Consider the following 57,671-nt stretch of genomic DNA (forward strand, 5'->3'; position numbering starts at 1 on the left):
TCTTTCTGACATTGTCAGACATAAAGGTGACATTTTAACTTTGGAACTGAGGGTGACATTTTAAACTGGGATAGACAGCGTATGTAGTAGCTAAATTGAGATGTCCGCTTATGGCTAATTTCAAATGTCCGCTTTGTTGTCGTTGTTCCGGGTATTTTATCCTCTGAGGACACGACTGATGCGGCATACGGTTCGGAGTTTTTCACGATGAATGAAGTTAATCGCCTGCAGATTTTGCAGGACGTTGTCGATAACCGGCTGACTACGCGTCTGGCCGCGCTGCGGCTCAACATTACCGACCGTCACTGCCGTCGTCTTCTCGAATGTTACGCGTATCGCCGGTCAAAAAATTGAAGTGTTACATGCCAGGCTCGAACGTCAGGCCGACATTCCTCCATCGAGGACTAAAGACTGGCCGGTCATGTAACTGCTTGCTTCACCTATCAAATAGGCCGTTGCCTGCGCGACCTCATCAGCACGCCCCAGGCGCCGCAGAGGAATATTGCTTTTCAATGCTTTTTGTTCGTGGTCTGACATTTGCGTGGTCATCTCAGTTTCAATCAGCCCAGGTAATACACAGTTTACTCGAATATTAAAACGGGCGACTTCGCGGGCCAGCGAACGAGCCATTCCTAGCATACCCGCTTTAGAAGCTGAATAAGCAACCTGCCCGATATTTCCTTTCAACGCAGAGACAGAGGATATCATCACAATACTCCCGCTCCCCTGCTCCATCATAGAAGGCAGTAACTGCTGATTCCAATAAAATACCGCATTGAGGTTTGTACCTATTAAAGTCTCCCAATCGTTTATGTCTTGCTTAAAATGTAACGCATCGCGTGTAATACCGGCATTATGAATAATACCGAAGGGTGCGCCATATTCCGTGAGAAGCTGTTGCGCAAGAGCCTTCACTTCTGTCGGTTTGCTTCCGTCACAACGATATCCGCTGACATTGAGACTAAGAGCTCTGCACTCATTGAGGAGAGATTCGGCCCGTGATTGCTGATCTTTCCAGGTAAATACGACATCGTATTCTCGTGCGAGATATTGAACTAAAGCAGCACCAATTCCCCGGCTTCCCCCCGTAACCAAAATCCATTTCTTTTGCATCATTTATGCCTTTTGTTCTTCCAATGCTTTACACATTTCACCCAATGTCAGGTTGGGATTATTAACGAACATATCCGCGCTTAATGTCAGATCAAACTCTCGCTTAACCAGCACCATTAACTCAACATAATCCAGGCTATCGAGTTTCAAATGATGAAGGGGCATTTCAGGTGTAAGCATGTCTTGAGTCAGATCTTTTGCATCACATAGCATTTCGCACACAATTGGGTAAACGTTGTTTGTCATAATAAGTTCCTATTATCAAGAAAGAGCCATTGGTTTTAATTTCAACGTAATGGCCGTTGTTATATATGAATGGTTGAAGTAATGCCCTTGCATAGCAATACGCACCACCAATCCCTGTTTATAATCCCCCACTACCAAAAGCGGTAACATCCCATAATGGAAGTTGTTTGAGCCCGGCGAAGATAAGAGGAATCGACGACTAAATACAATCTCATGATGTGTCTGAACAACAGGCATTTCCCGAAAAATGTCTGTCAGCGTCCCGGCATGAAGATCGGGTAATTTAATTTTTATTTCCTCGAATATTTCAGGCGATTTAACGATCAAACGAAAGAGTACCGAATCAAGAAAAGACCATTCGCAAACATTTTTCATAAAAGGATATTCCTTCCTTATATTCAAAAGTTCATCCGCAGAGAGGGTCGAATTCTTAGTTGTCACCTGTTCAATGGGAGGCAAAATTCGCTCCAATCTCGCTGAAAAACAACATGAACCCGTCTCATTTTCAATGAGTTGACATTGATTGTTGGTTTTAACAATCTTATATTCCGTATGGCATTTTATTGGATTGCGTAAACGGGCGTTGAAGCGATAATAATCCGCAGTATCAGAAGGAATGTCCTGACTCTTTTTCATATCCAGCAAGGCACGCATGCCGTGCACGGTCAGGCCCTCGATTCCCATTGCTTTCGCTTTGTTAACATCAAAATGAATGGGGTTATAATCGCCGGAAAATTCTCCCCATTCATGAGCATGTTCCAGGGTGTATATCAGTGTCACATTTCACCCCGGCTAATGATCAAGGCAGCGTTCGCCCCCCCGAAACCAAAACTCAGGTTCATAGTATGGAACACAGGTTTTTCACGATGACCTTCTGTAATAAAATCCAAATCACATATCGGGTCAGGCACTCGCAGATGGCAAGTAGAAGGAAGCCTTTGGTGCTTTAAGGTCTGCAGACAGATAATCGTTTCAAAGCTACCCGCAGCTGCAATAAGATGCCCGGAATACCCTTTCGTACTCGACACGGGTATCGAATAGGCTTCATCGCCCAATGCCATTTTGATCGACTCTGTTTCATTACGGTCATTAAGCTCTGTAGAGGTGCCATGAGCATTGATGTAATCAATATCCTGAGCTCTTAAACCTGCCTGTGTGAGCGCCGCATGAATAGTGTTTATCCGTGCCAACTTATCTTCAGCCGGTGCGGTGAAATCTACAGCATCAGAAAAGTTACCGTAGCCGCTTATTTCCCCTAAAATCACTGCACCTCGCCTTAACGCAGATTCCCGCTCTTCAAGGCAAACAGTGGCAGCGCCTTCTGACAGGACAAACCCATTGCGCTCAAGACTAAAAGGACAGCTGGCTTTCGTGATGTCATGTTCTTCACGGGTGAGTGCTTTTAATACATCAATATTCCAGATGGCGGAATCACTGCGCAGCGATTCTGCACTACCGGATAGCATCATATCAGCTCGCCCACTACGGATGGCCTCAAAGGCATCGCCGATCGCCATGGTGCCAGTGGCGCAGGCGGCTACGGGCGAATTTTGATAACCCCGCAGTCCCCAAAACTGGCTGCAGGCGGCTGTGGCAATACTGGGCATCGAAAAGAAACAGGCAAAAGGAGAACCCATTCCCGTGGCTTTATATTGCTCATGAAATTTAAAGGTTTCGTCCAGCCCACCCCAACCGGTTCCTATGATGGCTCCACATTTGAGCGGATCATAAAATTCTGTAGGGGCTTTTTCGCCAAAAGCCATGCTCATCGCTTCACGAGCAGAGACCATTGCCAGATGAGCAAAACGAGGCAGGCGACGACGAAGTACCGCCGGCAAAAATTTCAAATCCAGATTTTCATCAACCAGGCCATAAAAACGTGATTTGATTCCCGCAGGATGCTTATCAATAAAACGGTAACCGATCCGATAATCCATGATTGCATCCCAGCTCTCTTGCGCGGTTAAGCCGAGTGGGGTAATCGCGCCATAACCCGTTATGACGACTCGCCGTGGCAGTGTTTTATTATTCATGAGTTAACGTCCTTAGAAAGAGGGTCATTCGGGGATCTCTTCTCCACCAATAGCGAGCCAGAGTTGCATCGTAGAGTTGAGGTAATTGTTCTGAATATCAGATAACTGATTTTCAACGGTCAGGAGGTTATTCTGTGCATCCAGCCAGATTTCAATGGGTTGCGCGCCAGCGAGATACTGACTTTTTGCCAGTTTTAGCCGTTGCTGGCTTAACGTCAGAGAGATCAACGTATTCTCCCTCTGCTGCGACCATTTCTGCCGCTGTGTAAGCGATTTTTCGACATCAGAAAGTGCTGAATACACCTTTTGCTGGAAGGTAGAGGCTGCGGTTTTTACATCAAGTTTTGAGCGTGCGATGGTCAGTTGTACCTTGTTCCATTCCACAAATGGCAGGACCAGGCTGCTACCAATGACTCTGTCTGGTTCGGAAAACCATTGACTAAATACACTGCTGCCTGCACTTAACACGGCGCTTAAAGACACGGTGGGATAAAAGCTCAATGCGGCGACATCAGAACCTGCAAGCACGGCGCGTAGTTCCGATTCTGCCGAGTGCACATCTGGCCTGCGGCGGATAACCTCAACTGGCAGACTCATCTTCAATTCGATGGTTTGTGTTAAATCCAAACCATCACGCTCTGGCAGTCGCATTGAGGGAGGTCTGTTGAACAAAATCGCAAGAGAATTGCGTATCTCCTCGCGCTGTTGGAATAAATCCTTCAGATTATTTTCTTGTTCCAACACTGACTGGGTGGCTTGCAATACATCCAGCTGACTTACCGCGCCTGCGGTGAATCGTGATGTCGTGACAACTTTGGTTTCTTCGGCGATCGCCAGGCTGCGCTGAGAATTATCAATTTTTTGATTTATTCCGGCTATTTGCCAATAGTACTGGGCAGTAGTACCAATGAGGGTCAGAGCAGTATTCTGGCGCTCTAACGCCGTTGCCTCAGCCTGCCAGGCAGACTGTTCGCGCATACGTGCCAATTTCCCCCACAGATCAAGCTCATAACTCAAACTCACGGAAGCGCTATAGCCTTCAACGGAATCAGTATGATGCCGGATATTTTTGGTGTTATTCGCACTGCCAGAGACGCTGACATCCGGGGTGAGATTGGTATCCGAAAGATTGCTGTCCAGCCGGGCTTGTTGCAGTCTGAATCCAGCAATAGCTAAATCGTTATTTCGCGTAAGAACGTCATCAATGGCGTGCGTTAATTGAGGATCGCCAAATACAGTCCACCAGTGACCTGAGCTTGCTAACCACGCTGAACCTGTCTCCTGTGTACTCCACTGCATCGGAAGAGTTAATTCTGGACGCTTATAGTCGGCTTTAACTAATGAGCCACACGCCGTTAATGCAAGGGCGATAAATGTTACTTGTAGGATCCTCATTCTCGAGTCAGAGCCTCCGTCGGATTTAAACGAGCGGCGTTCCGCGCAGGGAAGAAACCGAATCCAAGTCCAATCAGGCCGGAGAAACAGCAGGAGAATAAAATCGGAGGCATCGTGAAAACGAGGGGGAATTTATTCGTGCATAATGCGAATGTGCAGCCTGCAACGATGGCAAGCACAATTCCGATCAGCGAGCCCATCAGGCAAATCACCACAGATTCCACCAGAAACTGCCGCAAAATATCGTGCTCCCTGGCACCCACAGCTAACCGTATACCAATTTCGTGGGTTCTTTCTTTGACGGAAACCAGCATGATATTCATCACGCCTATGCCACCGACGATGAGTGAGATCCCTGCGATAGTGGCCACCAGGAGGGTTAAAGAATCCGAGGTTTTTTTCACCGCGCTTAACATCATGTCATCGCTCTGAATGAAGAAATCACGGCGGCCATGGGCGATGTCCAACAGATGCTCAACTCGCTGTTGAGAAGATTCCATTGCCAGCCCATCGTTGAGTTGTAACTCAATCAAGTTAAGAGCAACCGGCCCTTCCAGGCGATCCTGCATCGTCGTGAAGGGGATCCATCCCTGCAAACCACTCCTGCTGGGGGCTACCCCATTAATTTCCATCACGCCGATAATGACAAATGGCACACCACGAAGTTGAATAATTTCGCCGACTGGATGGCCGTTATGAGGAAATAAACTCTTTGCTGTTTGGGTGTCGATCACTAACCCGGCAGCTCTCTCTGCCAGGTCACCTGCGTTAAAATGCCTGCCCATCACTAAGACCATTCGATGAATAGCAAAATAGCCCTGATCGACACCGTGCAACTCGAGAAAAACATTTTGCCCGTTCGCCAATGCCTCGACAGAAGTATTAACAACAGGTGAAATATTTTTAGTGAAATCTTGACGTTGCAGCATTTCTGCATCACGTACTGAAAGACTGAAGGCTAAATCAGGACGGATATCGCTCCACCCAATGCCGGGGTGTATAGACAGCGATTTCAAGCCTAGATCGCTTATATCATGAAGAATTTTTTGCTTTGCACCATTACCCACAGCCATTGACACGATGATGGAAACAACACCAATAATCATGCCAAGCATTGAGAGTAATGCGCGAGCGCGATGTCCACGCAACGCCTGCCAGGCCATAGAAATAGCATCTTTCAGGCTTTGAAAGAGTCCGGGACGCTCGGTGCTGGTGGTAATGTGTAACAGTGATGTGTGTTGATAAAAGTCATTTGTCGAGCTGGCGGCATGGTCAGCGACAATTTGGCCATCATCGATCTCAAGGATACGTCCTGCCTGATTGGCAATAAGCGGATCGTGCGTGACCAGAATGATGGTATGACCCGCCTCATGAAGGCTATGTAATATTGCCATCACTTCTTTTCCACTCGCAGCATCCAATGCCCCTGTCGGTTCATCGGCAAGAATAATATCAGCCCCGTTCATTAAAGCCCGTGCAATACTGACGCGCTGTTGCTGCCCACCAGATAATTGCGAGGGTTTATGGAATATTTTTTTTTCAAGCCCAAGACGGATCAGTAAGCTGCTGGAACGTTCAATTTGCTCTATTTTATCCATCGACGTATAACGCGCAGGCACTGCGACATTATCTTGTGCGTTGAGATAGGGCATAAGGTGATACCGTTGAAAAATAAAACCTATATGCTGGCTGCGCAGCGACGCGAGCTGATTGCTGCTGGCTCCGGTAGTCTCTATACCTGCCACATAAATCTTTCCGCTGCTCGGCTGATCTAAACAGCCAAGCAGGTTCATCAGCGATGATTTCCCCGAGCCTGAAGGGCCCATAATGGCGACCATTTCGCCCTGCTTTATCTCGAGCGAAATGTTCTTAAGCACATGCACCGCAAGATCACCCGAAATGAAGGTACGATTCACATCCACGAGGCGGAACGCTGTCAGATTAGCCATCGATGGCAGTCTCAAGAGCTAAAGGTGGGATCTCAACACTTTGGCCTTCCACAAGCCCCGATTTCACTTCAGCAAAAACGTTATTGTGCGCACCAATTTCAATTTCACGGGAAATCCTCTGCTTTCCGTCAATGAGTGTTACGTAATAGCGCCCTTGTGCATCTCTTTCCTGTAACGCAGAAAGTGGGATGCGCAGAACGTTTTTCACATCATTCACTACAATCGAAACTTGCGCAGTCATGGAGGTTTTCAGCAAGCGCTCAGTATTGGTTATCTCAAAAACACCACTGTAGTAAATAGCCAAAGCCTGCTGTGAGTTATTGGATATTTCATTGGTATTATTAAGCACCCCATCTGGGGCATTTTGAATTTCGCCCATCACGCTGTTATAGAGACGTGATGGTTGGGCGAGGACATAGAATGACAGAGGTTGGCCTGATTTGACCTTAAGGATGTCTGCTTCCGAAATACGGGTCTGTATATGCATAACGCTAAGATCAGCCAGAACCATAATGGTCGGGGCAGTTTGCGAGGAAACGATCGTTTGCCCTTCCTGAGTTACGACACCCAGGACTTCACCCTCTATTGGGGCAACAAGTCTCGTATAACCTACATTTGCTTTGGCTGTTTCCACCGCCATTTCGGATTGGACTATCTGTGCCTTATTCATTTCCAGCTGTTCGAGTTGAGAATCAAATAGGGACTGTGCTTCTTCTAAGTCACTTGCTACTCCAGAGCCTTCCCTCAACATCACTTTCTGACGACGCAAAGCAAGCTGATACTGTTTAAGCAGCACTTGTGATGACCGCAATTGCGCACGCGCGCTTGCAAGTTCTGCCTCTGATTTGCGCAATTCGTTTTGTTGCAAAATGGGATCTATTTCAGCGAGCAGTTGCCCTTTCTTTACTTTGTCGCCCTGGTGTACGTAGAGCTTTTTTAATTGACCATTCACCTGCGCACCAATACTGACCTGGCGAATAGGTTTTAATGTCCCGGTGGTAATGACCGTCGTTTGGATATCACCACGGGTAATTTTTGCAAGAACCCCTGCCGGTGATGAATGATGTTGTTGGTTAACAATAAAGTAAGCTGTAGCAGATACGGTAAACAGAATAACCAGGCTCCATATAACGACCGATTTCTTTTTCATAACGGGTTCATATCTGATAGCGCAGGAGAACGGCGGACTAACCTACCCTGTTCAATACAGCAGGCATGGTCAAACAAAGGCAAAATAGCCGTATTATGGGTCACCACGATCAGTGTTTTACCTTCGTTGCGGCAATGCGATATCAAAGCATTAGCAACGGTAAATGCGGTGTCGTCATCGAGATTCGCGGTAGGCTCATCCAGAACAACTACGGGTCGGTTACTGTACATAGCTCGAGCAAGCAATAAGCGCTGGCGTTGCCCAAGCGAAAGTCCAGTGTAACTTTCGCGGATCTTCGCCATCATTCCTCCGGGGAGTTTGTCCACTATATCTCCCATATCTAATGCCTTTAGCAATTCAGACATATATTCAAGCTTGCTTCTGTCAAAATTTGGATCAAAAAGACTTATATTTTCTGCAACGGAAGCATTAAAAAGAATATCGTCCTGGGATAATAAATAAAAAAGCGAACTGATTGCAGAAGCGGTCACTGAAACGCCATCAGCCTGGATCTCCCCTGATTCAGGGTTCAGTCCACCGGACATCACTTTTATTAGGGTACTTTTACCTGCCCCCGAATTTCCTGTGATTGCCAGCATTTGTCCCTTAGGAATACAAAGCGAAACATTTTGCAGCGTCGTATCCACACTGTCGTAACGGAAAGAAAGGTTTCTGTATTCCAGAGAATGATTGAATGCAGTAACTGCTATACTGGCTTCGGGTTTGCTAACCTGATCGCCTGCGGAGGGAAAGATATCTTCTGCTCGGTTATCAATGACCTGAAGCTGATTCTTCTGGATAACGGAAAAAAATATCTTAGTGATATAAGACGAAAATATTTGTCGAACAAAACTATAGGCAAAGAAATCCCCCAAAGAAAGCCGACCATCTTTAAGCAATGGTAAAGCCAGCAGCATAAAAAACACCATTTCTAGACTTCCTACCAACTGGTAAATGCTGTTCTTCACCTGTTCATAAACATTCTTATCGCGTACACAGCTAAATAATGAATACGTTAACTTCGCAAATCCTTTTTTGCGTAGTTCCACCAGTCCGGAGGATTTGATTGTGTTAAAGCCCTGGAGTGTTTCCAGGATGAATTCATTCTGCTCTGCGGTTCTTATTTGCAGCGTTTGAGTGTAAAAACGGTCACGATAAATTGCCCAAACACTGACTAACCCCATGGCCGTTACCCCGGCAAAAGAGACTAATGCGAGCGAAAGATTCATATAACCCAGAACGCTAAATGCCAGCAAGCCAACGAGCCAGTCAGTTCTTAAACTATTATCCAGCTCAATTTTTCGTCCGGCTGCAGCTTCCCATGCCGTAAAACGGCTAAATATGTCTCCTGGTGCACGACGTTCAAAAAAACGAAGCGGATTGTTTAGCAGGCGGGAGAAACCCGAAGTACTGTTCAAAAAAGAAAAATGTTTAATATGTCTTTCAGTTACCCAACGGACAGATAATGCAAGCGCGGTGGAAATCACAAAGACCAGCAAGAAAAGTCCATAAGGGAAATCTTGCTGCCCGGCAGACGTGTAAACATTGTTTATCGCCTGGCTGACCATCACTGGCATAACAAAAAGTGTTAAGGATATTAATAGCGTCAGCGTCATCAGAGTATAAATGCCTCTGACTTTCGCGGTTTGACGTAAACTCATGCAGGAGAAAAATGAACTCCCCCTTGATTTATTTTTTTCGTTTGGGCGATGCGTTGTGATTTCTTCATCAATGACAAGCGCGTAACCACTGATGTCTCGTTTAAGTGCATCAATAGACAAAAATTGCTGGCCAACACCAGGGTTCATAACGCAAACATGGCGGCCTTTGCGATAGGCCAATATCACATAGTGACCCGCGCCATAATGCAGAATACAGGGTAAAGGAAGCGCATTGAGTTCATCAAAGTCAAATAATACTGGATACGTTGGAATGTTTAATTCCGTCAGGATATCACTGAGCTTATCAAGCGATGTTCCATGTACTGAAATAGGGTGTTTTTCGCGTAAACTGGCCAATGATATTTCAACACCCTGAGTTTCTGCAAGCATTGCAATGCAAGCAAGCCCACACTCATTGATTTCACTTTGAAATACCATTGCAGGAATAGAATTATTCATATCCAATCTTTTAACTTAGTGATTAATAAAATATAAGGAATGAAGGTGCCATAACAACCAGTCTTGGGGATGTTCCCTGATGGCACTCTCAATCAGCCCAGGCATACTGGTGGATGCTTCCTTTTTATCCATTGGAGGATGGATGTGAATTTTTATCCCGTCTTCGTAATAAAGATAAAAGAAAATAACTTGCGCTGAAATTACTTTCGCAAGTCTGAACACACCACTGTGCAAACTCGCTTTTCTCCCAAACATAGTGCAATTTACTTTCGAAGAAAAAGTTGCTCCAGTCTTATATGTATATTCCGGGACAATGTCGGGGAAGATAATAATATTCGTGTCATGTTTAGCTGCGCTCAGGCAAGCTGACATAATATTTTCTGCAATCCCTTCATTGTTTCCGTGTATTGAGCAGTAAGTCAGATTGACACCGCCCCTGCGGCGGTCTTCGGACTGATATGCCTCTGCATTTGCGGAAACAATAACGGTACCATTACCCGGATACGCCTTTCCGGCAACGATGCCAGAAAGAATATCTGAGACCATATGCATAGGCGCTAACACAACGGGTGAACCGATATCATGTAAAGGCTTCACTATGTTATTCAGCTGAGCCGCACAATCGTCCAGTTGTGCCATGATCTTCTCGTCCCGGCCAAATGTTGCGGCGTAATCTAGGGCTTCACGACGCTGTGTCAACCAAACGAAATTTATCTTTCTTTTCTGACCTAACAGACACCGAATATTTTCACCGGCAACATCGGCGCATTTATTTTTATTTTTACCCGTCAGTTTTAAAAAGCGCTGCAAGTGTAGAATGGCAAATAATATTCTTAAATTAATAGTGCGGGGAGTTGATTTTTCACGAATAAACTTATCAATAATATTTATTTTTCTGAAGGCATCATCGTAAAAACATTTCAAGGTAATATAAGAACTAACAACGAAATATCGCATGCCAACCCCAAGTTTGTTATAAAGACTACTATTTGCAGGACTCCTTTAGCATCATTTCTAAATTCATTTAGATAATAGACTGGTGAATACTATTACTACTTCACACACCAGACTATTAAGTCTATTAAAACCAGTTTACATTAATGACCGCAGTAGCTCTTACTTACAAGACCTACGTCCGTATTTTTTGTAACTTTACCATGTTTATCTAACTCTTCGTAATAGGCATGACATGTACCCACCACTGATTGCCATTTGTAAACAGTTCTGGTATCGCCACCGACAATTTTTTTTGCTTCAGTCATGTTTAATTTAATCATAGAAACATCCTTTTACATACATTAATTACATCAAGTTCGGCGTGGTGATATTAACTATTTGATGATATAAATGTCAATAGTTCTAAATGTTGATCACCTTTAATTTCACCTCCAAAATATCGTTTATTTTTATTATTCAAGTCCAATCTATTCACTCATCAAATGAATTAACCTCGGGTACACCGATAAATTCACAGGCAAAGGACATGCCTAATTTTAATGAATAAATTCGTTAAGTTTACGAAACCCCAAGAATAATTCTCCAGCTTCATCGCTCTATCTGGATGTTTCCACTTTATTTGGTATTCACGGTGATCTGGGCACCTCTGCATAATACACATTATGAAAATTAGTTGAGAATATTTTTACATATTTTAAATGTGAGAGGAATCCAAAACTTACCTTAAGCTACACCCATCCATTTATTTATGTGCTAATAGCAGCCAGGCTAAGGGGCGCGTCGAGCGTGCCAACCTGACGCTGCAGGATCGGCTGATTAAGGAGATGCTGCTGGGGGTTCCTGCGGTATCCTGCTCTGAAATGAGCCGTTTATAATTACTATTCGGCTCGTATAATGAGCCGAATAAAGTCGCTAATTGGCTCACAGGAATCTCAATGAACCACCGGCAATGGATTTGGCAATCACCTGACTGGCCTCAGTTCAACTGGGATGATGAGACGTCATTCTAAAATCACCGACACCTTTTCTTCTCTTAATGGAAACCCTATGAAAAACATCACTTTTTACGGCAGATTTGAAAACGATATTCTTGCCGGACGCAAAACCATCACGTTGCGCGAAGCCAGCGACGCAAACGTTTCAGCCGGTGATAAGGTGCGAGTCAGTCGTTATGAAGATGATGTATTTTTCTGCAATATCGAGGTGATTGCGGTGACGCCGGTCATGTTCGACAACCTGAATGAAACACATGCTGCGCAGGAAAACATGACGCTTGAGCAGTTAAAGGATGTCATTAGCGAAATTTATCCGGGCCTCAGAGAACTGTTTATGATTGAGTTCCGGCTCATCTGATGTCATTCGTGACAAAATGGGCGCGCCGTGAATAAACCGGTGCGCCCTTTTCTTCTTTGAATTCAACCCTGCCAGCGCGAGTTACGGATCACTGAACAGAAATTGCCTTTGATAAAACCGGGCTCTTTGTTCGCGATAACATCCGCCTTCACGTTGCCGAAAGTTGTCTGCGGCTTGTCTTTTATCCCGTCATAAAACGCCTGAATAATATCTTCCTTAAACGCAGGTGTCCGCGGATGCGCACCGACAACCGCGTTACGCACTTCATCTTCATAGCCCTGATAGTTAATGCCCAGCACGTCCATTTCCACGCCGGCGGTCACCAGTGCAATAACCGGATCCATAAATTCGGGAATGCCCGGCGTGGTATGTAAGGCTATCGCGGTCCATACTTTATCAATGTCCTGCGTGCCGACCCCGTGCTGTTGCATGAACTGCCGCGCAGCATTCGCACCGTCTACTTCAAAGCGTTTGTCGCAACTGCAATGTTCATGAGTCAGCCCCATATCGTGGAACATACAGCCGATATAAAGCAGCTCAGGATCCACTTTTAACTCACGTTGTTGCCCGGCCAGTGCGGCCCAGTAATAAACACGACTTGAATGATGGAACAGTAAATCGGACTCAGTATCACGGACCAGTTCTGTTGCTTCACGGGCCATTTTACTGTCAGGAATGCGGATACCACGGATCTTCAGACTCATAATATTTCTCCTGCTGGGTTGTATGAAGCAAGAATAAACGGCAGGATAAATGTCATCAATCGTCGCAATATGACGATATAAGACAAAAAGTCATTCTGCGACAGGAAACGCCTCAATGCCCAAACACATCATCATTCTCGCCGTCCCCGGCGTACAGTTGCTCGATGTTTCCGGCCCGCTGGACGTATTCGCTGAAGCCAATCAGCAACGCGGTCGTGAAATTTATAAACTGAGTATTATGGCGACCGGCGATCAGGCGGTGATCACTACGTCTTCCGGTGCAAGAATGGTGGCAGACCTTTCGCTGCACTCGCCTTTGCCGGACGCGATAGACACATTCCTGGTCGCCGGTGCGCCACAGCTGGATGAGCATTTAGCCGACCCGCCGTTAAGAGAAGGTATCCACAGGTGGAGTCAGCAGGCGAAACGTTTTGGTTCAGTATGCAGCGGCGCCCTGCTGCTCGCTTCGGCGGGATTGCTCGATGGTCGCCGCGTGACCACGCACTGGTCTGTGGCTGGCAAACTGAGTGAAGATTATCCGCGGGTAAAAGTCGAAGCTGATGCCATATTCATTGCCGACGGGCCGTTACGGACAGCAGCCGGTGTAACGTCCGGTCTCGATTTAGCGCTGAATATGGTTGAGGAAGATCTCGGGCGGGAAACGGCGCTGGATGTTGCCGCGCAACTGGTGATGTTCTTTAAACGTCCCGGTGGACAAATGCAGTTCAGCCGTCACGGTCAGGCCTCACTGAGCGGCAGATCAGCGTTGCAGGATGTGCAACGCTGGGTGATGAATTCCCTGAATCATCCGCATAATGTGCAAAGTCTGGCCTTACATATGGGCATCAGCCCGCGACATCTCACCCGATTATTTAATCAGGAACTCCGGCAGTCCCCCGCGGAATGGCTTGAACAGCAGCGGGTATTTCATGCCCGGCAGTTGCTGGAATCTGGCGAGCTGGCTATCAAACAAATTGCCGCTGAGTGCGGATTTTCAGGCGTCGATATCCTGCGACGGGCATTTGTGCGGCAGTTATCGGTGACACCGTCACAATATCAAAAGTATCATATTCGTTAAGATAACAAACAGAAAAAAACCTGTAAAATCAGGCTTATTTCGCCACCTGCGCGCGGCGGAAACATTCCGGATGATGGGTGTTAATCAGACCGGTAGCTTCCAGCCAGGCATAGACAATCGTCGGTCCCACAAACTTAAACCCACGCTTTTTGAGATCTTTTGAAATACGTTCGGAAAGCGCATCTTTGGACGGAACAGGTCCAACGTGCTGAATCGCCTTTCCTCCGATTTGGGCCCAAATCCATTCACCGAAATCCTCACCAGCCTGCTGCATCGCAAGATACGCGCGGGCGTTATTAATCACAGCCGTAATTTTGATACGGGAACGGATAATTTCGGCGTTATTTACCAGCCTTTCGATGTCATCTTCCGTGAATCTGGCGACTTTCTCTGGTTCGAACTGGCAAAAAGCCAGCCGCAGCGCGTCGCGTTTTTTTAGTACAATCCGCCAGGATAGCCCGGCCTGAAAGCCGTCGAGCATCAGTTTTTCCCAAAGTGCCCTGCTGTCGCGCACAGGCTTACCCCATTCATGATCGTGGTAATCAATCATCATCGGGTCATTTGTGCCCCAGGGACAACGGATAAGGTCAGTCATAGCGAACTCTTTCAGCAGGTATGTCATTTATTCTAACCTGACCGCCATCCTGACGTGGTAAACTTTCTTTCCCGCCTGTTAAGCCTTGTAAACACCTTATCTGATGATTTCCCTGTAGTTCATGTGTGCACTATTTATCATTATGCCCTATAGTGTATGTTGTAACTAACTGGAGGAAGCATGGCGGATTATGATTTAATTGCCCGGATGAACGGTTGTTTTAATGAACTGGAACTGGCGTTGCAGGATCTGGGGCATTTCCTGAGTCAGCTGGAATTATTGCAGGCGCGGGTCTTTGCGCTTCCCGAGGTTGTTAAAGGTGAAGAACATAACCCTGCAGACAAAATCATCGTCACACCTCACACCGGCGAGGCCGCGCAGCAACTGGCGTTACAGCATTTTCAGCGCCTGTTTATCCATCATAATAACGAGAATGTCAGCAGCAAATCGGCTGTCCGTTTGCCCGGTGTGTTGTGCTATGCCGTTGACCCAGCTGAGCATCAGTCAGCCCTGCTTCTTATTGAAGAAGTGAACAAACTGAAGGCCGAGCTGGAACATATTGTCACCGTGGAATCCGGTCTGGCCCGCGAGCAGCGGTTCGAATTTGTGCATACCCATCTTCGCGGTCTGATTACGCTTAACGCCTACCGTTGCGTGACCTATCTGAACGATCCGGATTCTGTGCGCTTTGGCTGGGCGAATAAGCATATTATTAAGAACGTGACACGTGACGAAGTGCTGGCTCAACTGGAGAAAAGCCTGAATGCCGGGCGCGCTGTTTCGCCTTATACACGTGAGCAGTGGATGGAAAATATTAACCGTGAGATGAGCGATGTGAAGCGTCTGCCTGAGCATGCGGCGCTGAAATTTAAACGTCCGGTGAAAGTGCAGCCCATCGCCCGCGTATGGTATCGGAACAGCCAGAAACAGGTGCAACATCCCTGCCCGTTGCCGCTGATTGCGCTATGTCTGCGCTCTGCGATGATGCAGGTACCCAAGTTAGGTGAACTACACGATTACGACGTCACGACCATTAAGCATAAGTACAAACCACAATCGCAGCCGCTGAGTCTGCTGATCAAACGCCTGCATTTGTACACCGACTATCCGCTTTAACCCACTGACAGCGGCCATAAAAAAGGTCCGGGAAACCGGACCTCGTTTGCTTTGCGTTAGGGTAAAACCTTACGCTTTCATACTGCCAACCATCGCTTCCGGACGCACCCATTCATCAAACTGTTCTTCAGTCAGATAACCGAGTTTGAGGGCAGAACCCTTCAGCGTCAGCCCTTCTTTATGGGCTTTCTTGGCGATTTCGGCCGCTTTGTCATAACCGATATGCGTATTCAGCGCCGTCACCAGCATCAGCGATTCATTCAGCAACTGAGTGATACGGTCGCGGACAGGTTCAATACCCACTGCGCAGTGCTCGTTAAAACCACGCATTCCGTCGGCCAGCAGGCGCACGGATTGCAGGAAGTTATGAATCACCAGCGGGCGGAAGACGTTCAGTTCAAAGTTGCCGGAAGCCCCGCCGATATTCACCGCCACGTCGTTACCCAGCACCTGCGCGCACAGCATGGTCATGGCTTCGCACTGCGTCGGGTTCACTTTGCCCGGCATGATGGAACTGCCCGGCTCGTTTTCAGGGATAGAAATTTCGCCAATGCCGCAGCGCGGCCCGGAAGATAACCAGCGCACATCATTGGCGATTTTCATCAGCGAAGCAGCCAGACCTTTCAGTGCCCCGTGACCGTGAACCAGCGCATCGCAGGTAGCCAGCGCTTCGAATTTATTCGGCGACGTCACAAACGGCTGTTGAGTCAGTTCCGCCAGCGCTTTTGCCACGCGCACCGCATATTCCGGATGTGTGTTCAGCCCGGTACCGACGGCAGTACCGCCCAATGCCAGCTCAGCAATGTGCGGAATGCTGTTTTCAATGTGCGTTAAATTGTGTGCCAGCATCGCTACCCAGCCAGAGATTTCCTGACCCAGCGTCAGAGGCGTGGCGTCCTGTAAATGAGTACGACCAATTTTAACGATATCGCGAAACGCATCCGCTTTGGCGGCCAGCGTTTTGTGCAGCACTTTCAGCTCCGGGAGCAGCGTTTCACGCAGTTCGATCACGGCAGCGACGTGCATCGCGGTCGGGAAGACATCGTTAGAACTTTGGCTCTTGTTCACGTCATCATTCGGGTGAACTTTGCGCGCTTCGCCCCGCTCGCCACCGAGAATTTCACTGGCACGGTTCGCCAGCACTTCATTCATGTTCATATTGGTCTGGGTGCCGGAACCGGTCTGCCAGATAGCCAGCGGGAATTCAGCCGGATGCTGACCGGCAAGCACTTCATCTGCGGCAGCTACAATGGCGTTTCCGCGCTCTGCCGGCAGCAAACCTAAATCCATATTCACGCTGGCCGCCGCGCGTTTGGTCAGAGCCAGCGCGTGGATCAGCGCCTCAGGCATTTTTTCAGAAGAAATACGAAAATGCTCCAGGGAACGTTGCGTCTGTGCGCCCCAAAGTTTATCTGCCGGAACATCAATTGGCCCCATTGAGTCTTTTTCAATGCGTGTTGCTGCCATTACTGTCTCCTTTGATGCTTATTGCGATAATAAATCAGATTTTTTAGCAGGTTCTTGATTGCCGCGCGCGCTCCCACGCATCCGTTGGCGGCCCGTTAATTATAGTGACTTATAAGGCGGGCGTATAATTCGATTCGTTCTCCATTCCGAAAATATACACCCATGGCACTTTTTGGTGCTTCGTAGTTGTAATGCCTGCTTTGGCATTGTTTACTAGGCGGCAATATTTTCTATTCAGGATGAAGCAATGCAAAAGATGCATAACGGTGTACAAAATTACGCCTGGGGCAGTAAAGACGCGCTGACCAAACTCTACGGTATTACCGATCCGCAAGACCGCCCGATGGCCGAATTGTGGATGGGGGCTCATCCTAAAAGCAGTTCTCAGGTTGAGAACGCCAGCGGCCAGACCGTCTCACTTCGCGACCAAATCAGCGCCGATCTTATTGGCCAGTTAGGGACTAAAGTCGCTAAACGTTTTGGCGAGTTACCCTTCCTGTTTAAAGTGCTTTGCGCAGATCAGCCGCTTTCCATTCAGGTTCACCCAAGTAAAGGTGCCGCTGAGGTTGGTTTCGCGAAAGAAAACGCCGCCGGAATTCCTCTCGACGCCCCCGAGCGTAATTATAAAGATCTGAATCACAAGCCTGAGCTGGTTTATGCTCTTACGCCTTTCCAGGCGATGAACGGTTTTCGCGAGTTGCGCGACATCGTCTCTTTACTGCAACCTGTTGCAGGCGCGCATCAGCTGATTGCCAGCTTCCTGAATTTCCCGGATGTTGACCATCTGCGTACCCTGTTTGCCGGTCTCCTGAGCCTTGAAGGTGAAGAAAAACCTCGTGCGCTGGACGTTCTGAAGTCCGTGCTCGATGAGCAACACGGAGAGCCGTGGGACACAATCCGCAGCATTGCTGAATTTTATCCTGATGACAGCGGCCTGTTTTCCCCGCTGCTGCTGAACGTTATCACCCTGCAACCGGGTGAAGGCATGTTCCTGTACGCCGAAACCCCGCACGCTTATCTGAAAGGCGTTTCTCTGGAAGTCATGGCGAATTCCGATAACGTTCTGCGTGCCGGTCTGACGCCGAAATATATCGATATTGCTGAATTACTGGCCAATCTGAAATTCAACGCGAAACCGGCAGCTGAATTACTGACCACGCCGGTTGTAAAAGGCGCGGAACTCAACTTCCCTATTCCTGTCGAAGATTTTGCGTTTTCTATTCACAGCCTTGCAGCAGAACCGCAAACGCTGGAACAGGACAGCGCGGCTATCGTTTTTTGCATTGAAGGCCAGAGCATTCTGGCAAAAGATGACGAAACGCTGGTGCTCAACCCCGGCGAGTCCTGTTATTTGTCAGCCGGTGAATCTCCGGTTACGGTCAGCGGTAATGGTCGCATTGCACGGGTGTTCAATACACTCGCGAAATGATCCAAAGCCTAAACAAAACGGGGCTAACTGCCCCATTTTGATGATTTTTTTGCTGATTCAGCTACACTGAGAAGACTAATAACGCCGTAAGGCGTTTTTTATTTTCGGGATATTTCATAAGGATAAACAGAGATATGAAGAAGTCATTAGTCGCTGTAAGCGTCATTGTAGTCCTTGGCGCGGCCTGGACAGGCGTCTCGTGGTCCACGGGTAAAATGATTGAGCAGCATATGGATGAGCAGGTCGCCAATGCCAACAGCCAGCTGCAAAACGCTTATCCGAAAGCCGGTTTGAAACTCAGCTATGAAGATTACCAGCGCGGGCTGTTCAGCAGCAAAATGCGTATTGTTCTGCGCCCAGACGCTGCCGCTGCCACCGCAGGCAGCAGTGTGCTGAAAACCGGCGACGAAATTGCCTTTAACGAAACCATCGATCACGGTCCTTTCCCTGCCGCTCAGCTGAAAAAATTCAACCTGATCCCAAGCATGGCGTCTGTTCATTCTGAACTGCAAAACACGCCGACAGTCAAAGGCCTGTTTGATGTCACCAAAGGCAAATCCCTGGTCACCATCGACACCCGCGTTTCCTACAGCGGCGCGAGTGCATCAGCCATTGACATCATTCCGGTGACGTACCAGAAAGAAGAAACCCAGCTGGCCTTCTCTGGCGGTACCATCAATGTGGATGTCGATAAAGAACTGACCGCCATGAAGCTTGATGCCAATACAGACAGCATTGCGCTGACGTCTAAAAATCAGTGGGGGCAGCTTGAGAAAGTGACTCTGGCCGGTTTTAGCATGGACAGCGATACCCATCAGGGTAAATTCCAGGTGGGCGTGGGCGATCAGAATCTGACCGTAAAGCAAATTCTGGTGAACGTTGACGGTAAAGACGCCGGTTCCCTGGACAACTTCAAGCTGGTGAGCAAATTCTCTGAAAACGGCAATAACATTGGCGGTCAGCAGGATTACACCATCGATGCACTGAAAGTTCAGGGCCAGGATTTCGGGTCTGCAAAACTGACCCTGAAGCTGGATAAGCTGGATGGCGCTGCGCTGAAACAGTTCGCTGACAACTACAATCAGCAGTCACGTGAATTGCTGATGAAACAAGGTGAACTGGATCCTGCTGCTTATCAGCAACAGGCTGCGGATTTACTGCTGACGAACCTGCCATTACTGCTTAAAGGCAATCCGTCTATCAGCGTAGCTCCACTGAGCTGGAAAAACAGCAAAGGCGAAAGCAGCTTCAATCTGCAACTGGATCTGAAAGACCCGGCGGCAACACCGGCACAATCGCAAGACCAGATGCTTTCTCAGTTGGTGAATAAAGTTGACGCTAAACTGACTATCCCTCTGCCGATGGCCACTCAGGTGACCACTCAGGTTGCACAGATTGAAGGTTATAACGCCGACGATGCCGCGAAACTGGCTCAGCAGCAGGTTCAGGGAATTGCCGCGATGGGTCAGATGTTTAAACTGACCACCGTGAAAGATGACACCATTTCCAGCAGCTTCCATTACGCTGACAATCAGGTTGACCTGAACGGCCAGAAAATGACGTTGCAGGAATTTGCAGGTCTGTTCGGCATTCTGGGCGGGCCAGCAGCGCCAGCCCCGACGCCTGAACAGGAAACGCCAGTGACTCCGGCTCCGGCGCCAGTTCCGGCTCAGTAATATTCTTTACTCCTCCCGCTGCGAAGCAGGAGGAGTAAAAACTCTCCCGTTACCAAGGACCTCCCGGCGTGACCACCTCGACTGACCTCCTTCGTCTGCAAGACGTCTCTTTTACGCTCAACAATATTCCACTTCTTGAACCTGTTTCCCTCACCCTCAATCCGGGTGAATTCACGCTGCTAACCGGACCTTCGGGCAGCGGCAAAAGTACGTTGCTGAAGATCATTGCTTCGCTGCAAACCCCGACTGGCGGAAAGCTGTGGTTTAAAGGTGAGGATATCTCGCAGATTTTGCCGGAAACTTACCGCCAGCGCGTTTCTTACTGTTTCCAGACGCCGTCGCTGTTCGGCGAAACGGTGTATGACAATCTCGCCCTGCCTTATCAGATCCGCAATAAAAAGCCTGATGACGCCAAGCTTCGCGACTGGCTCAAACGGGTGAATTTATCCGAAGACATGCTGACCAAACGCACGCAGGAGCTTTCCGGTGGAGAAAAGCAGCGCGTCGCCCTGCTGCGTAATCTGCAATTTTTGCCGGATGTACTGCTGCTCGATGAGATCACCAGCGCACTGGATGAAGAAAATAAGACAAACATCAATGAGATCATCGCAAGCCTGGCAGACAAGGAGCGGATCGCCGTGTTGTGGGTTAGCCATGACCAGAATGAAATCCGCCACGCGAAACATGTCGTCACCCTGACCCGTCATTCACAAGGAAGCGCGGCTCATGAATCAGCATAATATTACCAACCAGTCTCTGGCTCTCGCGCTGATCCTGGTGGTCGTTGCCCTGCTCGTCAGCAAAAAAGAAAAACTCGGCCTCGAAAAAGACATTATCTGGAGCGTGGCCCGCGCCGTCGTTCAGTTAGTGATTGTCGGCTATGTGCTCAAATACATTTTTGACATCAATAACAGCCTGTTAACGGTACTGATGGTGCTGTTCATCTGCGTGAATGCCGCGCTGAACGCCAAAAAACGCAGCCGCAATATTGATAACGGTTTTATCATTTCGTTTATTGCCATTACGGTCGGCACTGCGCTGACGCTTTCTGTTCTGATCCTGAGCGGTTCGATTGAGTTTCTGCCCATGCAGGTTATCCCGATTTCGGGAATGATTGCCGGTAACGCCATGGTGGCGGTAGGTTTGTGCTACAGCAATCTGAACCAGCGTTTTCTCGATAATCAGCAAAAGATCCTCGAAATGCTGAGCCTCGGTGCGCCGGTAAAAATGGCTTCAGGACGGATTATTCGTGACAGTATTCGTGCGGCGATGATCCCGACGGTCGATGCGGCTAAAACGGTGGGCATTGTCAGTTTGCCGGGCATGATGTCCGGGCTGATATTTGCCGGTATCGATCCGGTAAAAGCCATCAAGTATCAGATTATGGTGACATTTATGCTGCTGGCGACGGCCAGTTTATCGACAATTATCGCCGGTTATCTGTCTTATAAGCGTTTCTACAATGACCGTGCGCAGCTGCGCGATTTGAAATCATCGTAATATGTCATTGCCCGTCGGCGGTTCACTGACGGGCACCCTGCCTTTGCGGCGTTATAAATCAGACAACACCTGACGTAAATTCACTTCCCCTGCGCCGTCATCATCAAGATCCAACACCCCTTCCAGATCGTCGAGATGTTCCTGCATGATTTCTGCTGCCTGGGTGTTGTCCCCGGCTTCGAGCGCATCAATGATTGCCTGATGCTCATCACACTGGCATGAAGGGACTTCATTGCGCTGATACAGCGCGACAATCAAAGAACTGCGCACCATCAGATTCGACAAAATTTCACTGAGCACTTCGTTACCTGAAATTTCGCCCAGTATCAGATGAAACTCACTTAATTCCCGCACCACGGCGCGGCGGTCTTCAGATTGGACCGCTTCACGCTCACCGCGCAAATGGGTGGTGATCCGATGGCGATGACGGCGGATGACGTCCGGACCGATACATTCAACGATCGCACGCTCAATCGCGCGGCGGGCAATAAAGACTTCCCGCGCCTCTTTCGCAGTTGGCTGAGCCACCATCGCGCCGCGGTTAGGTTCAATGGTAACAATACGCTGTAACGCCAGGCGCTGTAAGGCGACCTGAACATGATTACGGTTGGCGCTGAGTGCCTCAACGAGTTGTGATTCAACCAGACGTGTTCCGGGGCGCAGGCGGTGCCGGGCGATGGCTTTTGATAAAACGTCGACAATGCGCTGAACTTCCAGCTGCTTGGCGGTTGTAGTGGGATTATTCATGGAATGCTAAATGGCCTCTTTCTGGCAGTTTCCGTGCAAGCTAACATCAACGGTTTGCTTTCGTCATTAGTAAATGACGTCAAACCTGCAATCACCGGCATGCCGTTCAGGAGGCAGCTATCCTGCCAAACCAGCTTTTGACTGGCAATTCAGCCACCTGACGGATGAGCGTCATCAGCGGTTCGCAAGGATACGTCTCGTCCAGACCACGCAATTCACGTAAAAATGCCAGCGCTGCCTGAGGTGTAGGAAAACGTTCGGACTGAGTGAAATACAGATACAGCGCCAGGACCGCCACAGAACGGCTGCGCCCGCCACGACAATGCACCAGCACATTAGCGGCGCGATGTGGCGGATAACTGACTTTTCCCGGACTGGCCTGCCCCAGTAAACCATCGAGTGCCAGAACGGCTGACAGCAGATGACTGACGGTATTCCCCGCGCCATCAATCAACCCGATTTGCGTTCGCCGCAGCCAGGTGCTGTCAGGTAAGGCCAGATTGCCGAGCTGTAAATTCACAGCCGTATTCAGGGCGGAGGTAATATTGTGCTGATGCAGTAAATAAGCATCCTGCGCCGCAGGGCCATTTCCCAGATACAACCAGCGATGATGCTGGCCAGTAACCGGCACAATTTTGATGAGTAAAGGTCTGCTGTCTTCTTCTTGTACGGCCTGCTTACGTGATTGAAGGGTATCAGTCATTATCATCTTCCGGACGTCAGTGAGTTCAAGCACGTTAGCACATCAGAAAAAAGCAAACCTTTGCCTGTTTAGCAGTTTAACGACTTTTACGATTCAGACCCGCCACGGCAATACGCCTTCAGGAAGCCGGCGCGCAAACAGCGAGGCCAGCAACATAAACCCCAGTACCACACCAATCATCAGGCAACCCACCGCAGCGGCCAGCGTCGACGAGCCGCCCTCATCCAGAAATACAATCATCGGCCCGAGGGTTTGTGTCCCGGAAGTCACCAGTAAAATAGACACCTGAATTTCGTTGAGTGCGGTGAGAAAGACCAAAATTGTGCCAGCCATCGCGGAAGGTGCAGCCAGCGGCATCAGGATATCGCGCATTCTTCGCAGAAATCCGGCACCAAAGATTTGCGCGGCTTCATCAAGCGAGCGTTCAATCTGGGCGAATCCGGCCAGCGTCGGACGCAATACCAGCGCCATAAAATTAGAAAGATAAGCCGCCAGAATGATCCAGACAGTGCCGTACAGGCTGATATGCAGCAGCGGCAGTGGTCTGAGGAAAAACAGTATCGCTGCAATCCCCGTCACAATCCCCGGCAGTGCATAGGCCAGTTCCGTGGATAACTGCAAAATACGCACCAGCCGCGTGCGTTGCCAGCTGAGGAAATAGGCCAGAAACAACGAGGCGATGGTCAGTATCACCGCTGTCATCACGGTCAGCCCCAGGCTGGTCATAAAGGCATTGCGGATAGCCGGATAACCAAACAAGGCATTGGCATAATTGCTCAGCGTCAGGCTTTGTATCGTCAGCGCCTGACCAAAACCTGTCGTCAGGGAAGTGGTCAGCAATGCGCAAAGCGGCAGGATGAGTGTCAGCAACATCCATGCCCACACAATAATCTCCACCGGCAACCGCCAGCGACCCATTGACTGATGCAGAGCCCGCGGCGTACCGGTGACCCGCACATCATAACGCCCGCCCAGCCAGCGGCTGAACATCAGACCTGCAAGCGTAATCGTTGCAATCAGTAAAGAAAGCACCGCCATATCCGCCAGTGACGATGCGCCCACGCTGTTGAGTTGCTGATATACCAGGGTGATAAGTGTCGGGACCCGCCCCGGAATGCCCAGCATCGCCTGAATACCGAAATTGCCCGCTGAGGTGACAAAAGACAGCGCCACGCCAGCAAAAATAGCCGGACGTACCAGCGGTAAAATCACGGTAAACAGCACCCGCCACGGTTTTGCTCCCCCGCTGCGTGCCGCTTCCACCAGTTCAGCCGGGAGCCTGCGCAGTCCGGCGCGAACCATCAGAAAGACCAGCGGCGCGTTATGCAGGCCGAGCAAGATAATGATGCCCTCTAGCGAATACAGCGGCGAAGGTGAACCGGCGGGTAAACTGAGTCTGAGAAATTGCAAAACCGGACTCAAAGGTGAAAGCGCCTGTACCCAGGCCAGCGCCGTGACTTGCGGTGGGATCATCAGTGGCAAAATAAACGTAAATACCCACGCCTGTTTGCCACGCAGATTAGTCAGCGCAATCAGCAGCGCCGCAATTGTGCCGAGCAACATGGCCAGTAGTGTAGAAACGATGGCAATCGTCAGCGTATTCAGCGTGGCGGTCACCACTTTCCGGGTGCCCAGCAGATGGGTTAACCGCGTGATGTCCGGTACGCCTTCAGGTGCAACCGCTGCCCACACCAGCCGTGTCAGAGGGGCTATCGATAATATTCCTATCAGCAGCGTCAGCCCCCAGAGCACCACTTTTTCACTGCCCGGCCACCCGCGGCGTGAAGAGGCGGCGCGGCGCTGGATTTCACTCATCACGCTCATTGGCCCGTCCTTAGTCGTGTCAGCCGCCAAAGATTTCAGTGAATTTTGCGCGAACAGCCTGGTCATCAGCCACCGCTTTATCCGAATCGAGGGTCAGCAGTTTAATTGAATCCATCGGTGCAAAACCTTCTGGTGCGGCGACGCTGGCATCAATCGGACGGTTGCCCTGCTTCGCCACCAGTTGCTGACCCTGAGGTGATAACATGAAGTCAACGAACGCTTTTGCCGCTGGCACATTGTGCGCACCGGAAAGAATCGCGACCGGTTCAGTCACAAATGAAGCCCCTTCTTTCGGATACACCAGGTCAATCGGCGAGCCCTGCTTTTTGGCACGGATAATATCCGCGTCGGTGATCACGCCGTATTTCGCCATCCCGCTGGCAACGGCTTTCAGTGCCGGACCGTTCCCACCTTCCGGTGCAATGCCGTTTGCCGCCAGTTTCTGATAAAACGCCCAGCCAATGTCTGGCGTGTTAATCGCCGTATGCAGATGATATAACGCCGCACCGGAATATAACGGGCTTGGCACCGCCACCTGGCCTTTGTTTTGCGGATCGGTCAGCGCCATCCAGCTGTCGACAGGTTTAGCATTTTTAGTGTTATACGCAATCACCGTGGCAATGATTTTGGTACCAAACCAGGTTTTATCTTTGTCATAAAAATTCGGGCTGATGTTCCCCACCGGCGCATCGGCATAAGCCATGAGTTTGCCGTCTTTTTTTAGCGCACCAAGATTGATGGAATCCGCTACCAGCAACACATCGGCTTTCACATCCCCGGCCATCATTTCCGTCTGCAAGACATTCATTAACTGCGTGGTGCCGTTACGCGTCCATTCCACCTGAATATCCGGGTAAGCCGCTTTAAATGCATCAATCGTCTGTTGTGCAATTTCCGGTGCCTGCGAGGTGTACACCACCAGCTTGCCTGATACAGTATCCGCAGCGAATACCGGAACCGCTATTGCCAGTGCCATAGTCAGAGTCAAAGTCAGCGCGCGGGAAGATAATTTTATTCTGTTAAACATGTGCATAGCCCTGTCTTAAAGAAATGAAATTTACTGAGGAATTATCCATCCGTCGGCAATAGTAAAGGTGACATTGTCACCAATATGCCATGATTTTTCCGCCGGGGAATGTAGTGATAAACGCAGTTCAGGAGCGTTGTGAGGTGCAACGTCAATCTGGTGATAGCCGCCACGATAAATCACCCGCGTGATCTGCGCAGCGATACCCTGCTCACCAGGTTGTGCAAAGCGTAAGCCAGCGGCATGAACACACACCCCTGCACGGCCAACAGCCTGCTGATCAGGCGATGCCCGCAACCGGACAAGCAACCCTAAAACCTCTGCCAGAGCAATACCGCTTTCTGCCAGCCGGATGTTTTGTGCCGGAATAACACGTCCGTCATCGATAAAGGTCGCGACCATGGCGTTAGCCGGTTCACGGTACAACGTTTGCGGCGTAGCGAACTGCATCACCTTGCCCTCGTTCATCACCACCACGCGGTCGGCAATCGCCATCGCTTCCTGCTGATCGTGTGTGATATAGAGCAAGGTCGCACCGGTATGCTGATGAAAACGGCTGAACTCCTCTTCCATCGCCGCACGCAAATGCACATCGAGATTCGCCAGCGGCTCATCCAGCAGTACCACACCGGGGCGTGTCACCAGACAACGGGCCAGTGCCACACGCTGCCGCTGTCCACCGGACAAATCTGACGGGCGACGCGTCGCATAATCACCTAATCCGACCAGCGTCAGCGCATCCTGCGTGCGCGTGCGTCGTTCGTTGCGATCCACACCCGCCACTTTCAGGCTATAGGCCACGTTCTCTTCAACTGACATGTGCGGCCACAGCGCGTAATTCTGAAACACGATCCCCAGCTCACGTTTTTCCGGCGCCACATGAATGTCAGGCGATGAAAACAGGCGGTCCCCCACGGTGATCGTGCCGCTGTTGACCGGCTCAAATCCGGCAATCGTGCGCAGTAGGGTCGTTTTTCCACAGCCGGATGGCCCGAGCACTGCCACGAACTCGCCGTGGCGAATATGCAATGAAACATCATTTAACACCGGCTGGGTGGTGAAGGATTTACTCAGGTGGGAAATCTGGATAGCAGACATGCGTCGGAGGTTTCCTCATTTCGGCACTGGCCAGTTCGATGAGGAAACAAATTACTGCGGTTTTGTGACTGTTTTATGAACGGCTTGCGAAGGTTTGGTATGCCCGTAGTTTCAGGAAATTATTTTTTGCGAGACGTCGCGAAGGAAAACACCGTCATTCAGATTACAGCGATAAAGAGAGACAAAATGCCGGCTCGTGATGACACGAATGGGAGGAAGCAGCAGAAAACGTGACACTGCTTCCCGTTTAAAAAGAATCATAAATGATTACTTTTCATTTGAACAAAGAGTAATCATAATCCACCGCAAGGAAAGCGATTGTGTACGACGTAACCCTGTTGTCCTGTGCTCAGAAAACATTGCTTAAATTACCTATGACTCTCTATGCAGCTGTCGTTGATGCTCTTGAAGAACTTGAGAACTACGGGGCAGATCTGAAAGAGCCATTGGTCAGATACGTTGGAAATGGATTACGTGAGATTCGTGTTACCAGCCGGGATAGTCTGGGCAGAGCGTTTTACTTTTTTATGAAGGGTCGGCGTATTTACGTCGTCCATATACTGCATAAAAAGACCGACAAGACGCCTTCCCACGATTTAGAACTGGCTGTAAAACGTATGAAAACTATCAAAAGGAATGAAGCATGAAAGACGATGATAACAACTATGAACTGATCCCCTTCAGCGTCGTTAAAGCCGAAGCAATGAAGGATCCTGAATTTGTCGCTGCTTACGCCGCCCACAAAATGCATAAAAAGATGGTTGCCGATCTTAAGGCCATGCGAATTGCAGAATCTCTGACACAGGAAGACATTGCAAAACGTACCGGAATGAAGAAGCAAAACATCAGTCGTTTTGAAAACGGTGTCGCTTGCCCCACGCTCAATACCGTAAGCCGGTATGCCGTTGCGCTCGGCGGCACCTTTGAATTTAAAAAACTCAGCTGACCTTCAGGCTGTGCGCCCCGTAAGCGGCAATAAACTCTCCGGCAATTGCCACGGCGATTTCTGCCGGGAGTTTGCCCCGCACATCGGGCAGCCCGACCGGGCATCGCATTCTTGCCAGTTGTTCATCTGCAATTCCTTTGCCGGATAAGCGATAGTCAAAGCGTTTACGCTTGGTATCAGAACCAATGAGCCCGAAATAGCGGAAATCGCCGCGTTTCAGGATGCGCTCACTCAGGGCGAAATCCAGCTGATGATCGTGCGTCAATACCATGAAGTAGCTGTCAGCAGGCATTTGCGCCACGGTGCCTTCCGGCTCCTCATCAACGATGCAGGTAATTTGCGGATCCACCTGTGCAGGAAACTCACTGGCGCGCGCATCCACCCAGGTAATACGGCAAGGCAATGTGCTGAGAATATTCACCAGTGCCCGACCGACATGTCCCGCGCCATAGATAACCACATGCGGCTGCGGTTGTCCCAACGGCTCAAGCAGGACTGATGCCATTCCGCCGCAACATTGCCCAAGTCGGGCGCCTAACGAAAATCGTTCGAAACGGGACGTTTTCGCTACCCGCTTCAACATTTCACGCGCCATCGCGGTGACCTGAAACTCCAGATTACCGCCGCCAAGCGTAAAAAATTGCTGACTGGCGGTGACCAGCATCTTGCTACCCGCATCCCGCGGCGTGGACCCCTGATTATCCACCAGCGTCGCCACCACGCAGGGCTCGCCGCGCTGTTGCAGGTCGTGCAGACGGGTTATCCAGTCATCAGTACGCATGTGAACCTCCGTTAGCCGGTGACTTTAACGTGTTTGGAAGAATCATAAGTGACAACGTCATCTGAAAAATGCAGCTGATTCACTGCGTTAAGCACTCTTTCCGGCGTCGCGGGCGCATCGATATGCGGATGAACCCGGTAATCAGCCAGGCTGGCAACGGCATCTTTAATCGCACACCAGACCGAAATACCGAGCATAAACGGCGGTTCGCCGACGGCTTTGGAATGGAAAACGGTGTCTTCCGGGTTCTTGCGGTTCTCCACCAGTTTTACGCGTAAATCCTGCGGTATATCGCCAATTGCAGGGATTTTGTATGCCGCAGGACCGCTGGTCATCAGGCGTCCTTTGTCATTCCACACCAGTTCTTCAGTGGTCAGCCAGCCCATGCCTTGTACAAATCCGCCTTCCACCTGGCCGATATCAATTGCCGGATTCAGTGAATCGCCGACGTCGTGCAGGATGTCCGCACGCAGCAGTTTGTATTCACCGGTCAGGGTGTCCACCAGCACTTCCGCGCAGGCCGCACCGTAGGAGAAATAATAAAAAGGATGTCCGGCTGCTTTGCTGCGATCGTAGAAAATCTTCGGCGTTTTGTAATAACCGGTGCTGGAAAGCGGCACCTGATTCAGCCAGCACTGCGTAGCGACCTGTTCAAAACTGAAATACTGATTTTTAACCCGCACCTGACCGTTGCTGAAGGCGATTTCATTTTCCTGCGCATCGTGAACACGAATCAGCATTTCAATCATGCGCCCTTTGATGATTTCAGCCGCGTTTTGCGCCGCTTTTCCGTTGAGATCCGCACCGCTGGAGGCGGCAGTCGGCGAAGTATTCGGCACTTTGCCGGTATCGGTGGCGGTGATCTGAATGCGGCTGATATCCACCTGAAACACTTGCGCCACGACCTGTGCCACTTTGGTGTTCAGACCCTGTCCCATTTCGGTGCCGCCGTGGTTGAGCTGAATACTACCGTCGGTGTACACCAGAACCAGCGCGCCCGCCTGATTGAGAAAGCTGGCGGTGAAGGAAATGCCGAATTTCACCGGTGTCAGCGCCAGTCCCTTTTTCAGATAAGGATGGATGCGGTTAAATTCAGTGACAGCGTCACGTCTGGCGGTGTATTGAGCGCTGTCTTCCAGCTGTTGCGTCATTTCCTGCAACAGATTTTGCCCGACCGGCTGGTGGTAATGGGTCACGTTACGGCTTTCCTGACCGTAATAATTGTTTTTACGCACCGTCAGCGGATCCATCCCCAGTTCGCGGGCGATGTGATCGACGATGTGCTCAATCGCCACAATCCCCTGCGGGCCACCAAATCCGCGATAAGCGGTATTCGATGCCATATTGGTTTTGCAGCGGTAGCCGGTGATCAGCGCGTCGCCGAGGTAATAGGCATTATCGGAATGGAACATCGCCCGGTCGACGATCGAACCAGAGAGATCCAGCGAATAACCGCAGTTAGCCGCCAGTTTAATGTCGATGCCGTGAATGATACCGTCATCATTAAACCCCACGTCATAACTGACATGGAACGGATGGCGTTTACCGGTGATCAGCATATCGTCCTGACGCGCCAGCCGCATTTTCGCCGGACGGCCGGTCAGATGCGCGGCCAGTGCAGCAAGGCAAGCCGTGCCTGCTGCCTGCGTTTCTTTGCCGCCAAAACCACCGCCCATGCGGCGCATATCGACCACCACTTTGTGCATCGGCAAACCGAGCACCGACGCAACCAGCTTTTGCACTTCTGTCGGATGTTGTGTCGAGCTGTACACCAGCATCGCGCCGTCCTCACCTGGCATCACCGAGGCAATCTGCGTCTCAAGATAAAAATGCTCCTGCCCGCCGATTTCCAGTGCGCCCTGCAAACGGTGCGGCGCACAGGCCAGCGCCATTTCAGCATCGCCGCGTTTATGCTGATGCGGCTCTTCCACGTAATGTTCCAGCGCCAGCGCCTGTTTCACAGTCAGCACCGCATCACGCGGCAGATACTCTACTTTCGCCAGCGCCACTGCGGCACGGGCGGCTTCCATGGACGTTGCTGCTACCACCAGCACAATCTGCCCGACATAGTGCACAGTGCCCTGCGCCATCAGCGGATCACCGTGAGTCAGCGGCGCAATGTCCAAATTGCCCGGCACATCTTCAGCAGTCATCACCCGCACCACGCCCGGCACGGCATAACAAGGTTCGGTATCGATATGCAAAATGTCGGCATGAGCATGCGGGCTGAGCAGCGGCACCAGATGCAGCTGATTGGGGAATTCCAGCCGGTCATCGATATACACCGCTTCGCCGCTGACGTGTTTATCGGCGCTTTCATGTTTCTGGCTTTTACCGACGCCGCTTTGCAGCCCCGCCCTGAACAGAGTTTCCATCTCAGTCTGAGAAAGAGCCGGTTTGGATTCAGACATAGTGAGTTACCCGCATCAGTGTTTCCGGAGAAGTCATTTCGATATGGCAGCGACGCAGCAGATTTTTCGCCACCTGCATGCGGTATTCGCGGCTGGCACGAAAGTCGCTGATCGGTGTGAAATCCATTTCCAGCGCCTGACAGGCACGCTCGACCGTCGCCGTTTGCCACGGTTGTCCGAGTAACTGTGCTTCGCAGCAACTGGCCCGTTTCGCCACTTCCGCCATACCACCAAATGCCACGCGGGCATGGATCACAACACCGTTTTGCACTTCGATATGCAAAGCAGCGCAGACGGCAGAAATATCGTCTTCCAGACGTTTCGACACTTTGTATATCCGCAACTGGCGCGCCGGAGAAGCGTTGCGCGGAATAAGGATTTGTTCGATAAATTCGCCCGGCTGCAACGCCGTTTTGCGGTAGCCGAGGAAGAACTGATCGAGCGGTAATTCGCGCTGTTCAGCGCCACGCCGCAGCAACAGTGTCGCCCCCAGCGCCAGCAAGACAGGGCCGCCGTCACCGATAGGCGAAGCGTTGGCGATGTTACCGCCCAACGTACCCTGATTACGGATTTGTTGTGAGGCAAAGCGTTCCAGCAGTTCGCCGAATTCGGGGAATTCATCACGTAAAACCGGCAGACACGCGCTCAGAGTTGCCGCCGCGCCAATGTGAATAGCCTGACCGGTCAGCGTAATGGCTTTGAGTTTGGGAATATGGCTCAGAGAAATGAGCTTCGGGATTGACTGATAACGCTGCGTGACTTCCAGCGCCAGATCGGTGCCCCCCGCCACCAGACGGGAATCAGGCTCGGTAAGATAACGTTCGGCCAGCTCATCAATAGTAACCGGTTGTCCGGTGGCAGAAATCGTCTTTAGTTTTTCCAGAGTTTGCTGCGCGTCACCATCAAACTGATCCGGCTGCGGCGCTTCACAGATGGCTTTTGCCGCATCCATGATCGGCCGATAACCGGTGCAGCGGCAAAGATTACCGGAAAGTGCGTGCCGAATATGTGCCACGCTGAAAGGCTGCTGCTGTTTTTCCAGTGTAAACAACGACATCACAAATCCCGGCGTGCAGAAACCGCATTGCGAGGCGTGATTATCCACCATCGCCTGCTGTACGTGATGCAGTTCGCCGCGATGCTTAAGATCCTCCACCGTGATCAGCTGTTTACCCTGCAGCGCGGGCATAAACGTCAGACAGGCGTTGACGGTGCGATAGCTCAGCGCATCGCCCTCCGGTTCAGCCAGCACCACCGTGCAGGCACCGCAGTCACCGGAGGCGCAGCCTTCTTTGGTGCCGCATCGCCCGGCATCCCGGCGCAGATATTGTAAAACGGTAGTATCGGCTGGCAGATTTACCGTCTGGATCCTGCCGTTCATCAGAAATTGGATCATGCGCAGTCTCCTTTCTTACAGCCGTTCAGAATCAGCGTGGTGACTTCATCAATGATGTGTTCGCGCGCCTGCTCATCGCCTTCGAAATTGCCGTACATGTGTTTCACCTGCACCGCGAAATCGGCGTAATACTGCGTCACCGCCCAGATATGCATGATGAACAGACGGGCATCCAGCGCGCGGATTTTCCCCTGCACAATCCACTGATGGATCAGGTTTTCTTTGCCGACAATATTCTGCGAGGCCTGCGGCCAGTATTTGTGAAGATAGTGACCACCACCGAGCACTTCGCTGGTAAAAATGCGTGACAGCTCCGGCTGATCGAAACTGAAGTTGAGTTTGTTACGGATATAGCGGCTCAGCACGGCTTCCGGCTCACTGAGTGACGGATCAAACTCAATGATGTCCCCCCAGACTTTCAGCACTTTCTGCAAGAGTTCTTCGTAAAGTTCTTCTTTACCGGCGATGTAATAATGCAGCTGGGCTTTTTTGATCCCCGCACGCCGGGCAATAGCCTGCGTCGTGGCGCCCTGAAAGCCCTTTTCACTGAATTCCGCAATAGCAGCAGCGTGGATGTTTTCCAGCGTGCGCTCGCGTGCTACGCGAACTTTGCCGCCTGTTTCATTGTTCATCATGCCGGACGTTCCCCCTGCAAAGCATCGCGTGCATAGACCTGTTCACCGTCCACATACGTGCTGTAAACATTGCGGTCGTCACCGAGGGTCATCAGCACAAACAGTTTTTCCGCCAGCGTTTTGCTGTTAGTGGCACGCAGCTTTTGCAGCGCACTGACGCCCGGCTCAAGCACCACGAAATCAGCCTCTTTACCGGTGTTGAAATTACCAATTTTGTCGTCAAGATGCAGCGCGCGCGCACCGCCCAATGTGGCGTGATAGAAGGCTTCGAAAGCGGATAAACGGTAGCGCTGAAGCTGCCCGACTTTGTAAGCTTCCGACAGGGTTTCCAGCATATTGAACGTGGTGCCGGCACCGACGTCAGTGCCCATACCGACACGAACCTGCTTGTGCCAGGATTTTTGCAAATTGAACAGGCCGCTGCCGAGAAACAGGTTGGATGTCGGGCAAAAAGCAATGGTCGAATCGGTGTCATGCAGGCAATCCCATTCGCTGTCATCCAGATGCAGACAATGCGCAAACACACAGCGCTCGCCGGTCAGGCCGTACTGATGATAAACGTCGAGATAATGCTGATGTTCAGGGTGCATTTCTTTCACCCATGACAACTCGGCGACGTTCTCGCTCAGATGGGTATGCATGTAAACGTCGGGGAATTCCTGTTTCAGCAGCCGCACTTTTTGCAGCAGTTCCGGGGAGGAGGTCGGCGCAAAGCGCGGCGTCAGCGCGTAGCTCAGACGTTGACGGTTGTGCCAGCGCGCAATCAGCGCGCGCGTGTCACGTTCGCTTTCATCAGGGGTTTCCAGCAAGGCGTCGGGGGCATTTTTATCCATCATCACTTTGCCTGCCACCAGCCGCATATTGATGTCGGCCGCTTCTTTAAACAGCGCATCGACAGATTCAGGATGCACGGTGCCAAACACCAGCGCCGTGGTGGTGCCGTTGAGTAACAACTGATCGAGGAAGAATTTAGACATGCGCTTTGAATAATCGGCGCAGTGATATTGTTGTTCAGTCGGGAAGGTATAACGGGTCAGCCACTCGAGCAGTTGTTCACCGTAAGCGCCGATCATTTCAGTTTGCGGATAGTGGATATGCGTATCGACAAAACCGGGCACGATCAGTTTGTCGCGAAAATCATCGATTTCCAGACCGGCGGTTTTTTGTGCCAGTGCCAGTCTGCCTTCCCCTTCCTGCCAACTGCCCAGCCAGACGATATGCCCGCCGCTGAGCAGCATCAGGCCATCTTCGATATAACGCACCTGCGCTTCAAAATCTTCCGGCCGTAAAACCGGCTCACGGATATCGAAGAAATTGCCGCGAACCGCGCGGGTGATGATCTGACTCATGGCATTGACCTTATCTAAAATATTTATCTTGATAAGATAAAAGCAAATCGCATGCCAAATCTGACCAGATAGTTCAACCAGTTGGTCTAACCATCTAAAAATTATTAAAACATAAATTTATATAACTATTTAGTAAAAGAAGTACTACAAATAATAATTGGCGCTTTATTATTCATGATAAAATGCTCACTACAAATTATTGCGTGAATAATACATGCCATCTTATTTATTACATGAATAGCTGGAGCTGAAATTGAAACGTAACTTCGCAATTGACCAAAACAAAATATTACAAGAGCATAATTTAACTATTGACCCTGATATTAGAGATGGCCTGTGCGCTGGCATGGTTATCGAATGGCTAAGGCGTGAAATTTCAGGGCAGCGGCAATCGGGTATACGTTATCGACATGCTGAGGATTTCACATCAAGGCAACGCAGTTTCGATCTTCATTATGAAGTAAAAAAAGAACTTCCTCTTGCATTAAAAAGCGATAGTTTTACTTCAACACTTATCTGTAATTCTAAAGCCCAGGATTTAAGTTTTCACCTTCGCGCAGTAAGCGCGGGTTTCTTTTGTCTGGGCCTGTTCCCGGATGCCGAACACCTGAATGGTCACATGATAGGGCTGGCAATTGAGGATGGTCGGTACAGGATTTTTGACCCCAATCATGGCGAGTTTGAAACAACGAATAAACATGTACCTAATATGGCATTGTTAAAATGTCAGAAATTTATTTCCACTCATTACCTCTCTGTCAGTTCTGCACGTATGGAAATTTACGAATTAAAGAGAAAATTTACAACTTCACCTTTTTAAAGCTTTTAATATGAAAAAATCCGTACTGAACTGGCACTAAATCAAACCACATTGAAATGGTGCCGCACTCATCCCTATTCGATATCTTTCATATTTTCTAAATAATAAACTTTGATAAAAACAAATAATACCGGATTAGGGAAATTTAAATAAATACAACAAAACTGTGCTGAGTTTATTTCAGTAACACTTCATACTGCGGATTGAACTCATCGAAGATAGGCAGCGCTGCCGCACCGAGTGCCGCCGTATCACTGCCGGACATGCCCAGACGAATACGGGCACTCTGCGCGTAACGACTACGTACCGAGTTGTAGAGCGGCGTCAGGCGCTGAATCAGCTTTTCCACCAATGGCTTAGGCATGGTGCCACCTATCACCACGCTCTGCGCATCGAACACACATTCCATGATATTGATGGCCTGCAACGCCGGCTCAACGGCGGTATCCAGCCAGCTGTCGAACAGTTTTTCATCGACATTCAGCAGATCTTCCGGCATCGCAGACATCGGATCCAGGCCGCAGGCTTCGTATGCCGCCTGCAAAGAAACATAGCGTTCCAGGCAGCCTTTGTTGCCGCAATAGCATTCGCGTCCGCCCGGTTGCACCACAATGTGGCCGACCTCGCCCGCATTGTGTGCATGACCGGTATAAATTCGCCCGTCGGTGAAGATGCCTGCACCAAGTCCGGTGCCGATATACAGATACACAAAGGACGATAATTGCTTGGCCACGCCGTGAAAACGTTCGCCTATCGCGGCGACGGTCGCATCGTTTTCCAGCGTGACCGGCCAGCCGGTCGCAGCGCTTAAACGGGCTTCAATATCAACGTGATCCCAGCCGTGCAGCGTAGTCGGGCCTTGTGAAGAAATCCCTTCCACACCAAACGGCCCCGGCATCACCACGCCAACACCCAGAATTTTTCGCCAGTCGATTTTCACCTGTTGGCGCATTTCTTGCAAAACCTGATTGATAAGGGCCAGCGTGGGCTCTGGCTGAGGTTTCTGCACATGGATCAGTTTGCGAAAGCGAACGGTTCCGGTCAGATCTACCAGCACAATCAGCAGCGACTGATGATCAAGATGGATGCCGATGGAATAGGCGCTGTCAGGATTGAGTGTCAGTGGCGTTGCTGGTTGACCACGCCCTCCCGCACGTCGCGGCAGGTGGGAAGATAAAATTCCTGCCTGCTCGAGTTCGGTGGCAATGTTGGAAACGGTTTGCGGAGTCAGTGACGTCAGCCGGGCAATTTCGGCACGGGTGAGTTCACCATTGAGGCGAATGGCTTCAATCACCACCCGACGATTGTGAGCACGGGCGTGCTCAAGATTAGTGCCAGAAGTTGTTATCACGGCTGATACCCCACGGGAAACCTGCTGGCAGTATGCTGGCACTGAATACAGCAATCAAATTGATTTTATAATTAACATAATATGAATATGGCGGTCGCATCACAGCTTTCGATGTTATTGGTATGTTAATAATAATCGCCAGTCACTATTCGCTTTCAGTTGTTTTGAGATCCACATTAAGACCCGGTAGCAAAGTAATCATCCGGCAGGGACGCAGGGTTACCCAGGAGGTATCCCATTTTTTTAGCCGATTAAAGCAATCAAATTGATTTAATAAACTTAACCCTGTTTCGGAGAATGATGATGAGCCTACGACTTACCCCTGCGGCCACCCTGTGCGCCCTCTCTGCCCTGACCCTGGGATATTCCGTCAATGCACTGGCAGAAACTACGCTCAGTGCCCTGTTCATGACGCAGGCGGCGTACAGTGAAGCCGATATCCGCGCCATGACGGCTGATTTCACTAAGCAGCATCCGGATATCAAAGTGAATCTGGAATTTGTTCCGTACGAAGCGCTGCACGACAAAATCGTTGCCGCGCGCGGTGCCGGTGACAAAGGCTATGACGTGGTTTTATTCGATGCCATCTGGCCGGCTGAATTCAACAAATACGGCCTGCTGCAGGACGTGACGGCGCGTATTCCTGCTGATGAAAGCAGCAAAATTTTTGACGGCGCGATTTCTACCGTGACCTACAAAGACAAACGCTGGGGCATGCCGTGGATCCTCGACACCAAATATCTTTATTACAACAAAGCCATGCTGGCGAAAGCCGGGATCACCACCCCGCCTGCCACCTGGGCTGACGTCGAGAAGCAATCTGAGATCCTCAAAGAAAAAGGCATCGTGAAATACCCGCTGGTCTGGAGCTGGTCTCAGTCCGAAGCGTTACTGTGCGACTACACCACGCTGGTTTCTGCGTTCAAGGGGGATTTCTACAAAGACGGCAAGCTGAACTTCACCAATTCCGGCGCCATGAAGGCCATTAATTACATGAAAGAGACGCTGGATAAAGGGCTGACCAACCCGAACTCCCGTGAGTATCTGGAAGAAGACGTGCGTAAGTCCTTCTCCAACGGCGATGCCGCTTTCGCGCTGAACTGGACCTACATGTACAACATGGCCAACGATCCGAAACAGAGCAAAGTGGCCGGTGAGGTGGGCGTGGTACCGGCTCCGGGTGAAACCGCAGGGGGCGCTTCCGGCGTCAACGGCTCGATGGGTCTGGGCATCGCCAAAGCCAGTGCGCATCCGGATCAGGCCTGGGAATACATCAGCTATATGACCTCGCAGCCGGTGCAGAACAAATACGCCAAACTGAGCCTGCCAATCTGGAAATCTTCTTATGAAGATCCGGCGGTGCAGAAAGATCAGGAGCAGTTGATCGCGGCGGCGAAAACCTCGCTGAACGTGATGTTGTCGCGCCCGGTGACGGCCGATTACTCGCGTCTGTCCAACATTTTGCAGCAAAACATTCAGGCGGTATTGCAGGGTAAAACTCCGGCAAAAGACGGTATGGAAGCCGCAACAACCGCCGCTGACCGTTTACGTTAATTTCTTTAAAGCCAACACTACAATTAAGCCCGCCCGGTTTCGGCCGGACGGGCTTGGGAAAACTGAATGCTGACTTTACCCCAACGCGAGCGCCGTCAGGCGTGGCTGCTTCTGGCACCCATGCTGCTGATGATGTTTTTGCTGACAGCCTGGCCGCTCGCCCGCACGCTGTGGCTCAGCTTTACCGATGCAGGTCTGATTGGTGATGGTTCTGCGCCCAACTGGGTGGGCAGCGATAATTTTATCTATGCCCTGACGGATCCTGATTTTCGCGCCGCTCTCTGGCGTACGCTCTATTTCACCGTGGTTTCCGTCATTATCGAAGGCTTTATCGGCGTGCTGGTTGCGCTGCTGCTCAACCAGCAATTTTGGGGACGCAGCGCCCTGCGTGTGCTGGTGATTTTACCCTGGGCACTGCCGACTATCGTCAACGCCACCATGTGGCGGCTGAACTTCAATCCGGATTACGGTAGCATCAACGCCCTGCTTTCTCAGCTCGGGCTGATTGATACCTACCGCAGCTGGCTGGGGGATCCGTCTTCTGCCATTAATGCGGTGATGTTTGCTGATATCTGGAAAAACTACCCGCTGATCACCCTGCTGGTACTGGCGGCGCTGCAAACCATTCCGGAGGATTTGTTCGAAGCGGCACGGCTTGATGGCGCATCGGCATTCCGGCGTTTTCACAAAATCACCTTGCCGGCCATTGCTGCACCGTTGGCCGTGGCCCTGATCCTGCGCACCATCGACGCGTTTAAAGTCTTCGACATCATTTACGTGATGACCCGCGGTGGCCCCCTCGACAGCACAAAAACCGTCAGTTTTTTTGTCTATCAGGAATCCTTCAGCTATCTGCGCGCAGGGAGCGGCGCGGCTTACGCCATTCTCATGACGCTGATTTGTGCCCTGCTTATTCTGGTTTATATGGTGATGTTATTGCGCCAGCGTCGTTCAGGGAGCGCCGAATGAAACAAAAAATCCGGCTCGTTTTACGCTATTTCGCCGCACTGGTTCTGGCGGTTTCGATTCTGGCACCGCTGTTATGGATGTTCCTGATGAGCGTCAGCTCAGCGGAAGATCTGACCCGCATTCCGCTCGAGTGGTTGCCGCGTCACTGGGATTTCAGCCGTTACGCCAGCCTGCTGACGTTGCAGGCCGGTCAGCCCGGCGCACTGTTTTTGCACGCACTCGGCAACAGCCTGCTGGTGGCTTGTGGTGCGACGGTGATTTCACTGTTGCTGGCCATTCCGGCTGCCTACAGTTTTTCCCGCTATCCCGGCCGCGACGGCTGGCTGTTTGGCAGTCTGGCCATTTACATGGTGCCGCCGGTGGCTTTCGTTCTGCCGCTGTACTTCATTCTGGAAAAACTGACCCTGCTGAACACGCATATCGGGCTGATTCTGGTGTATTGCTCGATGATTTTGCCGTTCCTGACCTGGATGCTGAAAAACCAGTTCGATGCGCTGCCGGTGGATATCGAACAGGCTTCGCGACTCGACGGGCTGCGTTACTGGCAGGTATTGCTGCGCATCACATTGCCGCTGGCAAAACCGGCGCTTGGCGCTTCCGCGATGTTCGGCTGGTTGCTGGCCTGGGATGAGTTTTTCTACGCATTGCTGTTTACCAACAATATCAACGCCCAGACGCTGCCGGTGACTATCGCCGGTTTCACCGCCGGGCGCGCCACCGATGACGGGCTGATTGCCGCCGTCGGCATTCTGGCGGCTATTCCGCCGCTCTTTATTGCGCTCTGGCTGCAAAAAACGCTGGTCAGCGGGTTAACCGCCGGCGGCAGCAAGGGCTGATTATGAACATCAGGGAAACCTCATCAATGACAACCCGACCGGAAACCCGCGCCACGCTGTACGTGGTGGGTAATATCAACGTGGATTTGATCATGAGTACGCTGCATGAATGGCCGAAAAAAGGCACTGAAGCGATGCTCGAAAGCAGCTCACTGCGCCCCGGTGGCTCTGCCGGAAACTGCGCGCTGGCGCTTTCCGCGCTTAAATCACCCTTTCGGCTGGTGGCCAATCAGGGCAACGACCAGTTCAGCGACTGGCTGGCGGGCATGTTCCCGGAAAGCGCAGCGCTGTGGCCGACCTGCGATTACGAAACCTCGCTGACCTTCGGCGTAACGCATCCCGATCACGAGCGGACGTTTTTCAGCAATCAGGGGCACATCGTTCGTTTATCCATGCAGGACGTGCTGGCGCAAATCCCTGAAACGGCGCAATCCGGCGACTGGGTATTACTGTGCGGCACCTGGCTGTGTACCGCGCTTTATGTGCAATACCCGCAACTGCTGGCTGCGCTGAAACAGCGGGGTTATCAGGTGGCTATCGACAGCGGCTGGCCGCCGCAAGACTGGAGCGATGAACTGCGTCAGCAGGCGGCAAACTGGCTGCCTTTCTGCGATGCGCTGTTGCTCAATGAAGTGGAAACACTCGGGCTGGCTAACGCAGAAACGCTGGATTCTGCCGCGATGAGTTTGCTCGGACAAATGGCGGAGAATGCCTTTTGCGTGGCGAAATGCGGCCCGGATGGCGCGCGTCTCTGGGCGAAAAACCTGACGCTGCAACAAAACGCCGAACCGGTGGATATCGTGGATACCATCGGTGCCGGGGACAGTTTTAATGCCGGATTTTTATCCGCGCTGATTTATGGCCTGCCGCCTGCCACGGCGCTGCAGTGGGGAGTGCGCGTCGCCGGTTGTGCGATCAGCAGTTCCCCGCGCCGTTATCCTGACTGGCAATCGCTTTTTGGCCTTGTGGAGAAAATCTGAATGGCTCTGGTAGAACTGGTAAAAGTCGCCAAACATTATGGCAAAGTGCAGGTGCTGAAACCGCTGGATCTGACCATCCCTGACGGCAGTTTCACCGTGCTGGTGGGGCCTTCGGGCTGCGGTAAATCGACCCTGCTGCGTTTGCTGGCCGGGCTGGAGTCGCTGTCTGATGGCGATATCCTGCTCGACAAACAGCAGATCAATAATTTCGACCCTGCCGATCGTGATATCGCGATGGTGTTTCAGAGCTACGCGTTGTACCCGCACCTGACGGTCGCCGAAAACATGGCGTTCCACATGCAGGTTAAAAAAGTGCCGAAAGCCGAACAACAGGCGAAAGTGCAACAGGCCGCAAAAGTGCTGGGGATTGATCATTTGCTGAAACGCCTGCCGAAAGATTTGTCCGGCGGTCAGCGTCAGCGTGTGGCGATGGGCCGTGCGCTGGTGCGTAATCCGAAAGTGTTTCTGTTCGATGAACCGCTTTCCAACCTCGATGCCCAGCTGCGTATGGAATTGCGGGCAGAAATCAAATCCCTGCATCAGCAGTTTCGCACCACTACGGTGTACGTGACGCACGATCAGGTCGAGGCGATGACGCTGGCAGATAACATCGTGGTGATGAAAGACGGGTTTATCGTGCAACAGGGTGATCCGCTGTCGATTTACGATAAACCGGTCAATACCTTTGTGGCGCGGTTTATCGGCTCGCCGCCCATGAATCTGCTCAGCGGCGTTTTCCAGAATATTGACGGTCAGCCGGGCGTGACCTGCAATCAGTTGTGGTTCGCTCTGCCGGAAAAATGGGCGCTACAGGCGCGTCACGCAGAAGGACAGCCGGTGACACTCGGCCTGCGCCCGCACGATATCAGACCGGTGGCACACAGCACACAACCGGCAGCCACATTGCGCTTGCTGGAAGTCACCGGCGAAAGCAGCCTGCTGCACATCGACTGGAGCGGTTTCCCGCTGCATGTCCAGTTCGCCGGACGCGCCCATGTCGGCGCCGATCAGCCGCTGTATCTGGAAGCCAACAGCGAAGCGATTCATCTGTTCGATTCACAAACGGGGGAAAGGCTGGCTGAAGTTTAGTTTCCCCGCCTTTAATCTCCCCCTCTCCGGGGGAGATGCTAAACCATTGACGCCTCCCTCCAATGCGCTATGCTCAGACTTTGCCTGTTTCATTAGCGCGCTTACCTTCTATGAGCTTCTTCTCAAACAAAAAATTCTCTCTTCCACCGGGTTCCGCGTTACCGCTGCTGGTCGCCGGGGCTTTCTTTATGGAAAACCTCGACGCCACGGTGATTGTCACGGCGCTGCCGCAGATGGCAAAAGATTTCGGCGTGCATCCGGTGGATATGAATATCGGTGTTTCGGCCTATATTCTGACGCTCACCGTATTTATTCCTGCCAGCGGATGGATTGCTAACCGATTTGGTACGCGCAATGTGTTCTCGCTGGCGCTGGTTCTCTTCACTCTCGCTTCGGTGCTGTGTTCCGCCAGCGTCAGTCTCGGCACTTTTACCGCTGCGCGCATGTTGCAGGGTTTTGCCGGTGCGCTGATGGTGCCGGTCGGGCGTTTAGTGGTGCTTAAAAACACTCAAAAATCGGACTTGATCCGGGCCATCGCCACCATTACCTGGCCGGGACTGGTGGCGCCAATCCTCGGGCCGCCGCTTGGTGGTTTCATTACCACTTATGCCTCCTGGCACTGGATTTTTATCCTCAACGTCCCGCTGGGCATTGTCGCGCTGTTATTTGCCCGAAGGCTTATTCCGCAGATCCCTGGCGAAAAAGGGGTGCCATTTGATATCACCGGTTTTGTGCTGACCGGTGCGGCCTGTCTCGGGCTGATTTTCGGGCTGGATATGTTCAATCAGGGCAATATCGACTGGAAACCCGTCTCAATGGTCAGCGCCGCGCTGATCCTCGGTGCGCTGGCTGTCTGGCATTCGAAACGTGCCGCCTGTCCGTTGCTGCCGCTAGTGGCGATGAAAATAAAAAGTTACGCGGTCACTATTTATGGTGGTTCACTGTTTCGTATAGCCATCGGCGCCCTGCCGTTTTTGCTGCCGCTGATGTTCCAGCTGGGCTATGGCATGAGTGCATTTGACGCAGGTCTGCTGGTGCTGTCGGTCTTTGCCGGAAATCTGGCGATGAAGCCGTTTACCTCGGCAATTTTGCACCGCTACCGCTTTAAGTCGATTATGCTGGCGAACGGTCTGATCAATTCCGCAACTATTTTTGCCTGTGCGTTACTCACGCCAGAAGTGCCAACGGCGCTGACGCTTCTGCTGTTATTCGCCAGTGGCATGAGCCGTTCAATGCAGTTTACTGCGCTGAATACGCTGGCATTCTCGCAGGTTCCCGCCGAACAGATGGCGGGGGCGAATACGCTTTTTAACACCGCACAGCAGCTTTCCACCGGCCTGGGGATCGCCATTGGCGCGCTCTCCCTGCGCATTGCCGGACATTTTTTACCGGCCAGCGACACACTTCAGACTGATGTTTTTCATATTGCATTCATCATCATTGGTCTGTTTTCGCTGGCAGGTACGCTCGACAGCCTGACGCTCGATAAAACCGCAGGCGATGAAATACGACGTAAAAAAGAATCTGTAACCCGACCGGCTGTGCCGGAAAAATAAAGGCGCGGTCAGACTGAAATCACGTTTCCGAAAAATGGAGAAATACCATGGAATACCGCTTGTTAGGCCATTCTGGTCTGAAAGTTTCAGTTCTCAGCCTGGGCACCATGACGTTTGGTGGTCAGGGGAAATTCGCTAAAACCGGACAAACTGACGTCAGTGCCGCAGAGCGCCAGATTGGCTTATGTCTCGACGCCGGAATTAATCTGTTCGATACCGCCGACGTTTATTCCGGTGGTGAGTCCGAAGTTATTCTGGGCAAGGCGCTGGGCAGTAAACGCCACGATGTGCTGGTCGCCAGTAAAGCCCGCTTCCCCATGGGTGAAGGTCCGAATGATCGAGGTTCATCCCGCCACCACATTCTGCGTGCCTGTGAAGCCAGCCTGAAACGACTGAACACCGATTATCTGGATTTGTACCAGTTGCATGAATGGGACGGTCTGACGCCGCTCGAAGAGACTCTGCGCGCGCTGGATGACCTGGTTTCCAGCGGTAAAGTGCGTTATGTCGGTGTCTCGAATTTTTCCGCCTGGCATATCATGAAAACGCTGGGCGTGTCGCAGGCCAACCATTATATCCGCCCGGTTAGTCAGCAAATCCATTACACCTTACAGGCACGTGAAGCGGAATATGAATTGCTGCCGGTGGCGCAAGATCAGGGGCTTGGCGTGCTGGTGTGGAGTCCGCTGGCTGGCGGTCTGCTTTCCGGTAAATATCGCCGTAATCAGGCGGCGCCGGAAGGCACGCGTCATCTGGCTGAATGGGGCGAACCGCCGGTGCGCGATGAAAGCGCATTGTACGATGTGGTCGACGTGCTGGTGGAAATCGCCGAAGCCCGTGGGGTATCGGCGGCGCAGATTGCGCTGGCGTGGCTGATTGCGCGTCCGCAGGTGACCTCAGTGATTGTCGGTGCACGTAACGACGCACAGTTGCAGGACAATCTTCTCGCCGCTGATTTAAAACTCAATAACGAAGAAATTGAAAGACTTAATAAAGTCAGCCAGTTACCTTTGTTGTACCCTTACTGGCATCAGGCGCAGACCGCCCCTGACCGTCTTTCTGCCGCAGATTTATCGCTGATCGCGCCTTATCTGAAGAAGTAATCGCAACAAAATGATACGCACTGAGACCGGTTGATCATGCCGGTCTCGTTATTTTTGTGTTAATACTTACAGAGTTTCTTTTGTGCGCCCTGTGCGCACCTTGCTAAAAACAGAGGAATACCGGGATGATTATTTTTGTAACCGGCGCTACCGCCGGATTTGGTGCAGAAATCGCACGTAGATTTGTTAAAGAAGGCCATAAAGTGATTGCATCCGGCCGCCGCAAAGAGCGTCTTGATGACCTGAAAGCCGAGCTGGGAGAGGCGCTTTACCCTGTCGAACTGGACGTCACTAATCGTGCTTCCATTCAGGATGCTCTCGACAGCCTGCCTGCTGACTGGCGCAACATCGACGTGCTGGTCAATAACGCGGGTCTTGCGCTCGGCATGGAAAAAGCCGACAAAGCGTCGCTGGAAGACTGGGACAAGATGATCGACACCAACACCAAAGGTCTGGTGTACATGACCCGCGCGGTACTGCCGGGCATGGTCGGGCGTAATACCGGTCACGTGATCAATATCGGTTCAACCGCAGGCAACTGGCCTTATGCCGGTGGTAATGTCTACGGCGCAACCAAGGCGTTCGTTCGTCAGTTCAGCCTGAATCTGCGCACCGACCTGCACGGCACCCACGTACGTGTGACCAATATCGAACCGGGCTTGTGCGGCGGAACAGAGTTCTCTAACGTGCGTTTCAAAGGCGACGATGAGAAAGTCAGCAAAACCTACGACAATACTAACCCGCTCACCGCGACCGACGTCGCCGAATCCGTATTCTGGGTGTCAACCCTGCCTGAGCACGTCAACATCAACAGTATCGAGATGATGCCAGTCAGTCAGTCTCTGGCCGGTTTGCAGGTGCATCGCGAAGCGTGATATTGCTTCCTGATTTACAAGAAAAGCAGCTTCGGCTGCTTTTTTTATTGGTGTAATTTGACCAGAAACGGCAATTTATCTCCGGAATGTGCTGGTTGTATTTCGCGCAAAGGGTTGTGATCACCTCACAACACATGGATTGTAAGATGGATGCTGATGATGAGAAAGGACTCGAACATTTACTTGAATTAGATGGCTGGGTTAATTACACCGAATCAGGTTACTGGTGGAATATAGAGGCACGGCGCGTTCCGAGAACGGCCACTGTACCGCAGGGTATTCGCTACAATCTGACCTTACATGATCATCACGATCAGCGGATTTATGGCATGGATAACAGTCATGCCGTTATTTCCGGGAAACGCGGCGTTTTTAACGGCAGAACAGTCACCTACGATCATTACCATCAGGGTTGTCGGCCACAAGGGCAAACCCTATATTTTTACATCGCCCTTCCAGCTACTTAACGATTTCTGGAAGGCAACGGATTCAATCATCAGGGACGTAAAGAGGCCATAATGAAAGCACGGATAGGCGTAATGCCCGAAACAATGGTGCGCCAGCGCATGCTGGCAATACTCAACGGCAGCTACAAACCGGCGGCCAATGAACCCAAGATTTGGTACAACTCACTGGCGTCTCTCGCCCAGATCCTCAGTCTGGAAAATATTGCGCTGCTGAGTCTGATGCACGAGCAAAAACCAGAAACCGTTACGGAACTGGCCGCACTGGCTGGACGTCACAAAAGTAATTTATCCAAAACGCTGAAAACTCTGGAAAATCGCGGGTTTGTGAAAATGGAAATTTTTGGTGCTAAAAAACGCCCTGTCGCTCTTTTCACCGAATTTGATATTCGCGTTGAGAACTACCCCTCTGCGGGAAAATCCGCAACCTGAAATCAGGCGTCCGGCCCAAAAAAAAACGCGACTCAGTGGTCGCGCCTTTCTCAAAGACTTTGCCAATTACGCGCTCAGCCAGCCCAGTTTAATCACGAACAGAATAGACAGCACAACCAGCGCCGCATTCAGCTCACGCGCACGACCGGTTAGCAATTTGGCCAGCGTCCAGGTAATGAAACCGAATGCAATGCCGTTTGCGATGGAGTATGTGAACGGCATGGTCAGCGCAGTGACGGTCACCGGCGCAGCAACGGTAATGTCTTTCCAGTCGATTTCTGCCAGACCAGAAGTCATCAGCACGGCGATAAACAGCAGAGCCGGAGCGGTCGCAAATGCCGGAACACTGCCCGCCAGCGGAGCGAAGAACAGGCTCAGCAGGAACAGGATAGCCACCACAATCGCCGTCAGACCGGTACGACCACCGGCACTCACGCCCGCAGCAGATTCGATATAACTGGTAGTTGTTGACGTCCCCAGCAGCGAACCGAACAACGCAGCGGCGCTGTCAGCCACCAGCGCACGGCCCATTTTCGGGATATTGCCGTCTTCATCCGCCAGCCCTGCACGCTTGGTCACGCCAATCAGGGTACCGGAGTTGTCGAACACATCCACGAACAGGAACGCGAATACCACGCTAATCAGCGAAACGTTGAATGCGCCTTTGATGTCGAGTTGCATGAAGGTCGGCGCAATTGAAGGTGGCATAGACATCACGCCGCCAAACGGCGAATAGCCCAGAGCAATAGCCAGAACGGTCACGGCCAGAACGCCGATCAGTACCGCACCGGTAATTTTACGCGCTTCCAGCACCACAATCAGAATAAAGCCCAGCATGGCGAACAACGGACCAGGCTTGGTCAGGTCGCCCAGACCTACCAGCGTAGCCGGGTTAGCCACGACGATACCGGCGTTTTCCAGCGCAATCAGCGCCAGGAACAAACCAATACCCGCCGCAATTGCCGAACGCAGCGGCAGCGGAATACTGCGGATAATCCATTCGCGGATTTTAAAGATGGATAACGCAAAGAAAATACAGGCCGAGAGGAAAACCGCACCCAGCGCTATCTGCCAGGTGTAACCCATATGCAGGACAACCGTATAGGTGAAGAAAGCGTTTAAACCCATGCCCGGCGCCAGTGCGATCGGGTAGTTGGCGATAAAGCCCATCAGTGCGGAACCGATTGCGGCAGCAAGACAAGTTGCCACAAATACAGAGCCTTTATCCATCCCCGTCGCGCCCAAAATAGACGGGTTAACAAACAGAATATAAGCCATTGCTAAAAATGTAGTCAGTCCTGCCACAATCTCAGTCCGCACGTTAGTACGGTGAGCTTTTAACTTAAATAGTTTTTCTAACATGAGAAGGTATCTCTTGGTCGCATGATCACGCTGAGTCTGGTTTTCAAACATGCACGCTTGTTATTAGTGTTGTTTTTCAAAACACGATCATGCGCCAGCGGTGCAAATGCCACCGTTCGCCCCGCTTTCTATCACTGATAGCGGCACACGAGCTAAAACGTGTTTTGACGAACCCTGTCATTTACCCGTTTTGACTGCAAAACAACCTGAGGTGATTGTTTTACAAAGGGGTATCGCACAATCTAGGAAAATTGAGTGATGCAGTCCATAATAGATATCTCACTTATTCACTGCATAAATTAGTACACCCATGTCACCATTCTCCCGTTTCTCGCAATATTTTACAGAAGTCGCCCGGACAGGAAGTTTGCGCAAAGCGGCGGAAGTGCTGCATGTCTCCGCCTCCGCCATTAACCGGCAGATATTACAGGCCGAACAAACGCTGGAAACCCCGCTGTTCGAACGTCTGCCCACCGGGCTGAAGCTGACCTCCGCTGGCGAAATTCTGTTCGATGATATCCGCCGCTGGCGAAAAGAATTTTCCCGCACCAGAGAACGGTTCGATGAAATACAGGGATTACGACGCGGGCATGTGACGATTTCTATGATCGCAGCCCTCAGCGAGGGCATGGTGGCGGAACTGATTGCGGAAGTGGGCGCGGAACATCCCTATCTGACATTTGATATCCGCATCGAAGACAGCCGCAATATCAGCGAACAGGTCAGTTCGGCAGAAGTGGATTTCGGGCTGTTGCTGGATCCGGTTGAGCATACCGGTCTCGAAGTGCGGGCATTTGCGGAATTACCCATCGGCATCGCCATGCCGGTCGGACACGAACTTTCACAGCAGGAGTCGCTGTCTTTCAGCGATATTGCCTCCTACCGGCAAATTATTCCCTCCGAACCGCTGATGGTGAATGCCCGCGCTAAAATGCTGTATAACCGCTATCAGCTGCTGGAAACGCCATCGATCGTCTGCAATGACGTGCGCATGATGCGGGAACTCATCCGCAAAGGTGCCGGTGTTGGCGTGCTGAGCCTGCTGGATGTTTTGCCCGATTTACAGGAAAAGCGGCTGGCATTTGTGCCGCTACAGGGACGAAAGGCCAAACCGCTGACGCTGGCACTGTGTGTAGCACCCCGCCGCCAGCTTTCCCGCGCGGCACAAATTGTGATTCAGAAAGTCATTGTGCTGATGGAAAGATTGTCACAGTAATCGTTTATGACGCTTTCCAGCCTGAAATAATAATCAGCATTCCCGCCAGTGCGACGCACGTGCCCAGCCAGTCGGTGGGGCTGAGTTTCACGCCATCGACCAACCGCAGCCATAACATCGCGGTCATCACATACACTCCGCCGTAAGCCGCGTATACCCTGCCGCTCGCCGCCGGATGCAGGGTCAGCAACCAGACAAAAGCCGCCAGACTGAGCGCCGCCGGAAGCAGCAGTAAAATACTCCCTCCTTTACGCAGCCAGAGATAAGGCAAAAAGCAGCCGACGATTTCCGCCAGCGCGGTGGCAAAGAACAGTAAAGACGTTTTGAGCATAGTTGAGCCAGGTTTACAGTGCGGACTTCAATAAGATATCAACCAGTTTACAGGCAAAGGGTGACGTCATTGTGCGGGATGTTATAATTTAATGATTCGCCAGTGCGATGTGTATATCTAAAAAGGATTAGCTAATGAATACAACGTTTATAACCCGACTGACGCGCGCCATGCTGCCTGTTGCTTTACTGGCCATGACTGCCGGGTGGCAGGTACCTGTGCAGGCTGCCACCAACTGTGCGGGCGGAACCTGTGTCTTTGGCGGTACCGGCAATGACGCCATGTCCAACGAAGAAGCCCGCCAGAGTAAAGAGCAGTGGAATGAAACTCAGCGTCTGCGTGCCTTGCAGAACCAGCGCAACGAGAAAGATTTTTCCAAATACGACAACTCGGTTGATCTGCGCGATAAGTGCGAAGCCAGCCAGAACATCAATGCGTACTGGGAACCGAACACCGAACGTTGTCTTGACCGCCGCACAGGCCGCCAGCTGATGGCGCCGTAACGCATTCCTTCCACGCATTTCCTTTTCTGTGGCCGTCAATGTGACGCCACAGCATCTCTGCTAAACTTGTTCTTTGATAATGATTAAAACGCTGCTTCTCATAAAAGGAATGAATGATGAAAAAGACACTCTTAGCCGGACTCGCTGTTGTAATGCTGGCACCGCTCATGGCACAGGCATCCTGTGAAAGCGTTAAAGCGGATATTACTCAGAAAATCGTAGCTAACGGCTTACCTGAATCCGGATTCAAACTTGATATCGTGCCAAACGATCAGGCGGATCAGAGCGGCGGTCAGGTCGTCGGCCATTGCGGCAATGACAGCCAGAAAATTGTTTATACCAAAACTGCAGATGCGGGAGACAGTTCGGCTGCCAGCCCGAAAACCGGCACCAGTCAGGACTCGCAGTAACGGCGATCGCCTCAATTATCCCGCTGTCACGTAATACACCACTCCCTCCCTGAGTTCGGGGGAGGGTTCATCTCTGATATCCCCGCTTTAAACCGACGCTGGTCCATCACCCGCCCGTTTAGCCCTTTCTTATGTCTCACACAATGTAATGCACATTTTTCATATTAGCTTATGAAGATAATGAATTTCTCACATAGTAAGTTGCCGTTTAAGGTAAACACTCCTGCCAGCGCAGATTGTCATTCGCTGGCCTCACCCGAGGAGTGACAGCTTATGAGCGTGCAATTTATTGGAATGATCGGCCATCGTCTGGCTTCTGAAATCATCCCGCCGACCGGTCCGGTTTTCGATAAAAAATACATCGCCGATTTCGCCAAAGCCCATGAAGATGCCGGTTTCGACCGCATTCTGGTGGCGTATGCCTCCGATCAGCCCGACGCATTTCTGGTCACTGCGCACGCCGGTGCCAGCACCTCACGTATTCATTTTTTGCTGGCACACCGTCCGGGGTTTGTCGCGCCGACGCTGGCCGCCCGCAAACTCGCCACGCTGGATCACCTGCTGGAAGGCCGCGTTGCCGTGCATATCATCAGCGGCGGCAGCGATGCCGAACAACGTCGTGACGGCGATTTCGAGCCGAAATCCGTTCGCTATCAGCGCACGGACGAATACATCGATGTGCTGAAACAGAGCTGGTATTCAGAAACCGGCTTTGATCATCAGGGCGAGTTTTATCAGGCTGAAAACGCCTTCTCCGCCATTAAGCCTTACCAGAAAAAACTGCCGGTCTTTTTCGGCGGTTCCTCTGATGACGCCATTCGCGTTGCCGGTAAACAGGCCGATGTGTTCGCGCTGTGGGGCGAGCCGCTGGAAAGCGCTGCACAAACGGTCGCGGCCGTGAAAGCGTCTGCGGCACAGCATCAGCGGGAGATCGGTTTCAGCATTTCCTTCCGCCCTATTCTTGGTAAAACCGAAGAAGAAGCCTGGGCCAAAGCCGATGAAATTCTCGCGAAGGCCACTGCCCAGCAGGCCGAAAAAGGTCAGGCGCTGGCAGCTAAACCGCAAAGTGTCGGCGCACAGCGTTTACTGCAGGCCGTGGCGCAAGGCGACCGTCTGGATTCCTGCCTGTGGACCGGCATTGCCGGGCTGATTGGTGGCGGTTCCAACTCGACCGCGCTGGTCGGTACGCCGGAACAGGTCTCCGATGCCCTGCTGAAATATTACGATCTGGGCATTACCACTTTCCTGATCCGTGGTTTTGATCCGCTCAATGACGCCGTCGAGTACGGCAAAACTCTGATCCCGCTGACGAAGCAGAAAATTGCTGCGCGTCAGGCACAAAATAAAACCGCCGCAACCACGCTGGTATAAGGAACCCTGATGCAAGTGAATGTAAAAAAACTTCTGCTGCTGGTATCGCTGATTAGCGGCGCGTTTGCGGTCAATGCTGAACAAATCACCCTGCGCGTAGCCGATCAGAAAGGCAATATGCGGGCGCAGCTGGAAGCGGCAAATAAACTTGATAATTTGCCGTACAAAATTGAGTGGTCAGAATTCCCTGCCGCCGCCCCGCTGGCGGAAGCGCTGAATGCGCAGGCGGTGGACGTCGGTATTATCGGCGATGCCCCGCTGCTGTTTGCCGAAGCCGCGGGCGCACAGGTGAAAGCCATTGCCGTGGATAAATCCGATGCTTATGGCACGGCGTTACTGGTGAAAGCGGACAGCCCTGTCAAAAGCGCGGCGGATTTAAAAGGCAAAAGTATTGCCACCAACCGCGGCTCCATCGGTCATTTCGTGGCGCTGAAAGCACTGGCGTCTGCGGGGCTGACGGCGAAAGACGTGACTTTCCGTTTCCTGCCGCCGAGCGACGCTAAACTGGCGCTGACGCAGGGGTCTGTGGACGTCTGGGCAACATGGGAACCGTATACCGCATTCGCCGAAACGCAGGATCATCTGCGCGTTGTGGTGAATGGCCGCGGGTTGTGGTCGGGTAACAGCTTCCTGGCGGCAACAGACACCGCGCTGAAAGATAAAGCCAAACGTGAGGCAATTGCCGACTACCTGCAACGTCTGAGCGACTCGCAGGTCTGGGCCTATAAGAATCTGGATGCCTACAGCGAGAAACTGGCGAAAATCATCGGCTTCCCGCTGGACGCCGCAAAACTCGGGTTCGAGCGTCGCAAATCCTACTGGCAAACGATTGATGCCGCGACAGAAACACAGCAACAGCAAACCGCTGATTTCTATCATGCACAGGGGTTATTGCCTGTCGCACTGAATGTCAGCGGCACGTTTGACCACTCGTTTCTGCTGAAATAACCGCTTCAAAATGACGGCACCGGCAATCAGCGGGTGCCGGTTCACCTCGCTATTTCTGCTGCCCGCCGTTCATTACGCCAATTATCCTGACTTAACGTGCTGATAATGTGAACTATCACCCTGTAACTGAAAGACGGACGTGGTTAATAGAAGACGTCGCCCGAAATCAGGCTTAGCTAACAGGATGCAGCATGGAAAATTACGCCAACAAAAGCGGTGATTCACAGGTTGTCAGCTTCCAGATTGATGCCAATTCGATCAAAGTCCGTTTCAAGAACAATCACGTTTATCTTTACGACATCCGCCACCCCGGCCCTGAACATCTTGAGAAGATGAAGGAACTCGCCCGTGCCGGATGGGGATTAAATACCTATATAGAAAGCGAAGTGAAAACGGATTTTTCTTCGAAGGTATTCTGAAATCTTGCAGACTCGCCGGGCGGATGTGAGCCGTTCGCCCGGCGTTTATGAATACCGCCGGGGAATTCAATCAGGCGATACTGGATTTTCTGACCGGGAATTTAGATTTTCAGTTTCACGTAGTCAATCGCACGGCTGATGATCCCGCCTTCTGCAACATCTTCCAGAGCCACCAGCGGCACGGTTTTGATGACTTTGCCGTTATCCACGATGTTGATGCTGCCGAGCTCCTGGCCTTTTTTCAGCGGCGCGTCAATCTGCGGATTGGTCAGCACATACTGCGCTTTCAGTTTATCGGCGTCCGCCTGCGGTACGCTGATAAACACATCGCTCAGCGAACCGACTTTCACCTGAGGATTAGCACCAAACCAGACGTGCTCGTCCGATACGGTCTGACCCGCTTTGAAAATCTGCTTGCTGGTGTATTCGCGGAAACCCCAGGTCAGCAGTTTACGCGCCTGTTCTTCGCGCCCTTTTGAGCTTTTTCCGCCCATAACGACAGCGATAAGACGACGGTCACCCTGCGTTGCAGAAGCAATAATGTTGAAACCGGCGCTTTCGGTATGGCCGGTTTTCAGACCATCGACTTGCAGATTTTTATCCCACAGCAGGCCGTTACGGTTTTGCTGAGTGATGTTGTCGTACGTCAGCGATTTTTCCGCATACATACGATATTCCTCAGGTTCACCGCCGATAATGGCGCGGGACAGCTTCGCAAGGTCGTAAGACGTGGTGTACTGACCCGGTGCATCCAGACCATGTACGGTTTCGAAATGGGTGTTAGTCAGGCCGAGGCTGGTGACGTACTGGTTCATCATGCCGACGAAAGAATCCTGACTGCCCGCGACATAATCGGCCATCGCCACACAGGCGTCGTTACCGGAAGTAATGATGATGCCGCGGATCAAATCACGCACGCTCACACGATCACCCGGTTTGAGGAACATCAGCGAAGAACCTTCCAGGCTCTTGTTACCGGCGACCCAGGCTTCCTGAGGTACGGTAACGACATCATTCATGGTGATTTTATTATGATCCAGTGCGCGGTCAATGACATAACCTGTCATCAGTTTGGTCAGACTGGCCGGATTGCGACGGTCGTCCGGGTTACCGGCGGCCAGCACATCACCACTGGCATAATCCATCAGCACAAAAGAAGCCGCATCAATGCTCGGCGGGACAACAGGGAAATCCAGTGGCGCGATAGCTTTCGCACTGCCTGCGGAGAACATCAATACACAAGATAAGACACTAATTACACTACGTTTCACTGAATCTTCCTTAAACGCGCTATAGAGCAGGGTTCTGAACTGAACCGGACTCTATACAAAAAACCTATGGATTAAAAATCTGCGGCATAGGTTGCACTAAAACCGTTCGCAGAAAAACCCTTAGTCTTTTGCTAAGCATTTCATAATGAAACGATACTGTTACAACTTGTGTTAATTTCAGCCGAAAACCACATTCCGCGAAGCCATTAGCTTTTATTATCACAACCCGCTGTTTTCAAAATGATTGGCGTCGCGTTCCCGCCCCTGATTTTTCGGCGCTATTGGCGTTATTCCCCGATATTTATCTGCGATAGATGAAATCTATCACACCATCATGGCATTCGATTAGACGGGAACGTATACCCCTCCTAAACTTGTGACATAAAATTAACAATTTGGTTAACAATTCATCGTTCCGGTTGTTTAAGATCTGACAAAATCACCTGCGAAGCATAACTATGAAATTCAAAACTGAGATCAAACCTTACCACGGCGCAGCCGGCGGCTGGGGTGCACTGGAATCCACCACCCGTTTCGTCTTCGACAGTAAAAAAGTTCTGTCTAATCTGCGTAACCTGATGCGTGTTAACAAAGGTCGCGGATTTGACTGCCCGGGCTGCGCCTGGGGTGATGATAATCACAGCACTTTCAGTTTCTGCGAAAACGGCGCGAAAGCCGTCAGTTGGGAAGCCACCCGTAAAGCCGTCGAGCCGGAATTTTTTGCACAACACAGCGTCAGTAAATTGCGCGCACAGAGCGATTACTTTCTGGAATATCAGGGTCGCCTGACTCATCCGATGCGTTACAACCGCGAAACTGACCATTATGAACCGGTGAGCTGGGACGCGGCCTTCGCGCTGATCGCCAGCCATCTGAAAGGTCTGGAAAGCCCGGATCAGGCAGATTTCTACACCTCCGGTCGCGCCAGTAATGAAGCCTCCTACTTGTATCAGGTCTTTGGCCGTATGTTCGGCACCAACAACTTCCCTGACTGTTCGAACATGTGTCACGAAGCCAGCGGTGTCGGCCTGAAACAAAGTATCGGTGTCGGTAAAGGCACCATCCGTCTGGATGATTTTGAAAAAGCGGATGCTATTTTCGTCTTCGGCCAGAATCCGGGCACCAACCACCCGCGTATGCTGCACAGCCTGCGCCATGCGTCTGACCGTGGCGCAAAAGTGGTCAGCTTTAACACCCTGCGTGAACGGGGTCTGGAACGTTTCGCCGATCCGCAAAAGCCGCTGGAAGTCGTCACCCCGAAAGCCGGTCGTATCAGTTCGGCGTATTATCAACCGAATCTTGGCGGCGATATGGCTGCCGTGCGCGGCATCGTGAAAGCGCTGTTGCAGACTCACCGTGAGCGTATCGCTTCCGGCCAGCCTTCCCTGTTTGATGATGACTTTATTGCTGCAAACTCTGCTGGCGTCGATGAATATCTGGCCGTTGTGGATGCCACCAGCTGGGAAAAAATCACTGAACAATCCGGTCTGAACGAACAGGATCTGCGTGAAGCGGCGTCTATTTATATGAATGCCGAACGCGTGATTTGTACCTGGGCGATGGGCGTGACACAGCATAAACACTCCGTGCCGACCGTGCGTGAAATCACTAACCTGCAACTGCTGTTCGGTCAGCTCGGTAAACCGGGCGCCGGTCTGTGTCCGGTTCGTGGTCACAGTAACGTGCAGGGTAACCGCACTATGGGTATCGATGAAAAAGCGCCTAAAGCCTTGCTCGATGCCATGGAAAGCCACTTCAAATTCACGCCACCTCGCGTACCGGGTCATAATACCGTTGAAGCGCTGGAAGCAATGCTGCGTAAAGAAGCCAAAGTTCTGATCTGCCTCGGCGGTAATCTGGCGGCGGCAGCACCGGATACTCCGCGTACCGAACAGGCGCTGAGCAATCTCGAATTGTCCGTGCAAATCAGCACCAAACTCAACCGCTCTCACCTGACACCGGGGACAGAAGCGCTGATCCTGCCTACACTGGGTCGTACCGAGCTGGATATGCAGGCGACCGGTTCGCAGTTCATCACCGTTGAAGACTCCTTCAGCATGGTGCATGCGTCCGAAGGCGTCGGTATTCCTTTATCGAAAGAACAGCGTTCTGAAACCGCAATTGTCTGTGGTATAGCTAATGCCGTTCTGGGCGACAAATACCTCGACTGGATGGCGCTGGCTGACGATTACAATCTGATCCGCGACCACATCGAAGCCACTATTCCGGGCTTTAAAGATTTCAATGCACGCTGCGATATCAAAGGCGGCTTCTATCTGGGCAATGCGGCTGCGGAGCTCAATTTCAACACCCTCAGCGGCAAAGCCAATTTCAGCGCTGCCCCGCTGCCGGAAGTGCTGATCCCGATGGGCGACCAGAATGCGCCGTTCACCCTGCAAACTTTACGCTCACACGACCAGTACAACACCACCATTTACGGCCTTGATGACCGTTATCGTGGGGTTTACGGCCAGCGTGAAGTGCTGTTTATTCACCCGCAGGATCTGGCTGATTTAGGCCTGAAAGACGGCGAGCTGGTGGAAATTGAAACGCTGTGGAATGACGGCATCGAGCGTAAAGTCAGCGGTTTCAAACTGGTCAGTTACGACATTCCGCGCGGTAATCTGGCGGCTTATTATCCGGAAACCAATCCGCTGGTACCGATGTCCAGTTTTGGCGACCAGACCCACACTCCTACCTCCAAAGCCGTGCCGGTCACTATCCGTCGCTGCGAGCAAAAAGTCGACCTGCAACGTATCGCATAAGTCAGACTTGCGTAACATCGCGCAAATGTCCCCTTTAGCTTCAGGGTTATGAGGCGAAAGGGGCAGATGCTGCTTGCCCGAAGGGAGCAGATCGCGTAAAACTGTCTGCCGCTAATCGAGCCACATTAACCCCCAATTCCCTGGACGATATGTTTCAAGATAACCCGCTGCTCGCGCAGCTAAAACAGCAACTTCACTCTCAGACTCCACGTGTTGAAGGCATCGTGAAAGGCACTGAGAAAGGCTTT

General features: G+C 51.4%; 56 protein-coding genes (1 of these 56 running past the window's edge). 29 read left to right on the forward strand and 27 right to left on the reverse strand.

Features of this window, described 5'->3' with window-relative positions; all coding sequences use genetic code 11:
• The first annotated feature begins 207 nt into the window (after positions 1-207).
• Positions 208-354 (forward strand): hypothetical protein, encoded by a 147-nt coding sequence (locus tag D6C13_RS25670; protein ID WP_167458053.1) that lies wholly within the window; start codon positions 208-210, stop codon positions 352-354.
• A gap of 24 nt (positions 355-378) precedes the next feature.
• Here D6C13_RS25670 and fabG read toward each other — a convergent pair whose 3' ends face one another.
• From fabG to D6C13_RS19390, 10 genes are all read right to left on the reverse strand, one after another.
• Positions 379-1,113 (reverse strand): 3-oxoacyl-ACP reductase FabG, encoded by a 735-nt coding sequence (gene fabG, locus D6C13_RS19345; protein WP_120134364.1) that lies wholly within the window; start codon positions 1,111-1,113, stop codon positions 379-381.
• Positions 1,114-1,116: 3 nt separating this feature from the next.
• Positions 1,117-1,359 carry an acyl carrier protein gene (locus tag D6C13_RS19350; RefSeq protein WP_112167911.1) on the reverse strand — a complete coding sequence of 81 codons (243 nt, stop codon included), beginning with the start codon at positions 1,357-1,359 and terminating at the stop codon, positions 1,117-1,119.
• A 15-nt stretch (positions 1,360-1,374) separates the two neighbouring features.
• Positions 1,375-2,139: a hotdog family protein gene (locus D6C13_RS19355; RefSeq protein WP_120134299.1), complete on the reverse strand. Its 765-nt coding sequence runs from the start codon at positions 2,137-2,139 to the stop codon at positions 1,375-1,377.
• Positions 2,136-3,392 (reverse strand): beta-ketoacyl-[acyl-carrier-protein] synthase family protein, encoded by a 1,257-nt coding sequence (locus tag D6C13_RS19360; RefSeq protein WP_120134300.1) that lies wholly within the window; start codon positions 3,390-3,392, stop codon positions 2,136-2,138. The genes D6C13_RS19355 and D6C13_RS19360 overlap by 4 nt, the downstream gene beginning before the upstream one ends.
• A gap of 24 nt (positions 3,393-3,416) precedes the next feature.
• Positions 3,417-4,787, reverse strand: coding sequence for an efflux transporter outer membrane subunit (locus D6C13_RS19365; protein ID WP_120134301.1), 1,371 nt, complete (start codon positions 4,785-4,787; stop codon positions 3,417-3,419).
• Complete coding sequence (locus tag D6C13_RS19370; protein ID WP_120134302.1) at positions 4,784-6,736, reverse strand: ABC transporter permease; 1,953 nt, start codon at positions 6,734-6,736, stop codon at positions 4,784-4,786. Before D6C13_RS19370 ends, D6C13_RS19365 begins: the two co-directional genes overlap by 4 nt.
• Positions 6,729-7,886 (reverse strand): efflux RND transporter periplasmic adaptor subunit, encoded by a 1,158-nt coding sequence (locus D6C13_RS19375; RefSeq protein ID WP_120134303.1) that lies wholly within the window; start codon positions 7,884-7,886, stop codon positions 6,729-6,731. The genes D6C13_RS19370 and D6C13_RS19375 overlap by 8 nt, the downstream gene beginning before the upstream one ends.
• On the reverse strand, positions 7,883-10,006 hold the full coding sequence (locus D6C13_RS19380; protein WP_120134304.1) for a peptidase domain-containing ABC transporter: 2,124 nt from the start codon (positions 10,004-10,006) through the stop codon (positions 7,883-7,885). The genes D6C13_RS19375 and D6C13_RS19380 overlap by 4 nt, the downstream gene beginning before the upstream one ends.
• 15 nt (positions 10,007-10,021) lie before the next feature.
• Complete coding sequence (locus D6C13_RS19385) at positions 10,022-10,963, reverse strand: LpxL/LpxP family acyltransferase (protein WP_120134305.1); 942 nt, start codon at positions 10,961-10,963, stop codon at positions 10,022-10,024.
• 140 nt (positions 10,964-11,103) lie between these two features.
• Positions 11,104-11,283: a hypothetical protein gene (locus D6C13_RS19390; RefSeq protein WP_120134306.1), complete on the reverse strand. Its 180-nt coding sequence runs from the start codon at positions 11,281-11,283 to the stop codon at positions 11,104-11,106.
• Positions 11,284-12,010: 727 nt separating this feature from the next.
• Between D6C13_RS19390 and yqfB the strand changes: the two genes are divergently transcribed.
• Positions 12,011-12,316, forward strand: a complete 306-nt coding sequence (yqfB, locus tag D6C13_RS19395) for a N(4)-acetylcytidine aminohydrolase (protein WP_120134307.1) — start codon at positions 12,011-12,013, stop codon at positions 12,314-12,316.
• 62 nt (positions 12,317-12,378) lie between these two features.
• On the opposite strand, the gene D6C13_RS19400 is transcribed toward yqfB, so the two are convergent.
• Entirely contained in the window at positions 12,379-13,020 is a 642-nt protein-coding gene (locus D6C13_RS19400) for an HD domain-containing protein (protein ID WP_120134308.1), read from the reverse strand.
• A 115-nt stretch (positions 13,021-13,135) separates the two neighbouring features.
• Here D6C13_RS19400 and D6C13_RS19405 point away from each other — a divergent pair, with 115 nt between their 5' ends.
• The gene (locus tag D6C13_RS19405; RefSeq protein WP_120134309.1) at positions 13,136-14,098 is read left to right on the forward strand and encodes a GlxA family transcriptional regulator; all 963 of its coding nucleotides are present in this window, start codon (positions 13,136-13,138) and stop codon (positions 14,096-14,098) included.
• Between the two features lie 34 nt (positions 14,099-14,132).
• Here D6C13_RS19405 and D6C13_RS19410 read toward each other — a convergent pair whose 3' ends face one another.
• Complete coding sequence (locus D6C13_RS19410) at positions 14,133-14,693, reverse strand: DNA-3-methyladenine glycosylase I (protein ID WP_120134365.1); 561 nt, start codon at positions 14,691-14,693, stop codon at positions 14,133-14,135.
• Positions 14,694-14,873: 180 nt separating this feature from the next.
• Here D6C13_RS19410 and tus point away from each other — a divergent pair, with 180 nt between their 5' ends.
• Positions 14,874-15,809 (forward strand): DNA replication terminus site-binding protein, encoded by a 936-nt coding sequence (gene tus, locus D6C13_RS19415; protein WP_120134310.1) that lies wholly within the window; start codon positions 14,874-14,876, stop codon positions 15,807-15,809.
• 69 nt (positions 15,810-15,878) lie between these two features.
• Here tus and fumC read toward each other — a convergent pair whose 3' ends face one another.
• Positions 15,879-17,276 (reverse strand): class II fumarate hydratase, encoded by a 1,398-nt coding sequence (fumC, locus tag D6C13_RS19420; RefSeq protein WP_120134311.1) that lies wholly within the window; start codon positions 17,274-17,276, stop codon positions 15,879-15,881.
• Positions 17,277-17,523: 247 nt separating this feature from the next.
• Between fumC and manA the strand changes: the two genes are divergently transcribed.
• The 4 genes from manA to fetB all read left to right on the forward strand — a co-directional run bounded on the left by manA (position 17,524) and on the right by fetB (position 21,881).
• Positions 17,524-18,705: a mannose-6-phosphate isomerase gene (manA, locus tag D6C13_RS19425; RefSeq protein ID WP_120134312.1), complete on the forward strand. Its 1,182-nt coding sequence runs from the start codon at positions 17,524-17,526 to the stop codon at positions 18,703-18,705.
• 134 nt (positions 18,706-18,839) lie between these two features.
• Positions 18,840-20,381 carry a YdgA family protein gene (locus D6C13_RS19430; RefSeq protein ID WP_120134313.1) on the forward strand — a complete coding sequence of 514 codons (1,542 nt, stop codon included), beginning with the start codon at positions 18,840-18,842 and terminating at the stop codon, positions 20,379-20,381.
• 68 nt (positions 20,382-20,449) lie between these two features.
• Positions 20,450-21,121: an iron efflux ABC transporter ATP-binding subunit FetA gene (fetA, locus tag D6C13_RS19435; RefSeq protein ID WP_120134314.1), complete on the forward strand. Its 672-nt coding sequence runs from the start codon at positions 20,450-20,452 to the stop codon at positions 21,119-21,121.
• Positions 21,108-21,881, forward strand: coding sequence for an iron efflux ABC transporter permease subunit FetB (gene fetB, locus D6C13_RS19440; protein ID WP_120134315.1), 774 nt, complete (start codon positions 21,108-21,110; stop codon positions 21,879-21,881). The genes fetA and fetB overlap by 14 nt, the downstream gene beginning before the upstream one ends.
• 51 nt (positions 21,882-21,932) lie before the next feature.
• Here fetB and D6C13_RS19445 read toward each other — a convergent pair whose 3' ends face one another.
• The 5 genes from D6C13_RS19445 to D6C13_RS19465 form a co-directional block, all read right to left on the reverse strand.
• Positions 21,933-22,628 (reverse strand): GntR family transcriptional regulator, encoded by a 696-nt coding sequence (locus tag D6C13_RS19445; protein ID WP_120134316.1) that lies wholly within the window; start codon positions 22,626-22,628, stop codon positions 21,933-21,935.
• A gap of 106 nt (positions 22,629-22,734) precedes the next feature.
• The gene (locus tag D6C13_RS19450) at positions 22,735-23,331 is read right to left on the reverse strand and encodes a dual specificity protein phosphatase family protein (RefSeq protein ID WP_244212724.1); all 597 of its coding nucleotides are present in this window, start codon (positions 23,329-23,331) and stop codon (positions 22,735-22,737) included.
• Between the two features lie 93 nt (positions 23,332-23,424).
• Positions 23,425-25,155 carry an ABC transporter permease gene (locus tag D6C13_RS19455; protein WP_120134318.1) on the reverse strand — a complete coding sequence of 577 codons (1,731 nt, stop codon included), beginning with the start codon at positions 25,153-25,155 and terminating at the stop codon, positions 23,425-23,427.
• A gap of 19 nt (positions 25,156-25,174) precedes the next feature.
• Positions 25,175-26,131 (reverse strand): ABC transporter substrate-binding protein, encoded by a 957-nt coding sequence (locus D6C13_RS19460; RefSeq protein WP_244212726.1) that lies wholly within the window; start codon positions 26,129-26,131, stop codon positions 25,175-25,177.
• Between the two features lie 81 nt (positions 26,132-26,212).
• Positions 26,213-27,280: an ABC transporter ATP-binding protein gene (locus D6C13_RS19465; RefSeq protein WP_120134320.1), complete on the reverse strand. Its 1,068-nt coding sequence runs from the start codon at positions 27,278-27,280 to the stop codon at positions 26,213-26,215.
• A 320-nt stretch (positions 27,281-27,600) separates the two neighbouring features.
• On the opposite strand from D6C13_RS19465, the gene D6C13_RS19470 reads away from it, so the two are divergent.
• Both D6C13_RS19470 and D6C13_RS19475 read left to right on the forward strand, forming a co-directional pair.
• Positions 27,601-27,927 carry a type II toxin-antitoxin system RelE/ParE family toxin gene (locus tag D6C13_RS19470; RefSeq protein ID WP_120134321.1) on the forward strand — a complete coding sequence of 109 codons (327 nt, stop codon included), beginning with the start codon at positions 27,601-27,603 and terminating at the stop codon, positions 27,925-27,927.
• Positions 27,924-28,226 (forward strand): helix-turn-helix domain-containing protein, encoded by a 303-nt coding sequence (locus tag D6C13_RS19475; protein WP_120134322.1) that lies wholly within the window; start codon positions 27,924-27,926, stop codon positions 28,224-28,226. The genes D6C13_RS19470 and D6C13_RS19475 overlap by 4 nt, the downstream gene beginning before the upstream one ends.
• Here D6C13_RS19475 and xdhC read toward each other — a convergent pair.
• The 5 genes from xdhC to guaD are packed head-to-tail and all read right to left on the reverse strand — an operon-like array spanning position 28,219 to position 34,798.
• On the reverse strand, positions 28,219-29,007 hold the full coding sequence (xdhC, locus tag D6C13_RS19480; RefSeq protein WP_120134323.1) for a xanthine dehydrogenase accessory protein XdhC: 789 nt from the start codon (positions 29,005-29,007) through the stop codon (positions 28,219-28,221). The two genes, D6C13_RS19475 and xdhC, sit on opposite strands and share 8 nt — an antisense overlap.
• An 11-nt stretch (positions 29,008-29,018) precedes the next feature.
• Positions 29,019-31,418: a xanthine dehydrogenase molybdopterin binding subunit gene (gene xdhB / locus D6C13_RS19485; protein ID WP_120134324.1), complete on the reverse strand. Its 2,400-nt coding sequence runs from the start codon at positions 31,416-31,418 to the stop codon at positions 29,019-29,021.
• Positions 31,411-32,814 carry a xanthine dehydrogenase small subunit gene (xdhA, locus tag D6C13_RS19490; RefSeq protein ID WP_120134325.1) on the reverse strand — a complete coding sequence of 468 codons (1,404 nt, stop codon included), beginning with the start codon at positions 32,812-32,814 and terminating at the stop codon, positions 31,411-31,413. The genes xdhB and xdhA overlap by 8 nt, the downstream gene beginning before the upstream one ends.
• Positions 32,811-33,449 (reverse strand): TetR family transcriptional regulator C-terminal domain-containing protein, encoded by a 639-nt coding sequence (locus D6C13_RS19495; RefSeq protein ID WP_120134326.1) that lies wholly within the window; start codon positions 33,447-33,449, stop codon positions 32,811-32,813. Before D6C13_RS19495 ends, xdhA begins: the two co-directional genes overlap by 4 nt.
• Complete coding sequence (gene guaD, locus D6C13_RS19500) at positions 33,446-34,798, reverse strand: guanine deaminase (protein ID WP_120134327.1); 1,353 nt, start codon at positions 34,796-34,798, stop codon at positions 33,446-33,448. Before guaD ends, D6C13_RS19495 begins: the two co-directional genes overlap by 4 nt.
• A 253-nt stretch (positions 34,799-35,051) precedes the next feature.
• Between guaD and D6C13_RS19505 the strand changes: the two genes are divergently transcribed.
• Positions 35,052-35,618 carry a hypothetical protein gene (locus tag D6C13_RS19505; protein ID WP_120134328.1) on the forward strand — a complete coding sequence of 189 codons (567 nt, stop codon included), beginning with the start codon at positions 35,052-35,054 and terminating at the stop codon, positions 35,616-35,618.
• Between the two features lie 175 nt (positions 35,619-35,793).
• On the opposite strand, the gene D6C13_RS19510 is transcribed toward D6C13_RS19505, so the two are convergent.
• Positions 35,794-36,966 carry an ROK family transcriptional regulator gene (locus D6C13_RS19510; RefSeq protein ID WP_208642915.1) on the reverse strand — a complete coding sequence of 391 codons (1,173 nt, stop codon included), beginning with the start codon at positions 36,964-36,966 and terminating at the stop codon, positions 35,794-35,796.
• A gap of 306 nt (positions 36,967-37,272) precedes the next feature.
• Between D6C13_RS19510 and D6C13_RS19515 the strand changes: the two genes are divergently transcribed.
• The 10 genes from D6C13_RS19515 to D6C13_RS19560 all read left to right on the forward strand — a co-directional run bounded on the left by D6C13_RS19515 (position 37,273) and on the right by D6C13_RS19560 (position 46,827).
• Positions 37,273-38,523, forward strand: a complete 1,251-nt coding sequence (locus D6C13_RS19515) for an extracellular solute-binding protein (protein ID WP_120134330.1) — start codon at positions 37,273-37,275, stop codon at positions 38,521-38,523.
• 66 nt (positions 38,524-38,589) lie between these two features.
• A complete protein-coding gene (locus D6C13_RS19520; RefSeq protein WP_120134331.1) occupies positions 38,590-39,492 on the forward strand; it encodes a carbohydrate ABC transporter permease in 903 nt (300 codons plus the stop codon).
• Entirely contained in the window at positions 39,489-40,328 is an 840-nt protein-coding gene (locus D6C13_RS19525; protein ID WP_120134332.1) for a carbohydrate ABC transporter permease, read from the forward strand. The genes D6C13_RS19520 and D6C13_RS19525 overlap by 4 nt, the downstream gene beginning before the upstream one ends.
• Positions 40,329-40,354: 26 nt before the next feature.
• Positions 40,355-41,308, forward strand: coding sequence for a carbohydrate kinase family protein (locus D6C13_RS19530; RefSeq protein WP_120134333.1), 954 nt, complete (start codon positions 40,355-40,357; stop codon positions 41,306-41,308).
• Positions 41,309-42,397: an ABC transporter ATP-binding protein gene (locus D6C13_RS19535; RefSeq protein WP_120134334.1), complete on the forward strand. Its 1,089-nt coding sequence runs from the start codon at positions 41,309-41,311 to the stop codon at positions 42,395-42,397.
• A 110-nt stretch (positions 42,398-42,507) separates the two neighbouring features.
• Complete coding sequence (locus D6C13_RS19540; RefSeq protein ID WP_244212725.1) at positions 42,508-43,953, forward strand: MFS transporter; 1,446 nt, start codon at positions 42,508-42,510, stop codon at positions 43,951-43,953.
• Between the two features lie 47 nt (positions 43,954-44,000).
• On the forward strand, positions 44,001-45,056 hold the full coding sequence (locus tag D6C13_RS19545) for an aldo/keto reductase (RefSeq protein ID WP_120134336.1): 1,056 nt from the start codon (positions 44,001-44,003) through the stop codon (positions 45,054-45,056).
• A gap of 125 nt (positions 45,057-45,181) precedes the next feature.
• A complete protein-coding gene (ydfG, locus tag D6C13_RS19550) occupies positions 45,182-45,931 on the forward strand; it encodes a bifunctional NADP-dependent 3-hydroxy acid dehydrogenase/3-hydroxypropionate dehydrogenase YdfG (RefSeq protein WP_120134337.1) in 750 nt (249 codons plus the stop codon).
• A 146-nt stretch (positions 45,932-46,077) separates the two neighbouring features.
• A complete protein-coding gene (locus D6C13_RS19555; protein ID WP_208642914.1) occupies positions 46,078-46,398 on the forward strand; it encodes a hypothetical protein in 321 nt (106 codons plus the stop codon).
• 51 nt (positions 46,399-46,449) lie between these two features.
• Positions 46,450-46,827: an HVO_A0114 family putative DNA-binding protein gene (locus tag D6C13_RS19560; RefSeq protein WP_120134338.1), complete on the forward strand. Its 378-nt coding sequence runs from the start codon at positions 46,450-46,452 to the stop codon at positions 46,825-46,827.
• A 66-nt stretch (positions 46,828-46,893) separates the two neighbouring features.
• On the opposite strand, the gene D6C13_RS19565 is transcribed toward D6C13_RS19560, so the two are convergent.
• Entirely contained in the window at positions 46,894-48,189 is a 1,296-nt protein-coding gene (locus tag D6C13_RS19565; protein ID WP_120134339.1) for an NCS2 family permease, read from the reverse strand.
• Positions 48,190-48,499: 310 nt separating this feature from the next.
• Here D6C13_RS19565 and D6C13_RS19570 point away from each other — a divergent pair, with 310 nt between their 5' ends.
• Positions 48,500-49,405, forward strand: a complete 906-nt coding sequence (locus tag D6C13_RS19570; RefSeq protein ID WP_120134340.1) for a LysR family transcriptional regulator — start codon at positions 48,500-48,502, stop codon at positions 49,403-49,405.
• A gap of 4 nt (positions 49,406-49,409) precedes the next feature.
• Here the strand turns inward: D6C13_RS19570 and D6C13_RS19575 are convergent, their stop codons facing one another.
• Positions 49,410-49,736 (reverse strand): YnfA family protein, encoded by a 327-nt coding sequence (locus tag D6C13_RS19575; protein WP_120134341.1) that lies wholly within the window; start codon positions 49,734-49,736, stop codon positions 49,410-49,412.
• Between the two features lie 134 nt (positions 49,737-49,870).
• Between D6C13_RS19575 and D6C13_RS19580 the strand changes: the two genes are divergently transcribed.
• The 5 genes from D6C13_RS19580 to D6C13_RS19600 all read left to right on the forward strand — a co-directional run bounded on the left by D6C13_RS19580 (position 49,871) and on the right by D6C13_RS19600 (position 53,387).
• Positions 49,871-50,239, forward strand: a complete 369-nt coding sequence (locus D6C13_RS19580; protein WP_120134342.1) for a DUF1283 family protein — start codon at positions 49,871-49,873, stop codon at positions 50,237-50,239.
• Positions 50,240-50,355: 116 nt separating this feature from the next.
• The gene (locus tag D6C13_RS19585) at positions 50,356-50,649 is read left to right on the forward strand and encodes a DUF1161 domain-containing protein (RefSeq protein ID WP_120134343.1); all 294 of its coding nucleotides are present in this window, start codon (positions 50,356-50,358) and stop codon (positions 50,647-50,649) included.
• A 273-nt stretch (positions 50,650-50,922) separates the two neighbouring features.
• A complete protein-coding gene (locus D6C13_RS19590) occupies positions 50,923-52,020 on the forward strand; it encodes an LLM class flavin-dependent oxidoreductase (protein ID WP_120134344.1) in 1,098 nt (365 codons plus the stop codon).
• 9 nt (positions 52,021-52,029) lie between these two features.
• Entirely contained in the window at positions 52,030-52,968 is a 939-nt protein-coding gene (locus D6C13_RS19595; protein ID WP_120134345.1) for an ABC transporter substrate-binding protein, read from the forward strand.
• Between the two features lie 191 nt (positions 52,969-53,159).
• Positions 53,160-53,387 carry a hypothetical protein gene (locus D6C13_RS19600; RefSeq protein ID WP_015697366.1) on the forward strand — a complete coding sequence of 76 codons (228 nt, stop codon included), beginning with the start codon at positions 53,160-53,162 and terminating at the stop codon, positions 53,385-53,387.
• Between the two features lie 101 nt (positions 53,388-53,488).
• On the opposite strand, the gene D6C13_RS19605 is transcribed toward D6C13_RS19600, so the two are convergent.
• Entirely contained in the window at positions 53,489-54,658 is a 1,170-nt protein-coding gene (locus D6C13_RS19605; RefSeq protein ID WP_120134346.1) for a serine hydrolase, read from the reverse strand.
• Between the two features lie 458 nt (positions 54,659-55,116).
• Between D6C13_RS19605 and D6C13_RS19610 the strand changes: the two genes are divergently transcribed.
• Both D6C13_RS19610 and D6C13_RS19615 read left to right on the forward strand, forming a co-directional pair.
• Positions 55,117-57,423, forward strand: coding sequence for an FdhF/YdeP family oxidoreductase (locus tag D6C13_RS19610; protein ID WP_120134347.1), 2,307 nt, complete (start codon positions 55,117-55,119; stop codon positions 57,421-57,423).
• A 149-nt stretch (positions 57,424-57,572) separates the two neighbouring features.
• Positions 57,573-57,671: the 5' portion of an exoribonuclease II gene (locus D6C13_RS19615; RefSeq protein ID WP_120134348.1), read on the forward strand. 1,845 nt of this gene lie beyond the right edge of the window; 99 of the gene's 1,944 nt are visible here — the first part of the coding sequence; the start codon lies at positions 57,573-57,575; its stop codon lies off the right edge, out of view.

It is taken from the genome of Rahnella woolbedingensis, from assembly GCF_003602095.1.
Taxonomy (GTDB): Bacteria; Pseudomonadota; Gammaproteobacteria; order Enterobacterales; family Enterobacteriaceae; genus Rahnella; species Rahnella woolbedingensis.

Coding starts and splice junctions, on each gene's coding strand:
- xdhC (WP_120134323.1), bottom strand. CDS start 29,007: ATGCGTACTGATGACTGGATAACCCGTCTGCACGACCTGCAACAGCGC.
- D6C13_RS19555 (WP_208642914.1), top strand. CDS start 46,078: ATGGATGCTGATGATGAGAAAGGACTCGAACATTTACTTGAATTAGAT.
- D6C13_RS19460 (WP_244212726.1), bottom strand. CDS start 26,131: ATGGCACTGGCAATAGCGGTTCCGGTATTCGCTGCGGATACTGTATCA.
- D6C13_RS19370 (WP_120134302.1), bottom strand. CDS start 6,736: ATGGCTAATCTGACAGCGTTCCGCCTCGTGGATGTGAATCGTACCTTC.
- D6C13_RS19450 (WP_244212724.1), bottom strand. CDS start 23,331: ATGACTGATACCCTTCAATCACGTAAGCAGGCCGTACAAGAAGAAGAC.
- D6C13_RS19595 (WP_120134345.1), top strand. CDS start 52,030: ATGCAAGTGAATGTAAAAAAACTTCTGCTGCTGGTATCGCTGATTAGC.
- D6C13_RS19430 (WP_120134313.1), top strand. CDS start 18,840: ATGAAGAAGTCATTAGTCGCTGTAAGCGTCATTGTAGTCCTTGGCGCG.
- D6C13_RS19365 (WP_120134301.1), bottom strand. CDS start 4,787: ATGAGGATCCTACAAGTAACATTTATCGCCCTTGCATTAACGGCGTGT.
- D6C13_RS19540 (WP_244212725.1), top strand. CDS start 42,508: ATGAGCTTCTTCTCAAACAAAAAATTCTCTCTTCCACCGGGTTCCGCG.
- D6C13_RS19610 (WP_120134347.1), top strand. CDS start 55,117: ATGAAATTCAAAACTGAGATCAAACCTTACCACGGCGCAGCCGGCGGC.
- D6C13_RS19405 (WP_120134309.1), top strand. CDS start 13,136: ATGCCCAAACACATCATCATTCTCGCCGTCCCCGGCGTACAGTTGCTC.
- D6C13_RS19570 (WP_120134340.1), top strand. CDS start 48,500: ATGTCACCATTCTCCCGTTTCTCGCAATATTTTACAGAAGTCGCCCGG.
- D6C13_RS19385 (WP_120134305.1), bottom strand. CDS start 10,963: ATGCGATATTTCGTTGTTAGTTCTTATATTACCTTGAAATGTTTTTAC.
- fetB (WP_120134315.1), top strand. CDS start 21,108: ATGAATCAGCATAATATTACCAACCAGTCTCTGGCTCTCGCGCTGATC.
- D6C13_RS25670 (WP_167458053.1), top strand. CDS start 208: ATGAATGAAGTTAATCGCCTGCAGATTTTGCAGGACGTTGTCGATAAC.
- D6C13_RS19375 (WP_120134303.1), bottom strand. CDS start 7,886: ATGAAAAAGAAATCGGTCGTTATATGGAGCCTGGTTATTCTGTTTACC.
- D6C13_RS19410 (WP_120134365.1), bottom strand. CDS start 14,693: ATGACTGACCTTATCCGTTGTCCCTGGGGCACAAATGACCCGATGATG.
- D6C13_RS19475 (WP_120134322.1), top strand. CDS start 27,924: ATGAAAGACGATGATAACAACTATGAACTGATCCCCTTCAGCGTCGTT.
- D6C13_RS19560 (WP_120134338.1), top strand. CDS start 46,450: ATGAAAGCACGGATAGGCGTAATGCCCGAAACAATGGTGCGCCAGCGC.
- manA (WP_120134312.1), top strand. CDS start 17,524: ATGCAAAAGATGCATAACGGTGTACAAAATTACGCCTGGGGCAGTAAA.
- ydfG (WP_120134337.1), top strand. CDS start 45,182: ATGATTATTTTTGTAACCGGCGCTACCGCCGGATTTGGTGCAGAAATC.
- D6C13_RS19565 (WP_120134339.1), bottom strand. CDS start 48,189: ATGTTAGAAAAACTATTTAAGTTAAAAGCTCACCGTACTAACGTGCGG.
- D6C13_RS19380 (WP_120134304.1), bottom strand. CDS start 10,006: ATGAATAATTCTATTCCTGCAATGGTATTTCAAAGTGAAATCAATGAG.
- D6C13_RS19350 (WP_112167911.1), bottom strand. CDS start 1,359: ATGACAAACAACGTTTACCCAATTGTGTGCGAAATGCTATGTGATGCA.
- D6C13_RS19455 (WP_120134318.1), bottom strand. CDS start 25,155: ATGAGCGTGATGAGTGAAATCCAGCGCCGCGCCGCCTCTTCACGCCGC.
- fabG (WP_120134364.1), bottom strand. CDS start 1,113: ATGCAAAAGAAATGGATTTTGGTTACGGGGGGAAGCCGGGGAATTGGT.
- D6C13_RS19360 (WP_120134300.1), bottom strand. CDS start 3,392: ATGAATAATAAAACACTGCCACGGCGAGTCGTCATAACGGGTTATGGC.
- D6C13_RS19525 (WP_120134332.1), top strand. CDS start 39,489: ATGAAACAAAAAATCCGGCTCGTTTTACGCTATTTCGCCGCACTGGTT.
- D6C13_RS19520 (WP_120134331.1), top strand. CDS start 38,590: ATGCTGACTTTACCCCAACGCGAGCGCCGTCAGGCGTGGCTGCTTCTG.
- D6C13_RS19545 (WP_120134336.1), top strand. CDS start 44,001: ATGGAATACCGCTTGTTAGGCCATTCTGGTCTGAAAGTTTCAGTTCTC.
- D6C13_RS19585 (WP_120134343.1), top strand. CDS start 50,356: ATGAAAAAGACACTCTTAGCCGGACTCGCTGTTGTAATGCTGGCACCG.
- D6C13_RS19535 (WP_120134334.1), top strand. CDS start 41,309: ATGGCTCTGGTAGAACTGGTAAAAGTCGCCAAACATTATGGCAAAGTG.
- fumC (WP_120134311.1), bottom strand. CDS start 17,276: ATGGCAGCAACACGCATTGAAAAAGACTCAATGGGGCCAATTGATGTT.
- D6C13_RS19580 (WP_120134342.1), top strand. CDS start 49,871: ATGAATACAACGTTTATAACCCGACTGACGCGCGCCATGCTGCCTGTT.
- D6C13_RS19445 (WP_120134316.1), bottom strand. CDS start 22,628: ATGAATAATCCCACTACAACCGCCAAGCAGCTGGAAGTTCAGCGCATT.
- D6C13_RS19465 (WP_120134320.1), bottom strand. CDS start 27,280: ATGTCTGCTATCCAGATTTCCCACCTGAGTAAATCCTTCACCACCCAG.
- D6C13_RS19530 (WP_120134333.1), top strand. CDS start 40,355: ATGACAACCCGACCGGAAACCCGCGCCACGCTGTACGTGGTGGGTAAT.
- guaD (WP_120134327.1), bottom strand. CDS start 34,798: ATGAGTCAGATCATCACCCGCGCGGTTCGCGGCAATTTCTTCGATATC.
- D6C13_RS19575 (WP_120134341.1), bottom strand. CDS start 49,736: ATGCTCAAAACGTCTTTACTGTTCTTTGCCACCGCGCTGGCGGAAATC.
- tus (WP_120134310.1), top strand. CDS start 14,874: ATGGCGGATTATGATTTAATTGCCCGGATGAACGGTTGTTTTAATGAA.
- D6C13_RS19495 (WP_120134326.1), bottom strand. CDS start 33,449: ATGATGAACAATGAAACAGGCGGCAAAGTTCGCGTAGCACGCGAGCGC.
- yqfB (WP_120134307.1), top strand. CDS start 12,011: ATGAAAAACATCACTTTTTACGGCAGATTTGAAAACGATATTCTTGCC.
- D6C13_RS19390 (WP_120134306.1), bottom strand. CDS start 11,283: ATGATTAAATTAAACATGACTGAAGCAAAAAAAATTGTCGGTGGCGAT.
- D6C13_RS19590 (WP_120134344.1), top strand. CDS start 50,923: ATGAGCGTGCAATTTATTGGAATGATCGGCCATCGTCTGGCTTCTGAA.
- xdhB (WP_120134324.1), bottom strand. CDS start 31,418: ATGTCTGAATCCAAACCGGCTCTTTCTCAGACTGAGATGGAAACTCTG.
- D6C13_RS19400 (WP_120134308.1), bottom strand. CDS start 13,020: ATGAGTCTGAAGATCCGTGGTATCCGCATTCCTGACAGTAAAATGGCC.
- D6C13_RS19600 (WP_015697366.1), top strand. CDS start 53,160: ATGGAAAATTACGCCAACAAAAGCGGTGATTCACAGGTTGTCAGCTTC.
- D6C13_RS19515 (WP_120134330.1), top strand. CDS start 37,273: ATGAGCCTACGACTTACCCCTGCGGCCACCCTGTGCGCCCTCTCTGCC.
- xdhA (WP_120134325.1), bottom strand. CDS start 32,814: ATGATCCAATTTCTGATGAACGGCAGGATCCAGACGGTAAATCTGCCA.